This window comes from Streptomyces sp. NPDC002386 (assembly GCF_053593175.1).
In genome coordinates, this window is record NZ_JBSFBX010000026.1 from 1 (window position 1) to 57671 (window position 57671).

Annotated in this window: 49 protein-coding genes and 1 pseudogene (1 of these 50 running past the window's edge); 19 read left to right on the plus strand and 31 right to left on the minus strand. The window is 72.0% G+C overall.

Going from position 1 to position 57671, the window contains the following annotated elements; translation table 11 throughout:
- Positions 1-189: 189 nt before the first annotated feature.
- The 3 genes from ACWCPN_RS33825 to ACWCPN_RS33835 all read right to left on the minus strand — a co-directional run bounded on the left by ACWCPN_RS33825 (position 190) and on the right by ACWCPN_RS33835 (position 2546).
- Positions 190-1095 carry an ADP-ribosylglycohydrolase family protein gene (locus ACWCPN_RS33825; RefSeq protein WP_451214269.1) on the minus strand — a complete coding sequence of 302 codons (906 nt, stop codon included), beginning with the start codon at positions 1093-1095 and terminating at the stop codon, positions 190-192.
- Between the two features lie 12 nt (positions 1096-1107).
- Positions 1108-1767, minus strand: a complete 660-nt coding sequence (locus tag ACWCPN_RS33830; protein WP_199212278.1) for a histidine phosphatase family protein — start codon at positions 1765-1767, stop codon at positions 1108-1110.
- 173 nt (positions 1768-1940) lie between these two features.
- Positions 1941-2546 (minus strand): YdbC family protein, encoded by a 606-nt coding sequence (locus tag ACWCPN_RS33835; RefSeq protein WP_392293230.1) that lies wholly within the window; start codon positions 2544-2546, stop codon positions 1941-1943.
- 151 nt (positions 2547-2697) lie between these two features.
- On the opposite strand from ACWCPN_RS33835, the gene ACWCPN_RS33840 reads away from it, so the two are divergent.
- The gene (locus ACWCPN_RS33840; RefSeq protein WP_451214272.1) at positions 2698-3231 is read left to right on the plus strand and encodes a TerD family protein; all 534 of its coding nucleotides are present in this window, start codon (positions 2698-2700) and stop codon (positions 3229-3231) included.
- A gap of 76 nt (positions 3232-3307) precedes the next feature.
- Here ACWCPN_RS33840 and ACWCPN_RS33845 read toward each other — a convergent pair whose 3' ends face one another.
- A complete protein-coding gene (locus tag ACWCPN_RS33845) occupies positions 3308-6205 on the minus strand; it encodes a vitamin B12-dependent ribonucleotide reductase (protein WP_451214274.1) in 2898 nt (965 codons plus the stop codon).
- A gap of 165 nt (positions 6206-6370) precedes the next feature.
- Positions 6371-6919 carry a transcriptional regulator NrdR gene (gene nrdR / locus ACWCPN_RS33850; RefSeq protein ID WP_365129897.1) on the minus strand — a complete coding sequence of 183 codons (549 nt, stop codon included), beginning with the start codon at positions 6917-6919 and terminating at the stop codon, positions 6371-6373.
- A 565-nt stretch (positions 6920-7484) separates the two neighbouring features.
- On the opposite strand from nrdR, the gene lexA reads away from it, so the two are divergent.
- Positions 7485-8264: a transcriptional repressor LexA gene (lexA, locus tag ACWCPN_RS33855; RefSeq protein ID WP_199212273.1), complete on the plus strand. Its 780-nt coding sequence runs from the start codon at positions 7485-7487 to the stop codon at positions 8262-8264.
- A 156-nt stretch (positions 8265-8420) separates the two neighbouring features.
- Here the strand turns inward: lexA and ACWCPN_RS33860 are convergent, their stop codons facing one another.
- The 4 genes from ACWCPN_RS33860 to ACWCPN_RS33875 form a co-directional block, all read right to left on the minus strand.
- A complete protein-coding gene (locus ACWCPN_RS33860) occupies positions 8421-10412 on the minus strand; it encodes an ATP-dependent DNA helicase (RefSeq protein WP_199212272.1) in 1992 nt (663 codons plus the stop codon).
- A gap of 193 nt (positions 10413-10605) precedes the next feature.
- A complete protein-coding gene (locus tag ACWCPN_RS33865) occupies positions 10606-11280 on the minus strand; it encodes a GNAT family N-acetyltransferase (protein WP_451214279.1) in 675 nt (224 codons plus the stop codon).
- A 67-nt stretch (positions 11281-11347) separates the two neighbouring features.
- Positions 11348-13300, minus strand: a complete 1953-nt coding sequence (locus tag ACWCPN_RS33870) for an IucA/IucC family protein (protein WP_451214282.1) — start codon at positions 13298-13300, stop codon at positions 11348-11350.
- Positions 13301-13558: 258 nt separating this feature from the next.
- A complete protein-coding gene (locus ACWCPN_RS33875; protein WP_451214285.1) occupies positions 13559-15031 on the minus strand; it encodes a diaminobutyrate--2-oxoglutarate transaminase family protein in 1473 nt (490 codons plus the stop codon).
- 369 nt (positions 15032-15400) lie between these two features.
- Here ACWCPN_RS33875 and ACWCPN_RS33880 point away from each other — a divergent pair, with 369 nt between their 5' ends.
- From ACWCPN_RS33880 to ACWCPN_RS33890, 3 genes and pseudogenes are all read left to right on the plus strand, one after another.
- Positions 15401-16375: an alpha/beta hydrolase gene (locus ACWCPN_RS33880; RefSeq protein ID WP_451214288.1), complete on the plus strand. Its 975-nt coding sequence runs from the start codon at positions 15401-15403 to the stop codon at positions 16373-16375.
- A gap of 310 nt (positions 16376-16685) precedes the next feature.
- Positions 16686-17918: a trypsin-like serine peptidase gene (locus tag ACWCPN_RS33885; RefSeq protein WP_451214291.1), complete on the plus strand. Its 1233-nt coding sequence runs from the start codon at positions 16686-16688 to the stop codon at positions 17916-17918.
- A gap of 191 nt (positions 17919-18109) precedes the next feature.
- Positions 18110-18484, plus strand: a pseudogene (locus ACWCPN_RS33890) (hypothetical protein); the annotation flags it as partial.
- 81 nt (positions 18485-18565) lie between these two features.
- Here ACWCPN_RS33890 and hflX read toward each other — a convergent pair.
- The 6 genes from hflX to miaA all read right to left on the minus strand — a co-directional run bounded on the left by hflX (position 18566) and on the right by miaA (position 26784).
- Positions 18566-20056, minus strand: a complete 1491-nt coding sequence (gene hflX, locus ACWCPN_RS33895) for a GTPase HflX (RefSeq protein WP_365129903.1) — start codon at positions 20054-20056, stop codon at positions 18566-18568.
- A 134-nt stretch (positions 20057-20190) separates the two neighbouring features.
- Positions 20191-21717: a M1 family metallopeptidase gene (locus tag ACWCPN_RS33900; protein WP_451214295.1), complete on the minus strand. Its 1527-nt coding sequence runs from the start codon at positions 21715-21717 to the stop codon at positions 20191-20193.
- A 114-nt stretch (positions 21718-21831) separates the two neighbouring features.
- Positions 21832-23997 carry a RelA/SpoT family protein gene (locus ACWCPN_RS33905; protein ID WP_451214298.1) on the minus strand — a complete coding sequence of 722 codons (2166 nt, stop codon included), beginning with the start codon at positions 23995-23997 and terminating at the stop codon, positions 21832-21834.
- A gap of 282 nt (positions 23998-24279) precedes the next feature.
- On the minus strand, positions 24280-25149 hold the full coding sequence (gene dapF / locus ACWCPN_RS33910) for a diaminopimelate epimerase (RefSeq protein WP_451214301.1): 870 nt from the start codon (positions 25147-25149) through the stop codon (positions 24280-24282).
- 66 nt (positions 25150-25215) lie between these two features.
- Positions 25216-25737, minus strand: coding sequence for a hypothetical protein (locus tag ACWCPN_RS33915; RefSeq protein ID WP_451214385.1), 522 nt, complete (start codon positions 25735-25737; stop codon positions 25216-25218).
- 108 nt (positions 25738-25845) lie between these two features.
- Positions 25846-26784, minus strand: coding sequence for a tRNA (adenosine(37)-N6)-dimethylallyltransferase MiaA (miaA, locus tag ACWCPN_RS33920; protein ID WP_451214304.1), 939 nt, complete (start codon positions 26782-26784; stop codon positions 25846-25848).
- A 179-nt stretch (positions 26785-26963) separates the two neighbouring features.
- Here miaA and ACWCPN_RS33925 point away from each other — a divergent pair, with 179 nt between their 5' ends.
- Together ACWCPN_RS33925 and ACWCPN_RS33930 are read left to right on the plus strand one after the other, a co-directional pair.
- Complete coding sequence (locus ACWCPN_RS33925) at positions 26964-27272, plus strand: hypothetical protein (protein WP_451214307.1); 309 nt, start codon at positions 26964-26966, stop codon at positions 27270-27272.
- A 25-nt stretch (positions 27273-27297) separates the two neighbouring features.
- Entirely contained in the window at positions 27298-27570 is a 273-nt protein-coding gene (locus ACWCPN_RS33930) for an antitoxin (RefSeq protein WP_451214310.1), read from the plus strand.
- A 102-nt stretch (positions 27571-27672) separates the two neighbouring features.
- Here the strand turns inward: ACWCPN_RS33930 and ACWCPN_RS33935 are convergent, their stop codons facing one another.
- From ACWCPN_RS33935 to ACWCPN_RS33950, 4 genes are all read right to left on the minus strand, one after another.
- Positions 27673-28386 carry a class III extradiol dioxygenase subunit B-like domain-containing protein gene (locus ACWCPN_RS33935; RefSeq protein ID WP_451214313.1) on the minus strand — a complete coding sequence of 238 codons (714 nt, stop codon included), beginning with the start codon at positions 28384-28386 and terminating at the stop codon, positions 27673-27675.
- 121 nt (positions 28387-28507) lie between these two features.
- Positions 28508-30034 carry a tRNA (N6-isopentenyl adenosine(37)-C2)-methylthiotransferase MiaB gene (gene miaB / locus ACWCPN_RS33940; protein WP_451214315.1) on the minus strand — a complete coding sequence of 509 codons (1527 nt, stop codon included), beginning with the start codon at positions 30032-30034 and terminating at the stop codon, positions 28508-28510.
- 33 nt (positions 30035-30067) lie between these two features.
- Positions 30068-30814: a PP2C family protein-serine/threonine phosphatase gene (locus ACWCPN_RS33945; RefSeq protein WP_451214318.1), complete on the minus strand. Its 747-nt coding sequence runs from the start codon at positions 30812-30814 to the stop codon at positions 30068-30070.
- A 206-nt stretch (positions 30815-31020) separates the two neighbouring features.
- On the minus strand, positions 31021-31428 hold the full coding sequence (locus ACWCPN_RS33950; protein ID WP_451214321.1) for a pyrophosphohydrolase domain-containing protein: 408 nt from the start codon (positions 31426-31428) through the stop codon (positions 31021-31023).
- A 106-nt stretch (positions 31429-31534) separates the two neighbouring features.
- Between ACWCPN_RS33950 and ACWCPN_RS33955 the strand changes: the two genes are divergently transcribed.
- Entirely contained in the window at positions 31535-32533 is a 999-nt protein-coding gene (locus tag ACWCPN_RS33955) for a TAXI family TRAP transporter solute-binding subunit (RefSeq protein ID WP_365129911.1), read from the plus strand.
- Between the two features lie 9 nt (positions 32534-32542).
- Here the strand turns inward: ACWCPN_RS33955 and ACWCPN_RS33960 are convergent, their stop codons facing one another.
- A complete protein-coding gene (locus ACWCPN_RS33960; protein WP_451214325.1) occupies positions 32543-33988 on the minus strand; it encodes an ATP-binding protein in 1446 nt (481 codons plus the stop codon).
- Positions 33989-33997: 9 nt separating this feature from the next.
- Positions 33998-34684: a response regulator transcription factor gene (locus ACWCPN_RS33965; protein ID WP_451214328.1), complete on the minus strand. Its 687-nt coding sequence runs from the start codon at positions 34682-34684 to the stop codon at positions 33998-34000.
- Positions 34685-34980: 296 nt separating this feature from the next.
- Here ACWCPN_RS33965 and ACWCPN_RS33970 point away from each other — a divergent pair, with 296 nt between their 5' ends.
- From ACWCPN_RS33970 to ACWCPN_RS34005, 8 genes are all read left to right on the plus strand, one after another.
- Positions 34981-35757, plus strand: a complete 777-nt coding sequence (locus tag ACWCPN_RS33970; RefSeq protein WP_199212258.1) for an amino acid ABC transporter ATP-binding protein — start codon at positions 34981-34983, stop codon at positions 35755-35757.
- Between the two features lie 85 nt (positions 35758-35842).
- Complete coding sequence (locus ACWCPN_RS33975) at positions 35843-36679, plus strand: glutamate ABC transporter substrate-binding protein (protein ID WP_451214331.1); 837 nt, start codon at positions 35843-35845, stop codon at positions 36677-36679.
- Positions 36680-36754: 75 nt separating this feature from the next.
- A complete protein-coding gene (locus tag ACWCPN_RS33980; RefSeq protein WP_451214334.1) occupies positions 36755-37420 on the plus strand; it encodes an amino acid ABC transporter permease in 666 nt (221 codons plus the stop codon).
- Positions 37417-38340: an amino acid ABC transporter permease gene (locus tag ACWCPN_RS33985; protein WP_451214337.1), complete on the plus strand. Its 924-nt coding sequence runs from the start codon at positions 37417-37419 to the stop codon at positions 38338-38340. The genes ACWCPN_RS33980 and ACWCPN_RS33985 overlap by 4 nt, the downstream gene beginning before the upstream one ends.
- A gap of 178 nt (positions 38341-38518) precedes the next feature.
- Positions 38519-40120: an FAD-dependent monooxygenase gene (locus ACWCPN_RS33990; RefSeq protein WP_451214339.1), complete on the plus strand. Its 1602-nt coding sequence runs from the start codon at positions 38519-38521 to the stop codon at positions 40118-40120.
- Between the two features lie 91 nt (positions 40121-40211).
- Positions 40212-40283, plus strand: a complete 72-nt coding sequence (locus ACWCPN_RS33995; protein ID WP_309544753.1) for a putative leader peptide — start codon at positions 40212-40214, stop codon at positions 40281-40283.
- A gap of 68 nt (positions 40284-40351) precedes the next feature.
- Entirely contained in the window at positions 40352-40948 is a 597-nt protein-coding gene (locus ACWCPN_RS34000) for a cysteine dioxygenase (protein ID WP_451214342.1), read from the plus strand.
- A complete protein-coding gene (locus tag ACWCPN_RS34005; protein ID WP_451214345.1) occupies positions 40945-41358 on the plus strand; it encodes a rhodanese-like domain-containing protein in 414 nt (137 codons plus the stop codon). The genes ACWCPN_RS34000 and ACWCPN_RS34005 overlap by 4 nt, the downstream gene beginning before the upstream one ends.
- A 111-nt stretch (positions 41359-41469) precedes the next feature.
- Here the strand turns inward: ACWCPN_RS34005 and ACWCPN_RS34010 are convergent, their stop codons facing one another.
- The 5 genes from ACWCPN_RS34010 to ACWCPN_RS34030 form a co-directional block, all read right to left on the minus strand.
- Complete coding sequence (locus ACWCPN_RS34010) at positions 41470-43998, minus strand: FtsX-like permease family protein (RefSeq protein ID WP_451214348.1); 2529 nt, start codon at positions 43996-43998, stop codon at positions 41470-41472.
- Positions 43999-44194: 196 nt separating this feature from the next.
- A complete protein-coding gene (gene recX / locus ACWCPN_RS34015) occupies positions 44195-45007 on the minus strand; it encodes a recombination regulator RecX (RefSeq protein ID WP_451214351.1) in 813 nt (270 codons plus the stop codon).
- 3 nt (positions 45008-45010) lie between these two features.
- On the minus strand, positions 45011-46132 hold the full coding sequence (recA, locus tag ACWCPN_RS34020; RefSeq protein ID WP_199212254.1) for a recombinase RecA: 1122 nt from the start codon (positions 46130-46132) through the stop codon (positions 45011-45013).
- Between the two features lie 238 nt (positions 46133-46370).
- Positions 46371-47627 (minus strand): AI-2E family transporter, encoded by a 1257-nt coding sequence (locus ACWCPN_RS34025; protein WP_451214354.1) that lies wholly within the window; start codon positions 47625-47627, stop codon positions 46371-46373.
- 58 nt (positions 47628-47685) lie between these two features.
- Positions 47686-47880, minus strand: a complete 195-nt coding sequence (locus tag ACWCPN_RS34030) for a DUF3046 domain-containing protein (protein ID WP_351669671.1) — start codon at positions 47878-47880, stop codon at positions 47686-47688.
- 80 nt (positions 47881-47960) lie between these two features.
- Here ACWCPN_RS34030 and ACWCPN_RS34035 point away from each other — a divergent pair, with 80 nt between their 5' ends.
- Positions 47961-48905 carry a hypothetical protein gene (locus tag ACWCPN_RS34035; protein WP_451214357.1) on the plus strand — a complete coding sequence of 315 codons (945 nt, stop codon included), beginning with the start codon at positions 47961-47963 and terminating at the stop codon, positions 48903-48905.
- A 7-nt stretch (positions 48906-48912) separates the two neighbouring features.
- Here ACWCPN_RS34035 and ACWCPN_RS34040 read toward each other — a convergent pair whose 3' ends face one another.
- Genes ACWCPN_RS34040 through ACWCPN_RS34050 form a run of 3 tightly spaced genes read right to left on the minus strand, consistent with a single transcriptional unit; the run spans position 48913 to position 50836 of the window.
- Positions 48913-49221 (minus strand): AzlD domain-containing protein, encoded by a 309-nt coding sequence (locus ACWCPN_RS34040; protein ID WP_358939172.1) that lies wholly within the window; start codon positions 49219-49221, stop codon positions 48913-48915.
- Positions 49218-49973, minus strand: a complete 756-nt coding sequence (locus ACWCPN_RS34045; RefSeq protein WP_451214360.1) for an AzlC family ABC transporter permease — start codon at positions 49971-49973, stop codon at positions 49218-49220. Before ACWCPN_RS34045 ends, ACWCPN_RS34040 begins: the two co-directional genes overlap by 4 nt.
- Positions 49974-49996: 23 nt before the next feature.
- A complete protein-coding gene (locus ACWCPN_RS34050) occupies positions 49997-50836 on the minus strand; it encodes an AraC family transcriptional regulator (protein ID WP_451214363.1) in 840 nt (279 codons plus the stop codon).
- 114 nt (positions 50837-50950) lie between these two features.
- Here ACWCPN_RS34050 and ACWCPN_RS34055 point away from each other — a divergent pair, with 114 nt between their 5' ends.
- Both ACWCPN_RS34055 and ACWCPN_RS34060 read left to right on the plus strand, forming a co-directional pair.
- Positions 50951-55966: an ATP-dependent helicase gene (locus ACWCPN_RS34055; RefSeq protein ID WP_451214366.1), complete on the plus strand. Its 5016-nt coding sequence runs from the start codon at positions 50951-50953 to the stop codon at positions 55964-55966.
- A gap of 65 nt (positions 55967-56031) precedes the next feature.
- Entirely contained in the window at positions 56032-56883 is an 852-nt protein-coding gene (locus ACWCPN_RS34060) for an Fpg/Nei family DNA glycosylase (protein WP_451214369.1), read from the plus strand.
- A 76-nt stretch (positions 56884-56959) separates the two neighbouring features.
- On the opposite strand, the gene ACWCPN_RS34065 is transcribed toward ACWCPN_RS34060, so the two are convergent.
- Complete coding sequence (locus ACWCPN_RS34065) at positions 56960-57292, minus strand: hypothetical protein (protein WP_451214371.1); 333 nt, start codon at positions 57290-57292, stop codon at positions 56960-56962.
- Positions 57293-57417: 125 nt separating this feature from the next.
- A protein-coding gene (locus ACWCPN_RS34070; RefSeq protein ID WP_451214373.1) for a Dps family protein crosses the window boundary here: on the minus strand, positions 57418-57671 show its 3' portion. It continues 217 nt past the right edge of the window; the window shows 254 of its 471 coding nt (coding positions 218-471); the start codon falls outside the window, past its right edge — the gene reads right to left on this strand; the stop codon is at positions 57418-57420.

A 57671-nucleotide genomic window follows, 5' to 3' on the forward strand; every position in this document is an offset into this window, starting at 1 on the left:
ACAACCCCGGCGGGCACCGCGACGCAACCGGCCACCACCCGCCCCCCTCGCGCGGTACACCGGCCCGGACAGCGCGGTGGGCCGCGTCGACGCGGACGACGGCTGCTTACGGAACGACGGATGCTCACACAGAGTTCCCGGCGAGCACGGAGAGTTCCCGGTGGCCGGTGTTCCGGTTCCGAGAAGGGTTCAGAGTCCCTTCGGCAGCCAGTCGGGCAGTGCCTCGGTCCGCTCCACCCAGCGCGCGGGAGGGGTGCCCGCCTTGCCGGAGCCGAGCACGCCGCCCACGATCGCGCAGGTCGTGTCCACGTCACCGCCGACCTGGGCGGTCGTCCAGAACGCGGCCTCGAAGTCGGCCAGGGCCCGCGCCGCGGACCAGAGGGCGAACGGGACGGTGTCGTGGGCCGACGTGCGGCGCCCGCAGCCCAGCACGGCCGCGACGGTGGCCGGATCGCCGTAGTCGAGCATGTCGCGGGCCCGGCGCAGACCCGCGCCGACTGCGCTCTTGGGGATGAGTGCGATGACACCGTCGAGAAGCGCCTCGGGGCCGGGCGGGCCGCCCGGTGAGGCGGCCAGCGCGGCGGCCGCGGCGACGGCCATCGCGCCCACCACGGCCTCCCGGTGCTGGTGCGTGGGGTAGGCCGAGATCTCCGCCTGGTGGGTCGCCTGCTCGGGGTCGTCGGCGTACCAGGCGCCGAGCGGCGCGATGCGCATCGCGGCGCCGTTGCCCCAGGACCCCTGTCCGTTGAAGAGGGCGGCCGCGAGCTCGCGCCAGTCCTCACCCTCACGGACGAGGCGGAGCAGCCTGTTCACGGCCGGGCCGTAGCCGCGGTCGAAGTCGTGGTGCTCGGCGAAGGAGCGGGCCAGCGCGTCCTGGTCGAGGCGGTGGTGGACGGCCAGGACGGCCACCACGGAGCAGGCCATCTCCGTGTCGTCGGTCCACTGCCAGGGGCCGGCGGGCAGCTCGCGGCGCTTGAGCAAGGGGTAGTTCGCCGGGACGAAGAACTGCGAGCCCAGCGCGTCCCCCACCGCCAGTCCGCGCAGGCTGGCCAGGGCCCGGTTCAGGCGCTCGAGAGAAGAGGAGTCTGCGGTCATCGGTCTGCCACTCTATCCGGAACCCCAGTGCGGTACCGGATCCCGCCATCGCTCGAAGGGCCGGTTGAGGGTGTACTTGTCGTCGTCACCCAGAACGAGCGTCCGCATCTCGGCGTTCCCGGGATTCGACAGCGATTCGAATTCGGCCACGGTCCAGTGGAACCAGCGCATGCAGAACAGCCGCATCGCCAGTCCGTGCGTCACCAGCAGCACGTTCGGCGGATGATCCGGCGCCTCGAAGCTCCGGAACAGGCTCTCCAGGAAGCCGCCGACCCGGTCGTAGACATCGGCGCCGGACTCGCCCTGCGGGAACCGGAAGAAGAAATGGCCGTAGGCGTCCCGGTACGCCTTCTGCAGGCGCACGTCCTCGCGCTCCTGCCAGTTGCCCCAGTCCTGCTCGCGCAGCCTGGGCTCCTCCCGCACCCGTATCAGGCCGGGGTCCAGATGGAAGGCGCGCAACGTCTCGTGGGTACGGCGGTAGGGGGACACGTACACGCTCACGCGTTCCCGGCCGAAGAGCTCCCGGATCTCCTTTCCGGTCTCCTCGGCCTGTCTCCAGCCGCGTTCCGTCAGGGCGAGAGCGTGGTCGGGCTCCCGCTCGTACACGGAGTCATCAACATTGCCCGTTGACTCGCCGTGCCGGACAAGGACGATGCGCCGTGGTCGTGCCATGCCGAAACCCTAGATCGAACGGGGGACTGTGGAGCACTCGTACGGGCCCCATACGGCGTAGGTCACACGTATCCCGCGCATGGGGGCACCGACGGGCGCACCGTTCCCGCGTCACGCCCGCGTTGGTTTTTCCAACCGTCCAGGGGCCGCACCTCGTGCTCGAGGCGCCCGGTTCAGACCGTCCAGGAGGGCTCCAGCTCCACGATGTCACCCGACAGGGCCGCGATGTCCGCCTCAGTCTGGGCGCGCAGGGCGAGGCGCTCCACCCGCTCGGTGCGGTACTTGCCGTGCTCGGCCGCCGACCGCCACATGGACAGGATGAGGAACTCCTGCTCGGGTGCCTCGGCGAACATGCCCCGGATCATGCCGGGCGAGCCGGCCATGGCAGGGTTCCAGACCTTCTCCTGCATGAGGGTGAAGTGCTCCACCCGTTCCTCGTGGACCCGGCACAGGGCGACACGGATCAGGTCCGAGTCGGTGAACCGGGGCTCGAAGCCGGTCTTCACGTCGAACCGGTACTCGAACAGTTTGACCTGGGAATCCTTGAACGTGCCGGACTGGGCGGCCGCCAGGCGGTCGTGGGAGCGGGCCATGAAGGAGTCGTAGAAGGCGCGGCTCTCCCAGAAGGCGAAGATGTGCGCCACCCCGGGCCGCTGCCGGCTCCAGCCTCCGCCCTGGCCCCGAAAACCCGGCTCCCCCGGAAGCCCCGCCCATTTCCGCTGCCCGCGCTCGAACCCGCGGCGGTCCACCACGGTGCAGCGAATCCACTTGACCAGCACCGCGCCATCGTAAGGCCACCGGGCGTGGCGCCGGTCACGCTCCGGCTGAGATCACCCGCGCACGCTCCCCCGCGCGCGTGGCACGATGAACAAACGGCCCCATTGCCGGGGCAGTTGACAGGTATGGCACTTCAAGGGGGTGGCGAAGCCCGTGGCTGGCTTCAGCAAGGGAATCCGCAAGGTCGAGGTCGCGCTCAAGTGGGACCCCAGTCCGGCGGGCCGCCCGCCGACCGATCTGGACATCGTGGCGGGCCCGTTCGAGTCCGGCGACCTGTACGGGGCGCCCGCCTATCTGGTGCACTTCGACAGCCGTTCGCCGGACGGCACGATCTTCCTCAACCGGGACAGCACGGACGGCAAGGGCTTCGGCTGGGACGAGGTCATGACGCTCGAGCTCGACCGGCTCGACGGCCGGTACGCGCGCGTGGTGGTCGGTGTGGTCATCCAGCAGCAGAACGGGCGCAGGACCTTCTCCGACGTGCTCGGACCGGCCATGCGCATCCGCGAGGGCTACACGGTGCTCGGCGAGGACACCTTCGCCTCGGTCCCCGACGCCACGGCGGCCACGATCGGCGAGTTCCTGCGGGACGACTCCGGTGGATGGACCTTCCACCCGGGAGTCCACGGCTACGACGAGGATCCGGCGGTCTTCCCCCGCGTCATGGGCAGCAGACGCAGCTCCTGACGCCCAGGCGCGGAGGCGCACGGGTAAGGGGCGCCGGCTGAGTGCCGGCGCCCCTTACCTCAGGAACGGTGTGCGATCAGCTGCAGCCGCTGGTCGAGCCGCAGCCCTCGCAGATGTAGCAGGAACCGGCCCGCTGCATCTTCGTACCGCAGGAGAAGCACAGCGGGGCGTCGGCCTGGATGCCCAGCTGCATCTCCACCAGCTCGGCGCTGGTGTGCGCCTGCTTCGGGGCCGGCGCGGCCACCTCGGGCTCGGCCTTCGGCGTGGCGACCGCCTTCAGCTCCTGGGCGCGCGGCGCCGACTGGGCCAGACCCTCGACGTCGACCTCGTCGTCGGCCGGCTCGTAGGAGCCGGTCTCCAGGTGCCGCTGGCGCTCCTCGGCGGAGTGGATGCCGAGCGCGGAGCGCGTCTCGAAGGGCAGGAAGTCCAGCGCCAGGCGGCGGAAGATGTAGTCGACGATCGACTGCGCCATCCGCACGTCCGGGTCGTCCGTCATGCCGGCCGGCTCGAAGCGCATGTTGGTGAACTTCGAGACGTACGTCTCCAGGGGCACGCCGTACTGCAGACCCACGGAGACGGCGATGGAGAAGGCGTCCATCATGCCCGCGAGGGTCGAGCCCTGCTTGGACATCTTCAGGAAGACCTCACCGAGACCGTCGTCGGGGTAAGAGTTGGCGGTCATGTAGCCCTCGGCGCCGCCGACCGTGAAGGACGTGGTGATGCCGGGACGGCCCTTGGGGAGGCGCTTGCGGACCGGCCGGTACTCGACGATCTTCTCGACCGTCTCGCGGATGGCGGCCTCCGCCTTCTCCGTGACCTCGGCCTTCTCCTTCTCCTTGGTCTTGGCGGAGAGCGGCTGGCCGACCTTGCAGTTGTCGCGGTAGATGGCGAGCGCCTTGACGCCCAGCTTCCACGCCTCGTAGTAGATCTCCTCGACCTCCTCGACGGTCGCCGTCTCCGGCATGTTGACCGTCTTGGAGATGGCGCCGGAGATCCACGGCTGGATCGCGGCCATCATCCGGACGTGGCCCATCGGGGAGATGGCGCGCTCGCCCATGGCGCAGTCGAACACCTCGTAGTGCTCGGGCTTGAGGCTGGGGGCGTCGATCACATTGCCGTTCTCGGCGATGTGGGCGACGATCGCCTCGATCTGCTCCTCCTGGTAGCCCAGGCGGCGCAGGGCCTGCGGGACGGTGCCGTTGACGATCTGCATCGAGCCGCCGCCGACGAGCTTCTTGAACTTCACCAGCGCGAGGTCGGGCTCGACACCGGTGGTGTCGCAGGACATCGCCAGGCCGATGGTGCCGGTCGGCGCGAGGACGGACGCCTGGGAGTTACGGAAACCGTTCTTGTCGCCGATGCGGACGACGTCCTGCCAGGCCTCCGTGGCGGCGGCCCAGACCGGGGTGTCCAGGTCGTCCATGCGGACGGCCCCGCCGTTGGCGTCGGCGTGCTGCTTCATGACGCGCTTGTGCGCGTCGGCGTTGCGGGCGTAGCCGTCGTACGGGCCGACGACGGCGGCCAGCTCGGCGGAGCGGCGGTAGGCCGTACCGGTCATCAGCGAGGTGATGGCACCGGCGAGGGCGCGGCCGCCGTCGGAGTCGTAGGCGTGGCCGGTCGCCATCAGCAGGGCGCCGAGGTTGGCGTAGCCGATGCCGAGCTGGCGGAACGCGCGCGTGTTCTCGCCGATCTTCTGGGTCGGGAAGTCCGCGAAGCAGATCGAGATGTCCATCGCGGTGATGACCAGCTCGACGACCTTCTGGAAGCGCTCGGTCTCGAAGGACTGGTGGCCCTTGCCGTCGTCCTTGAGGAACTTCATCAGGTTCAGCGAGGCCAGGTTGCAGGACGTGTTGTCCAGGTGCATGTACTCGCTGCACGGGTTCGACGCGGTGATCCGGCCGGACTCGGGGCAGGTGTGCCAGTTGTTGATGGTGTCGTCGTACTGGATGCCCGGGTCGGCGCAGGCCCAGGCGGCCTCGGCGATCTTGCGGAAGAGCGCCTTGGCGTCGACCTCCTCGATGACCTCACCGGTCATACGGGCGCGCAGGCCGAACTTGCCGCTCGACTCGACCGCCGACATGAACTCGTCGTTCACGCGGACCGAGTTGTTGGCGTTCTGGTACTGGACGGACGTGATGTCGTCGCCGCCCAGATCCATGTCGAAGCCCGCGTCGCGCAGGACGCGGATCTTCTCCTCCTCGCTGACCTTCGTCTGGATGAAGTCCTCGATGTCGGGGTGGTCGACGTCGAGCACGACCATCTTGGCGGCGCGGCGGGTGGCGCCACCGGACTTGATGGTGCCGGCGGAGGCGTCGGCGCCGCGCATGAAGGAGACGGGGCCGGAGGCGTTGCCACCGGAGGAGAGCAGCTCCTTGGAGGAGCGGATGCGGGAGAGGTTCAGGCCTGCGCCGGAGCCGCCCTTGAAGATCATGCCCTCTTCCTTGTACCAGTCGAGGATCGACTCCATGGAGTCGTCGACGGACAGGATGAAACAGGCGGAGACCTGCTGGGGCTGCGTGGTGCCGACGTTGAACCAGACGGGGCTGTTGAAGCTGAAGATCTGGTGCAGGAGGGCGTAAGCCAGCTCGTGCTCGAAGATCTCGGCGTCGGCGGGCGAGGCGAAGTACTTGTAGTCCTCGCCGGCCTTCCGGTACGTCTTCACGATGCGGTCGATCAGCTGCTTGAGGCTGACCTCGCGCTGCGGGGTGCCGACAGCGCCCCGGAAGTACTTGCTGGTGACGATGTTGACCGCGTTCACCGACCAGAAGTCGGGGAACTCGACGCCACGCTGCTCGAAATTGACCGAGCCGTCGCGCCAGTTGGTCATGACGACGTCACGGCGCTCCCAGGCCACCTCGTCGTACGGGTGTACGCCGGGGGTGGTGTGGATGCGCTCGATGTGCAGTCCCTTGTTACCCGCCTTGGCTCCCTTGGCTCGGGAACCTCGTGCCGGACCGCTCGCCGTCTCTGTCATGCCGCCTCCCTGTACGGGCGAAAACGCCCTGAAGTGCCCCGATGTTCCCGTGGCACGGTGTTCTGTCTGGTGTCGCGGGGGCTCTCAACTGCCACCCGCAACAGGTCTTCGGTCGCCGCCTCCCGAGCCGGAACCCGGGCGTCCGTCCGGATTCCGACGCGCCGGTCAGTCGGCGGCGTGGGCGGGCACGGGGACCGCGTCGGTCCCTCCGGGCCCGCGTTCGTCTTCCTGGCTCCCCGCTCCCGCGTCCTCGCCGTCCGCGGCGGGGCCTCGCGTCTGCCTCAGCTCCGCGATCGCGGCCTCGAAGTCGTCGAGCGAGTCGAAGGCCCGGTAGACGGAGGCGAATCGCAGATAGGCGACGAGGTCGAGTTCCTGCAACGGGCCGAGTATGGCCAGACCCACGTCATGGGTGGTCAGCTCGGCACTTCCGGTGGCGCGCACCGCCTCCTCGACCCGCTGGCCGAGCTGGGCGAGTGCGTCCTCGGTGACGGGCCGTCCCTGGCATGCCTTGCGCACGCCGTTGATGACCTTGGTGCGGCTGAACGGTTCGGTCACTCCGGACCGCTTCACCACCATGAGCGAGCACGTCTCCACGGTCGTGAAACGACGGGAGCAGTCGGGGCACTGGCGGCGCCTGCGGATCGACGTGCCGTCGTCGGTCGTACGGCTGTCGACCACGCGGCTGTCGGGGTGCCTGCAGAAGGGGCAGTGCATGATCTCCAACCCTCCTCACAGCAGACTCAATGGCCCCGCTGGACCACATGGGCCCCTCGAAGCAGCCCTAAGCATAGGCGATCGCGAAGCCATCTCAGACCCGGGGGACCACAACTTGTGGGCTGCGGTAAGCATCCAACCACTAGATGTAGGGCTTGGCCCATACACCGAGGCGGTTACGCGTGTCGTCGCGCAGGAGCAGGCCCCGGATACCCGCTGCCGGCATTTCCGAACACGCGGGCGCAGGGACGTATCGATCCTGCGGTTACGGAGATACCGTGGGCGCCGCACGGAGACCACGTGGGACTCCGGCGCAGAAGGGAGCCGGATCCGGGTGCACCGGGTGCCGGGTGGCAGACTGAGGGCACAACCCGCAAGGTCGCCGATCCCGGCGGTGAAGAGTACAACAATGGGCACTTTTGCCCGTCAGGTGCCGCGTTAGCTATACACCCAGACACATGATCGCGTCAGGCGAATCGCACTTTTTCACTCGAACGTGTGTTTGGCGCAACCTTTCGAAAGCAACTACCGTTGTCCAGCAGGGAGACCATCGAGAGGGGCCGACGTGACCACCACCGCAGACAGTGCCACCATCACCGCCCAGGACCGCCCCATGGGCCGAGTCGAGCCGGTACATGCGATGAACGAAGCCACGAATCCCGAGGGGCACAAGCGCTCCCTGCCCGGCCGACCTCCCGGTATCCGGGCGGACAGCTCAGGGCTCACCGACCGGCAGCGCCGGGTGATCGAGGTCATCAGGGATTCGGTGCAGCGACGCGGGTATCCGCCGTCCATGCGCGAGATCGGCCAGGCCGTCGGCCTCTCCAGCACGTCCTCGGTGGCGCACCAGCTGATGGCACTGGAGCGCAAGGGCTTCCTGCGCCGCGACCCGCACCGCCCGCGCGCGTACGAGGTGCGCGGCTCCGACCAGGCCGTGACGGTGCAGCCCACCGACACCGCCGGCAAGCCCGCCGCGTCCTACGTCCCGCTGGTCGGCCGTATCGCCGCCGGTGGACCGATCCTCGCCGAGGAGTCGGTCGAGGACGTGTTCCCGCTGCCCCGCCAGCTCGTCGGCGACGGCGAGCTGTTCGTCCTGAAGGTCGTCGGTGACTCCATGATCGAGGCCGCGATCTGCGACGGCGACTGGGTCACCGTCCGGCGCCAGCCGGTCGCCGAGAACGGCGACATCGTCGCCGCGATGCTCGAGGGCGAAGCCACCGTGAAGCGCTTCAAGCGCGAGGACGGACACGTCTGGCTCCTGCCGCACAACGCCGCCTACGAGCCGATCCCCGGCGACGACGCGACCATTCTGGGCAAGGTCGTCGCCGTGCTGCGCCGCGTGTGACGGCCGTGGCGGGCGGGCCGGACGGCTCGCCCCCCTGACCGGGCCCCGGGACCCCTGCGCCGGTTCCGGGGCCCTGTGCTGTGCGGACCACCCTGGACGGCCGCACCGACCGTCACACGTGTGGCGGTCCGGCCGACGCCGGCCGGACCGGCCGGCTCACTGCTCCTGTGTCTGTTTCTCTTCCGTCTGCCTCGCGGCCGCGTCGATGGCCGCGAGCGACTTGCGCACCTGGTTGCGGTCCGTGGTGTACCAGAAGTCGGGAAGTGACGCCTTGAGGTAGCTGCCGTACCGCGCGGTGGCGAGCCGCTGATCGAGTACGGCGACCACGCCACGGTCCCCCGAGGCGCGGACCAGACGGCCGGCGCCCTGGGCCATGAGAAGGGCCGCATGGGTCGCGGCCACGGCCATGAAGCCGTTGCCGCCCGCGTCCTCCACCGCCTTCTGCCGGGCGCTCATCAGCGGGTCGTCGGGCCGCGGGAACGGGATCTTGTCCATGATCACCAGCTGACAGCTGGGCCCCGGGACGTCCACGCCCTGCCACAGCGACAACGTGCCGAACAGACAGGTCCGCGGGTCGGCGGCGAAGTTCTTGATCAGCTCGCCGAGCGTCTCCTCGCCCTGGAGCAGGATGGGGAACTCGGGGATCCGGGAGCGCAGCTCCTCCGCGGCGAGCTGCGCGGCACGCATGGAGGAGAACAGTCCGAGGGTGCGGCCACCGGCCGCCTGGATCAGCTCGGTCAGCTCATCGAGCATGTCGGAGCGCTCGCCGTCCCGCGCGGGGCGCGCGAGGTGCTTCGCGACGTACAGGATGCCCTGCCTGGGGTAGTCGAAGGGCGAGCCGACGTCCACGCCCTTCCACTGCGGCAGATCCTCGCCCTCCGTACCCTCGGGACCTAGCCCCAGGGAGGCGCCGACGCCGTTGAAGTCGCCGCCCAGCTTGAGCGTCGCCGAGGTGAGGACGACGCTGCGGTCCGCGAAGAGCTTCTCCCTGAGCAGCCCGGAGACCGACATCGGCGCGACACGCAGAGAGGCGCCGAAGCGGTCGTGGCGCTCGTACCAGACCACGTCCCACTCGGAGCCGTTGACCACGCGCTCCGCCACGTCGTGCACGGTCTCGACCGAGGCCAGCGCCTGCTTGCGGACCGCGTCCTCGTCCTGGACGGACTTGTCGCGGGTGGAGCCAAGCGCGGTGATGACCGTGCGGGCCGCGTCCCTCAGTGCCATCAGCGCGTAGCCGAGGTCCTCCGGGATCTCCTCGAGGCGGCCCGGCAGAGCCAGTTCCATCAGCCGCTCGAAGCCCTCAGCGGCGGTCTGGAGCTGGTCGGCGGCCTTCTCGTTCACCAGCTTGGCCGCCCGGCGCACGGCGCGGTTGACCTGGCCGGGTGTGAGTTCGCCGGTGGCGACTCCGGTGACGCGGGAGACGAGCTCGTGCGCCTCGTCCACGATCAGCACCTCGTGCTGCGGCAGCACCGGGGCGCCCTCGATGGCATCGATGGCCAGGAGGGCGTGGTTGGTGACGACGACCTCGGCGAGCTTGGCGCGCTCGCGCGCCATCTCCGCGAAGCACTCGGCGCCGTAGGCGCACTTCGACGCGCCCAGGCACTCCCGGGACGACACCGACACCTGCGCCCAGGCTCGGTCCGAGACACCCGGCGTCAGGCCGTCACGGTCGCCGGTCTCCGTCTCGTCGGCCCAGTCACGCAGGCGGAGCAGATCCTGTCCCAGCTTGCTGGTGGGCGCGGCGGCCTCGAACTGGTCGAAGAGCCCGTCCTCCTCGTCCTGCGGCATGCCCTCGTGCAGGCGGTGCAGGCACAGATAGTTCGACCTGCCCTTGAGCATGGCGAAGTCCGGACGTCGGCGCAGCAGCGGGTGCAGGGCGTCGACCGTGCGCGGCAGGTCGCGTTCCACGAGCTGGCGCTGCAGTGCGAGCGTGGCCGTGGCGACGACCACCCGCTCCCCGTGCGCGAGCGCGGGCACGAGATAGCCCAGCGACTTTCCGGTGCCGGTGCCGGCCTGGACCAGCAGGTGGGATCCGTCGTCGATCGCCTCGGCGACCGCTTCGGCCATGGTCACCTGGCCGGGGCGCTCCGTGCCGCCGACGGCCGCGACGGCGGCGTGCAGGAGTTCGGGGAGAGAGGGCTTCGTCATAGCCCGACCACCCTACGGCCCGGCACTGACAATCGGGTGGTCGAGGCGGGGGCGAGGGACGGGATCACTGCCGGGCCTCCTTGGGCGCGGATCGGCTGCGGCGGCTTCGCCGGGCTTCCGGATCTTTTCCAGGCGGCCGGGAACCTCGCCGGTCCGCCGTTCGTACTCAATGTGACGACGTCGACACAATCGGCTACGGCCGCTGGTTCGGGACGCGGTCCCGGACCACGAGGGCGGCTCGCTTGCCGGGCAGTTCGACCTCGGACGCGAATCGGAACCCGGCGCGCAGGAAGGCGGTGACGGAAGCGGTGTTGCGGACATCCGGCTCGGCGACGACCCGGGCACAGGCGGGACGACGGTCCAGAACGAGATCGGTCACGGCCTTGAGCAGGGCGGAGCCCAGTCCTCGCCCCCGGTCGGCGGCCTCCCCGACGAGGAGGTGGATCCCGGTGTCGTGCGGACGAGTCGGACAGTGGCGGGCCAGCGGATCGAGATCCGCCCGGTAGATCTCCCAGTAGCTCATGGGGACGCCGTCCAGCACGCCCAGGCACGGCACGCTGCGGCCGTCGCCGTCGAGCTGGGCGCGCAGATGGTCCTCGGTCCTGTCCATGGGCCCCGCCAGCTCCCAGAAGGCGTCGACAGCGGGGTCGTTCATCCAGCGGTGGATGAGCGGCAGGTCGTCCTCGAGACGCACGGGGACCAGGTGGAAGAGGCCCACGGGGGTGATGGTCGGCCCCCAGCCGGACACGTCGTCGAGCAGGTCGGCGGTGGCGAAGAGGGCGACGAACTCGGCGGGCAGGCGCAGATGCAGCGTGGCCTCGCCGTCCTCGGGAGATGCGGTGTCGGTGCTGGTGTCGGTGGAGGGCACGGTGCGCTCCTTTCGGCAAGAGGAGGTGGAGGGTGCGCGGGAGACGCGCGGGAGCAGAGCTGTTCGTTCAGGAGTGGAGGGGGTTGGCGATGGCGACGTAGACGGACTGGGTGTCGACCGGGCCGACGAGTTCGTCCATGCCGTGCAGCCGGGTCAGCAGGTTGGCCTTGCAGCGCAGTACGGGTGAGTCGAGCAGCAGGCCGGGCAGCGGGGTACGCAGAGCGATCGGGCCCGAGGCGGCATCGGTGAGAAAGCCGCGGAACGCGGCGAGAAGCAGTCCCTCGTCGGCGAGTTGCTGGGAGCCGAAGGCGCCGATCAGCCCGAGCACGTTGTTGATAGCGAGGTAGTACGCGAAGCGTTCGTCGGTCACCTCGTCCGCGACGAAGGTGTCACTGCGCGTTCCGATCCCGGGCAGCCGCGCGTCGAGTTCGGCCCGCCGGGACTCGCGGAAGTAGTAGCCCTGGTTGTCGCGGTACCGGCCGCCGGCGGGCCAGCCGTCGCGGTCGAGCAGGACCAGCGTGTTCTGCTGGTGCGCCTCGAGGGCGATGCCGGCCTCACTGTCCAGCCAGAGCACCGGCCGTACGACCTGCTCCAGATAGCGCAGGAACCACTCCGCGGCGACGGCTCCGACGGGGCGCCCGGTGCGTGCGGCGAGCCGCGCGACGAGTTGCGACAGCCGGGACCGCAGGGCCCAGGGTCCCTTGGTCGGCCACGGGTCCGTATCCGGTTCCGCGAGTGGCCGGGGCGAGACGAGCCCGGCCAGACAGCTCACGTCGTCGGCCGGGGTGAACGGATTGTGCCTGATCACGACGTCGAGGCCGGGCAGGGGACGCCCGTCCCGGTCGTCGACGGCGAGCCAGGCGGGGTCGCGGACGATGTCGAAGGCGGGGTGCGCGGCCTGCCACTGGCGGGCCAGCCCGCCGCGCAGCAACCGGTGCACCTCGACTCCGCGGTGGAGTTCCTTGCGCAGGTTCTCGCGACGGGAGTTGGTGATGCGCAGGCCCAGCGACAGTTTCAGCATCGCGGGGGCACCGGATCGATGGACGGTGCGTACGGAGGAGGTGGGATGCCAGGGTGAGCCGGACGGACCGAGGTCGCGGAGGGTTCCGGAGTCGAGCAGTTCGGCGACCGCATCGCGGTGCCTGAGTTCCCTGGCCTGCCAGGGGTGCAGCGGCAGCGCGGCGTATCCGTCGGGGAGGCGAAGGGATGTTCCGGCGAGCCGCTGGGTGAGCCGGTCCGCGGGAACGGTACGGCCGCGCTCGGTCCAGGCGGAGTCGGCGGCCTGGAGGAAGGGGGCCACGGCCCACCAGTGCAGCGGGAACGAGCCGCGCGACTCCGGTGAGTACAGCGGGCCCTCGGCCTCGGTCAGGCCTTCCCGGCTCTTCGGGGCGGGATGCAGGGGATGTCCGAGGAGGAGGGACTGCTCGGCGCTGAGGAAGAGGTCGGGGCCGTCGGCCGGGTGTGCGCGCCGCTCGCTGATGAACGTCTCGGTGCGGCGCAGGGAGTCGGCCACCCTTGCGACCAGATCTCCACCGTCGCCTGCGACCCCCGGCTGCTCGGGGATACTCGCGGTGCCGGGGGTGGTGCCCTCGGGGGTCTCCCTGGCGAGGAGCGCCGCGAGGGTGATCGCGTCGACGGGCGGAGCCGTCTCGGCGCCGGCGAGACGGACCGGCCCGAAGCGGTGCCAGCCCGCCGGGGACCAGTGCCGGACCTGGACGATCAGCGCGGTGCCACTGCGGAGCAGCGGGATGCGGAGGGTACCGGGGGCGGGGGCGGTGAGACCGGTCTCCCGTACCCAGCAGCGCAGGAGGTTCTCGACGGTGGCTGCCTGGGCGGCGGTGCCGGGATCGGGGTCCTCCAGCGGGTCGGCGCCGAGGGCTCCCGCGCTCACGAGGTCCGGGGCCCGTCGCTTCTGCTGGGGGAAGGAATCGGCGAGCGGCACGTGGGAAGGCTGGGTTCCGGAGTCGCCCTGTTCGTCGGGGCTGCCGGAACGGCCGTCGGGTGCGGGGGTGGCGTTCAAGGCGGCTCCTCGAGGAGGGGTGGGCTGGGGTAGCGGGGGCGTCAGCGTGTTCGCGTCAGGGCGGCGTCCCGTCGTCCGCCCGGCCGCCGTGGGGTGGCGCGGCCTTGCGGTGGTGTCTCCGTGCGGTCGTCCGGTCCTGGCGCCGGGGCCGGGGCCGAGCGGTCACGTCGCACGCGCTGTCCGCTGGCGAACGGAACGAAGGGGGTAGCGCGTGGGTGGCTCCTGGGTCCTGGTGATGGGGCCGCTCTCGTGGGGCGGCTAGCCGTGGCCGGGGACGAGGTTGTCGTGGGGGCGGTGTCGGCGGCCCCGGTCCCGCTGTCGGCCGGCTGCCGCTGCCACGGCGTCGGCCAGACGGTCCATGACGGCTGCCGCCTGCTCGTCGGAGATGGTCAGCGGAGGCAGGAGACGTACGACGCCGGCGTGGCGACCGCCGAGTTCCACGATGAGCCCGCGGTGGAGGCACTCCCGCTGGACGGCTGCCGCGAGCTCGGGGTCGGCGCGGTGCGGTGCGGGGGTTGCCCGGTGGGCTTCGGCGGCGGCCTGGTGATCACCGGCGAAGAAGTCCTCAGCCGGTCCGGTTGCCTCGCTCTCCGGATCCACCAGCTCGATGCCGATCATGAGGCCGCGTCCCCGGACGTCACCGACGCACGGAAACGCACTCTGCAAGTGCCGGAGTTGGGACAGCATCCGCGCGCCCAAGGCGGCGGCCCGCTGGGCGAGACCGTTCTCCCGTACGTGGGCCAGGGTCGCGGTGCCGGCGGCCATGGCCAGCTGGTTGCCGCGGAAGGTGCCCGCGTGGGCGCCGGGCTGCCAGGCGTCGAGGTCGTCGCGGTAGACGACCACGGCCAGCGGGAGGCTGCCGCCGATGGCTTTGGAGAGGACCATGACGTCGGGTGTGACACCGCTGTGCTCCACCGCCCAGAAGGCGCCGGTGCGGCCGACGCCGGTCTGGATCTCGTCGGCGATCAGCGGGACGGACCGCTCGGCAGTGATCTCCCGCATGCGGCGCAGCCAGTCGTCCGGCGCCGGGATCACACCGCCCTCGCCCTGGACGGGTTCGACGATCATCCCGGCGGGGAGCGGCACGCCCGACTTCGGGTCGTCCAGGAGGGACTCGGTCCAGCGGGCGGCGAGTTCGGCACCGCGCGGGCCGCCGATGCCGAAGGGGCAGCGGTAGTCCTGCGGGTACGGCAGCCGCGCGACCCGTACGTCGCCGGCTCCGCCGGAGGCGGCCATGGCCCCGGCCGTCATGCCGTGGTAGGCACCGGTGAAGGCGAGCATGCCGGTGCGTCCGGTCGCGGTGCGGACCAGTTTGAGCGCCGCTTCGACGGCGTCGGTGCCGGCCGGTCCGCAGAACTGCACCCGGGCACGGTCGGCGAGCCCGGGCGGCAGGGTACGGAACAGCTCGGTGATGAAGGCGTCCTTCACCGGCGTCGCCAGGTCGAGGACGGAGAGCGGGGCGCCGGAGTCGAGGACCCGGCGGATGGCCTCCAGGACCACCGGGTGGTTGTGGCCGAGTGCGAGGGTCCCGGCGCCCGAGAGGCAGTCCAGGTAGCGGCGGCCGTCGGCGCCCTCGATGGTCAGTCCCCGCGCCCGCACGGGCACGATGGGCAGAGCGCGCGCGTAGGTGCGTGCCGCGGACTCACGCGCCGACTGGCGCCTGAGGATCCCCTCGTGCACCGCGCGCTCTTCCCCGTACGCACCTTCAGCCACCGACTCGGTCACGGCCACGACTCGCTGTCCTCCCCGCTGTCCAGAGGCGGTTGATCCGCGGGGACCGGGCACACACAGCCGACCCCCCACCCCTACAACCGCGGACCGGCCCACGGGTTACGGGTTGCCCCGCAATCCCCGCAATCCCCGTGATCGGTGGACCCCTGTCCCCGTGATCCCCGGAAGGCGGCCGATGCGTCCGATGCCCCCGCCCCCGCGCCCTCGCGCCCGTGGCAGACCCTGGTGCGCCCGTCGCCTGACCCGCTCGCCGCTCGTGATGCCGCCCACCCGGTGTCAGCGCAGGCTGGAAGACAGCGTGCCCGGAACCGGCCGACGCCGCCCGGCACCCCTGATCGCACCGCGCCGGAAAGCCCCTGGAGGTTGCTCATGACGAACCTGCCCCCGCCGCCCACCCCGCAGCTCGAGCCCGCGGCGAAGGAACTCGCCGACGCCACCGCGCCGCACCCCCGCATCTACGAGGTGCCTCCCGCGCAGGGGCGCGACATCCTGGCCGGCCTGCAGACCGGTGAAGGGGTGGAGAAGCCTGCCGTCGACGAGAGCTGGACCGACGTCGACGCCGGTGAGTGGGGCACCGTCCGCGTCCGCGTCGTCAGGCCCCGGGGTGCCGAGGGCCCGTTGCCGGTGATCTTCTACATCCATGGCGCCGGCTGGGTCTTCGGCGACGAGAACACCCACGACCGTCTCGTGCGCGAGCTGGCCGTCGGGGCGAACGCGGCCGCGGTCTTCCCCGTCTACGACCGTGCGCCCGAGGCCAGGTACCCCACCCAGATCGAGCAGAACTACGCCGTCGCGCGGTGGGTCGTGGAGCACGGTGCGGAGACGGGTCTCGACGCCTCACGCATGGTCGTCTGCGGCGACTCCGTCGGCGGCAACATGTCGGCGGTCCTCGCCCAGATGGCGAAGGACCGCGGTGACGTCCGCCTCGCCGCCCAGGTCCTGCTCTACCCGGTGACCGACGCGAACTTCGACACCGCGTCCTATCTGCAGTTCGCCGAGGGCTACTACCTCACCCGGGACGGCATGCTCTGGTTCTGGGACCAGTACACGACCGACGACTCCCAGCGGAAGGAGCGCTATGCCTCGCCGCTGCGCGCCTCCCTCGACGACCTGAGGGGCCTGCCGCCCGCCGTCGTGATCACCGACGAGGCCGACGTGCTGCGCGACGAGGGCGAGGCCTACGCGGCCCGGCTGCGGGAGGCAGGCGTGCCGGTCACCGCCGTGCGGGTGCTCGGCATGGTGCACGACTTCCTGATGCTCGACAGCCTGCGCGACTGCCATGCGACCGGCGTCGCCCGCGGGATCGCCGTCGGTGCCATCAGGAACGCCCTGCACGGCGACTGAGGTTCCCGACCCACCGGGCGCTGCCGGGCCCCGTTCCCCCCTGCTCGCGGGCGCCCGCGTTCCCGAATCGGCCGAGCCGCGGTGCCGTGTCCTCCACGAGGTGAGGGCACGGCACCGCGGCTCGTGTGCTTCCAGGTCAGGCCGCTTGTAGCCGAACCGTTGCCGGACCGTCGGAACTCCCCCACAGCGAACGCATAGTGTGTGATGCCGTTCCCAGCGGACCAGTGGACCGGCGTCAACTCCCCATGAGTGCGGTGCCGGTGGCTGGACCGAAGCGCCGAGTACCTTCACAGCAGGGGGAGTCAACAGAATGCGATCCATACGGCCGTCGTTCACCGTTCGCCGAGGGAGGGGCGCGCCGCGCAGGACCTCCCCCGTGCTGGCGACGGTCGCCCTCGTCTCGGCGCTGGCGCTGACCGCCACGGCCTGCAACGGCGACGGCGACGACAACGCCGACGACAGGCCGACCGCCACCGCGACCCAGGGCGGCACCGGCGACGGCAAGATCAAGATTCCGGACGACATCCGTCAGAAGCTCAAGGAGCACGGGATCGATGTCGACAAGTGGAAGAACGGCGCCTGGAAGAACTGGGACAGGGACGACTGGCTGCGCGAGGCCAACGACTTCGTCAACCCAATCATCAAGGGCCTGTGGAACCCGGACCGGATGCGGGACGCCGACGACCCGGCCAAGCGTGTCGACGACAACGACATCTCCGGTGACCAGGGCGTGACGGACCCGACCCCGGCGCCGGTGACGGCACAGGCGGTCAGGCCGCCGTACCACACCAGCGCGGCCGCGTCGGGCAAGGTCTTCTTCGACTCCCCCGAGGGCACGATGGTCTGCTCGGCGACGGTCGTGCAGGACCCGGCGCACCCGGGCAAGTCGAATCTCCTCTGGACGGCCGGCCACTGTGTGCACGCCGGCAAGAGCGGTGGCTGGTACCGCAACATCGCGTTCGTGCCGTCGTACAACAACCAGGGCAAGTCGAACGCCCAGCTGCAGAACGCGAGCCGGGCCGAGGTCGCCCCGTACGGCGTCTGGTGGGCCGACGCGGCGAAGACCTCGCAGCAGTGGATCGACCAGGGCGGCCGCACCGGCGGCAACGGCGCCTCCTACGACTTCGCGGTCATCCATGTGACGCCGGAGCAGGGCAACGCGGGCAAGTCGCTGGAGGAGACGGTCGGCGGAGCGCTCCCGGTGAACTTCGGCGCCCCGGCCGTGCCGAAGGTGCAGAGCATCACGGCGACGGGCTACCCGGCGGCGGCTCCGTACGACGGCCAGCTCGCCTACCAGTGCCAGGACAAGCCGGGCCGGCTGTCCCTCGGCAAGTCGGACCCGACGATGTACCGCATCGGCTGCACGATGACCGGCGGCTCCTCCGGCGGCGGCTGGGTGGAGACCGGCTCGGACGGCAAGCCCGCCCTGGTGTCCAACACCTCGATCGGCCCGGTGCGCGCGGGCTGGCTGGCGGGTCCCCGTCTGGGCGACGTGGCCAAGGGCGTCTACGACTCGGTCAGCAAGAAGTTCGCCGGGCAGTAGCGCCCACCGCGGTACACGGGGCCGTACGGCGGCGAGATGTCCGCGGGACCTCGCCGCCGTCCGGCCCCGGCCCCACGCCTTCGGCCGAGGAGGCCGACAAGACGGTCACCGAGGATGCGGCGGCCGGGCGGGGCGTCAGCGATCCGGAGCCGCGGCCGGTGCCGGCCGAGGCGGAGCGGACGCCGTACCCGAAGTCGCTGGAGGAGACGGTCGGCGCGGCGCTCGACGTCGACTTCTCCGCGCCGTCCGCGACCGAGGTGGCGAGCATGGGCGCCTGGGGCTACCCGGCGGCACCGCCGTACAACGGGCTGAAGATGTTCAAGTGCCTGGACCGGCCGGGCCGGCTGGCGCTGAGTCCGTCGCTGCCCACCATGTACCGGATCGGCTGCACGATGACCGGTGGCTCCTCCGGCGGCGGCTGGTTCCGGGTGGTGAACGGCAGGACCGAGCTGGTGTCGAACACCTCGATCGGGCCGGTCACCAACACCTGGCTCGCCGGCCCGCGGCTCGGCAAGGAGGCCGAGGCGCTCTACCTGGACGTGAGCCGCGCGTACGGCGGACGGTGACGCGGCCGTCGACCCATGACGAGAGGCCCGCCACCCGGAACGGGGTGGCGGGCCTCTCGCACACGCCGGGTCGCCCTGGGGTCAGGCCGTGGGCGTCGGTGTGTAGGGCGCCAGGTCCGCGGCCAGTTCCTCGTGCACCCGGACCTTGAGCAGGGTGCCCTCCGCGGTGTGCTCCTCGGAGATCACCTCGCCCTCGGTATGGGCGCGGGCGACGAGCTTGCCGTGGGTGTACGGGACGAGCGCCTCGACCTCGACCGAGGGGCGGGGCAGCTCGTTGTCGATCAGCGTGAGCAGTTCCTCGATGCCCTGGCCGGTGCGGGCCGAGACGGCGATGGAGCGCTTCTCCACCCGCAGCAGCCGCTGGAGCACCAGCGGGTCGGCCGCGTCCGCCTTGTTGATCACGACGATCTCGGGCACGTCGGTGGCGCCGACGTCCCGGATCACCTCGCGCACGGCGGCCAACTGCTCCTCCGGGACCGGGTGCGAGCCGTCCACCACGTGCACGATGAGGTCGGAGTCGCCGACCTCCTCCATGGTGGAGCGGAACGCCTCGACCAGGTGGTGCGGCAGGTGCCGGACGAAACCGACGGTGTCGGCCAGCGTGTACAGCCGCCCGCTCGGGGTCTCGGCCCGGCGGACGGTCGGGTCCAGGGTCGCGAACAGCGCGTTCTCGACCAGGACGCCCGCGCCCGTCAGACGGTTGAGCAGGGAGGACTTGCCGGCGTTGGTGTAGCCCGCGATGGCGACGGACGGCACCTTGTTGCGCCGGCGCTCCTGGCGCTTGATCTCGCGGCCGGTCTTCATGTCCGCGATCTCACGGCGCATCTTCGCCATCTTCTCGCGGATCCGGCGCCGGTCCGTCTCGATCTTGGTCTCACCGGGGCCACGGGTGGCCAGACCGCCGCGACCGCCACCCATCTGGCGGGACAGCGACTGACCCCAGCCTCGCAGCCTGGGCAGCATGTACTGCATCTGCGCCAGGGCGACCTGCGCCTTGCCCTCTCGGGACTTGGCGTGCTGCGCGAAGATGTCGAGGATCAGGGCCGTACGGTCGATGACCTTGACCTTGACGACGTCCTCGAGCTGGATGAGCTGGCCCGGGCTCAGCTCACCGTCGCAGATGACGGTGTCCGCGCCCGTTTCGATGACGATGTCGCGCAGCTCCAGCGCCTTGCCGGAGCCGATGTAGGTGGCCGCGTCGGGCTTGTCCCGGCGCTGGATCACGCCGTCGAGCACGAGCGCGCCCGCGGTCTCCGCGAGGGCGGCCAGCTCCGCGAGGGAGTTGTCCGCGTCCTGGATGGTTCCGCTGGTCCAGACCCCGACGAGCACGACCCGCTCCAGGCGGAGCTGGCGGTACTCGACCTCGGTGACGTCCTCCAGCTCGGTGGAGAGGCCCGCTACGCGGCGCAGCGCCGCCCGCTCGGAGCGGTCGAACTGCTCGCCGTCCCGCTCGCCGTCGATCTCGTGGCTCCAGGCGACGTCCTCTTCCATCAGGGCATCGGCCCGAAGACCTTCGGGATAGTCGTGCGCGAGGCGCTTGGTGTCCTGGGAAGGGGAAGAAGAGGAGGTCATTGGATCCTTACGTCGGTGGGAATGCCGGGTCGGCGCTCATTGTGAACAACGCGCGGGTACCCCGGGAGATTCCCGTGTCCCGTGCCGCGCCGACCCGAAGATGGTCGCACGGCGCGGCACGGCTCGTCACCGCCTTATCGCCGGACCGGCGCACCCTTCTTGCCGCGCTTGTCCCGCTTGGGTTCCTTGGCGGACTTGCCGCTCTTCCAGTCCGGGTGGCCGGGCATCGGCGGGGTCTTCTCGCCGTACAGCCAGGGCTGGAAGAAGCCGGTCAGGTCGCGGCCGGCGACGGCTGAGGCCTGGCGGACGAAATCGGCGGTGGTGGCGGTCGAGTCGCGGTGGTCCCGGACCCAGGTCCGCTCCAGGCGGTCGAAGGCCCGCGTGCCGATCTCCTGACGCAGGGCGTAGAGCACCAGCGCCGCGCCGTCGTAGATGTTCGGCCGGAAGATGCTGATCTTCTGGCCGGGCGCGGGCGCCTTGGGCCGGGCCGGGGGGCCGCCCTCGGCCCGCCAGCGGTCGGAGGCGCCGTAGGCGTCCTTCATGCGGTCCGCCATGGAGTGCTTGGACTTCTCCTGGGCGTAGAGGGACTCGTACCAGGTGGCGTGCCCCTCGTTCAGCCAGACGTCGGACCAGGTGCGCGGGCTGACGCTGTCGCCGAACCACTGGTGGGACAGCTCGTGCACCATGATCGAGTCGACGTACCAGGCGGGGTAGGCGGGCTTCGTGAAGAGGTCCTTCTCGAAGAGCGACAGCGTCTGCGTCTCCAGTTCGAAACCGGTGGAGGCCTGGGTCATGAGCAGCCCGTAGGTCTCGAACGGGTAGGAGCCGACCTTGCTCTCCAGCCAGGCGATCTGGCCGGGCGTCTTCGCGAGCCACGGTTCGAGCGCCTTGCGGTCGGCGCTGGGCACGACGTCGCGGACCGGCAGCCCGTGCGGTCCCTCGCGGCGCACCACGGCGGAGCGGCCGATGGACACCTGGGCGAGCTCGGTGGCCATGGGGTGCTGGGTGCGGTAGGTCCAGGTGGTGGCGCGGCCGACGCGCTCGGCGCCGGCGGGCAGGCCGTTGGCCACGGCGGTGTAGTCGTTCGGGGCGGTGACCCGGATGGTGAACATCGCCTTGTCGGACGGGTGGTCGTTGCACGGGAAGACCAGGTGGGCGGCGTCGGCCTGGTTCGCCATCGCGAGGCCGTCGGTGGTGCGCACCCAGCCGCCGTCCTGGCCCTTGGCGCTGACCGGGTCGCTGGTGTGCTTCACCGTGATCCGGGTCCAGCTTCCCCGGGGCAGCCGGTGGTCCGGTGTGACCACCAGGTCCTCGCCCGCGCTCGTGAAGGCGGCGGGGCGGCCGTCCACCTCGACGGACTCGACGGTGCCGTGCGCGAAGTCGAGGTTGAGGCGGTCCAGGCCGGTGGTCGTCCAGGCGTTGATGGTGGTGACGGCCCGCAGTGGCTTGTCGTTCTTCCCGGTGTAGGTGAAGGACAGGTCGTACGACGCCACGTCGTATCCGGGGTTGCCCAGGGTCGGGAAGAGCCGGTCTCCGACGCCCAGGGGCTCGGCCGGGGCAGCGGCGGCGAGCAGGCAGACGGAGACGGCGGAGGCGAGCAGGGCGGCCTTCCGGCGGCGGAAGGGGCGGAGGGTCAGGCCCCGGCGGAGGGTGAGCGGCATGCACCACCGCTACCAGCGCGCAAGTGCGGCACGACGGCGACGCGCGCCGGGCCCACCCGATCGGGTTGGTCCCGCAGAGCCTTCTTCAGGAATCCGGCCGCCTTCGGCGTCCCCTCAGGAGGCGGGCGCCTGGTGCTGGGCCCGGGCCACGTCGAACACCCCCGGCACGTCGCGCATCGCCCGCATGAGGGCCGGGAGGTGCGCCGCGTCGGGGAGCTGGAGGGTGTAGGTGTGGCGGACCCGTTGCTGGCTGGGGGGTTCCACGGTCGCGGAGACGATGTCGACGCCGGCCAGGGCGATCGCCTCGGTCAGGTCGGCAAGCAGATGCGGGCGGCCGAACGATTCGGCGACGAGGGTGACCCGGCACTCGGTGGTGTCCCCCCAGCGCACGTCGATCTCGGTGCGCCCCCGGTTCGTCATCTCCGCCACCGCGGCGCACTCCACGCGGTGCACGGTCACCACTCCCCCGCGCACGGCGAAACCGGTGATCCCGTCCGGCGGTACGGGCGTACAGCATCCCGCGAGCCGGACGGTGGCTCCGGGCCGGTCCAGGAGCACGTCGGCGCCGCGTGGGCGGGCGACGCCGGCGCTCTCGGCCTCGGTGGGCCGGAAGGCCGCCTCGCCGGCCCCGCTCCCGGCGGCACGTTCCGCCTCCTCGGTCCGCGTTTCGGCCGGCGCCTCAGCGCTGCCGCCGGGATGCGCGGCCAGCCACCGCTGGATGGCGATCCGCGCGGCGGCGGTGTGGGCGTGCTCCAGCCATTCGCGGGAGGGCTCGGACGCCGGGTCCTGGCCCATGAGGAGCTGGACCGCGTCGCCGTCCCGCAGCACGGTGCTGAGGGTGGCCAGGCGGCCGTTGACGCGGGCGCCGATGCAGGCGTGGGCGTCCTCGCCGTACTGGGCGTAGGCGGCGTCCACGCAGCTGGCGCCCTCGGGCAGGCCGAGGGCGCCGCCGTCCGGCCGGAACACGGTGATCTCACGGTCCTGGGCGAGGTCCTCGCGCAAGGTGGACCAGAAGGTGTCGGGGTCGGGCGCGGCCTCCTGCCAGTCGAGGAGGCGGGAGAGCCAGCCGGGGCGGGTGGGGTCGGCGCGCTCGCCGTCGGCGGGGTCGTCGGCCCCGGGGGCATAGGGGTTGCCGAGCGCGACGACGCCGGCCTCCGCGACCCGGTGCATCTGGTGGGTGCGGATCAGGACCTCGACGACCTGCCCGTCCGCGTGGGCGACGGCGGTGTGCAGCGACTGGTAGAGGTTGAACTTGGGTACGGCGATGAAGTCCTTGAACTCGGAGACGACCGGCGTCATGCACGTGTGCAGTTCGCCCAGGACGCCGTAGCAGTCGGCGTCCTCCGCCACGAGCACCAGCAGCCGGCCGAAGTCGGCGCCGCGCAGCTGTCCCCGTTTGCGGGCCACCCGGTGGACGGAGACGAAGTGCCGGGGGCGGATGAGGACTTCGGCGGCGATGTCGGCCTCGCGCAGCACCGCGCGGACCGACTCGGCGGTCTCCGCGAGCGTGTCGTCGGGATGGGCCGCGTTCCCGGCGATCAGTTCCCGGGTGTGTTCGTACTCCTCGGGATGGAGGATGGCGAAGACCAGGTCCTCCAGTTCGGTCTTCAGCGCCTGCACGCCGAGGCGTTCGGCGAGCGGGATGAGGACGTCCCGGGTGACCTTGGCGATCCGCGCCTGTTTCTCGGGGCGCATCACGCCGAGGGTGCGCATGTTGTGCAGACGGTCGGCGAGCTTGATCGACATCACCCGCACGTCGCTGCCCGTGGCGACGAGCATCTTGCGGAAGGTCTCGGGCTCGGCGGCGGCCCCGTAGTCGACCTTCTCCAGCTTGGTGACGCCGTCGACGAGATAACGCACCTCCTCGCCGAACTCCTCCCGCACCTGATCCAGTGTCACGTCGGTGTCCTCGACGGTGTCGTGGAGCAGGGAGGCCGTCAAGGTCGTCGTCTCCGCGCCGAGTTCGGCGAGGATCAGGGTCACGGCCAGGGGGTGCGTGATGTACGGCTCGCCACTCTTGCGCATCTGGCCGCGGTGCGAGGACTCGGCCAGGACGTAGGCGCGGCGCAGCGGTTCGAGGTCCGCGTCGGGGTGGTGCGCGCGGTGCGCGTCGACGACGTGGCCGATGGCGTCGGGAAGCTTGTCGCGCGCGGTGGGGCCGAGCAGCGCGGCCCGGCCGAGCCGGCGCAGGTCGATCCTGGCCCGGGACTTCCGGCGGACCGCCGCGGGCGCTGCCGCGGCCGGGCCGGGGTTCGCAGGGTTCGTGGCCTCCGCACTCATGGGCACCTCCGGCTCGTGGACCGGCGGACGGAGCCCGGGGCGTGCGCGGCTCAGGGATGGCGACGTTCCCCCGTCCGTGCCGGTGCTTGATGCTACCGAGCCCATCACGTGCGGCTGACCGCCTCTCGCCGAGCGTGAAACGGATCACCCAATCGAGCGACGACGTGGAGGTTTAGAGTTTGCGCCACCTGCACTGCGCTCGGCCGCGATTTCGAATGGTCCCGGCAACCGGAAATCGCTGATCCGGGCGCCCGGGACTGCCACGACCGGCATCTCGGCAGGTCAGCGGAGCGCGCTTTCCAGCCACTCGGCGTCGATCTCGCCCTCGGCGACGATGACGGCGGGTCCGGTCATCTCGATCTCGCCGTCGGGCCGCTCGGTGATGACCAGGCGGCCGCCGGGCACGTCCACGGTGTACGTCGCCGGGGTACCGGTACGGGCCGGGTCGGCGCCGTCCCGGCGGGCGGCGGCCACGGCGACGGCGCACGCGCCCGTGCCGCACGAGCGGGTCTCGCCGGAACCGCGCTCGTGCACCCTCATCGCCACGTGCCCCGGGCCGCGGTCCACGACGAACTCGACGTTCACGCCCGTCGGGTAGGCGGTGGCGGGGGCGAACGGCGGCGGGGAGTACAGGTCCCCGGCGTGGGCGAGATCGTCGACGAAGGCGACGGCGTGCGGGTTGCCCATGTTCACGTTGCGCGCGGGCCAGCTGCGCTCACCCACGCTCACCGTGACATCGCCCTCGGGCAGGCGCGCGCGGCCCATGCCCACGGTGACGTCTCCGTCCTTGGCGATGTGGACGCGCTTCACACCCGCGCGCGTGGCGATCGCGATGTCGCCTTCGGCCACATGGCCGGCGTGCTGGAGGTATCGGGCGAACACACGGGTGCCGTTGCCGCACATCTCCGCGATCGAGCCGTCGCCGTTGCGGTAGTCCATGAACCACTCGGCCTCGGCGGCCATGTCCCTGGCCTCCGGGTGCGCGGCGGACCGCACGACGTGCAGCACCCCGTCGCCGCCGATGCCGGCCCGGCGGTCGCACAGGGCGGCGACCTCGGCCGGGGTCAGGTCGAGGGTGTTCTCCGGGTCCGGGACGATCACGAAGTCGTTCTCGGTGCCGTGGCCCTTGAGGAAGGCGATCCGCGTGCTCATTCCTCGATCGTACGGGGTCGGTACGACAGCGGCGGTGACGGCCGGGGACGGGCGGGGAGACGCCCCCTAGCGCAGCCGGGCCACGCGCCACACCGCGAGGACGGCCACGAGGGCCACCAGGAGCACGTAGGCGAGGACGACCCGCCAGTCGGGGCGGCGTCCGGAGCCGCGGGCCGGCAGACCCGGCCAGGTGTAGCCCACCCGGCGGGCGGCCATCATGCCCCAGCCCGCGGCGCAGGAGCAGATCAGCAGGCCCAGCATGGCGATGACCGCGCCGCTGTCGCCGAAGTCGAAGGCGAGCGGGAAGGCGAACATCAGGGAGCCGCCCGCGGCCAGGGCCACGATGGGCGCGAGCTGCCAGATACGCAGCCGCCGCTGCGGACGCAGCTCGACCTCGACCTCCGGACCGCTCGCGTACATCTCCTCGGGCGCCGGGCCGTCGGCGGTGACGCCGCCGTCGGTGACGTCGGGGCCGTCGTCGGCGAGACGCTCCGCGTCGTCGGTCAGACGGTCGTCGCCCTGTTCCGGTTCACCGGGGTCGGTCGTGATCTCGGCACTTCGTGCGGTGTCGCGAGGGCCGGCCTCCATCGCCACGCGCCCTCCCAACTAGGACTCCACTTGGTCGATCGAAGCTCGATGATGGCACGGTGTCAGAGGCCGCGTTGACCGGCGGCGCATCCCGATGCCATCACGTGATCAGGCTGTGACCGGTCGTTCGACCACGGCCAGAGCCAGCCGTGGGAGTTCGCCGCGGTCCGCCGCGGCGCCGCTCAGCCAGTGCACCCGCGGATCGCGCCGGAACCAGGAGTCCTGGCGGCGCGCGAAGCGTTTGGTGGCGCGCACGGTCTCGGCCCGCGCCTCCGCTTCGGTGCAGTCCCCGGCGAGCGCGGCCAGTACCTGCTGGTAGCCCAGCGCGCGGGAGGCCGTACGGCCCTCGCGCAGCCCCCGCGCCTCCAGCGCGCGCACCTCGTCCACCAGCCCCGCATCCCACATCCGGTCGACGCGGAGCGCGATGCGCTCGTCGAGCTCGGGGCGGGCCACGTCCACACCGATCTGCACGGTGTCATAGACGGAGTCGTGGCCGGGGAGGTTGGCGGTGAAGGGCTGCCCGGTGAGTTCGATCACCTCAAGGGCGCGGACGATGCGGCGGCCGTTGCCGGGCAGGATGGCGCGGGCGGCGTCGGGGTCGGCGGCGGCCAGGCGGGCATGCAGCGCGCCGGAGCCGCGCAGTACCAGCTCCTCTTCGAGACGGGCCCGGATCACGGGGTCGGTGCCGGGGAACTCGAGGTTGTCGACGGCTCCGCGTACGTACAGCCCGGAGCCGCCGACCAGGATCGGCCAGCGTCCCTCGGCGAGCAGCGCGTCGATGCGCGCGCGGGCCAGCTTCTGGTACTCGGCGACCGAGGCGGCGACCGTCACGTCCCAGATGTCCAGCAGGTGGTGCGGGACGCCGGCCCGTTCCTCGGGCGTCAGCTTGGCGGTGCCGATGTCCATCCCCCGGTACAGCTGCATGGAGTCGGCGTTGACGACCTCGCCGCCGAGTCGCTGGGCCAGGAATACGCCGAGATCGGACTTTCCGGCCGCTGTGGGGCCGACGACGGCGATGACGCGGGGGGCGGGGGCTGCGCTGCTCACCGCACCAGTCTCGCAAACCTCGCCGCCGCTCCTCGAACGAGTTACGTGACAGCGCGCGTCCCGGTTCGTTGCACCGAGATACCGCCCGCTCGGTCTTCGGAGGCGGTGAGCCGGGTGGCGCAATCGGACGCACCGCTTGACGCGGGATTTCGCCCGCACGAGTAACGTATGGAGTGGTTATGGGCGTTTTTGCACGGCTTCTCGGCAGGTCGAAGGCGAAGCAGGAGACGGCGGCGGCCGAGGCGGTCGGCGTCGACGCGCCGGAAGAGGCCGCCGCACCGGAGGCGGTCGAGAGCGCGGAGACCACGGAGACCACGGAGGCGACGGGCTCCGCCGAGGACGGACACGAAGGCGAGGCCCCCGCGACGGAGGCCTCGGCAACCCGCGTGGCCGGGGACGCCGAGGGTGGCGAAGCCGCGGAGATCCCCAAGCAGCAGTCCGCGGACGAGGCCGCCGACAGCGAGGCCGGTGAGGGCGCCCGCAGGTGACCGTCCCCCTCAGGGAAGGTGGAGCATGGGTCTCTTGGACAACATGAAGGCCAGGCTGGGTCCGGCCAAGGACAAGGTGTCGGATCTGGCGAGCCGGCACGGGGACAAGGTGCAGCACGGCATCGACAAGGCCGCGCGGACCGTGGACCAGCGGACCAAGGGCAAGTACACCGAGCGGATCCACGCCGGGACGGGCAAGGCGAAGGAGGCGATGGACCGCCTCGCGCACAAGGAGGAGCCGCGCGTCAGCGGTGCGCAGCCGCCGGCCCGGCCGGAGGGGCCGCCGCCCACCTCCTGAACGGCTGACGGATTGCCGGACGGCCGCGGAGCACCGTGACTCCCGGCCGTCCGCCGTCTGCGTGCCGCCACCCTCGGCCGCGCCCGATGGCCCGCTCCGGGCCTACGACCAGGCGGCGACCAGGTATCCGACGCCGTAGGGCGCGTCGTCGTACAGCAGCGCGCCATCGAGGCCCGCCCCCTCCGCCGCGCCGGCGAGCACCTGCCACGGCGCGCGTCCGGAGGCCTTCAGTTCGTACGCCAGCCCGGGGTCCAGTGCCTGGAGCGCGGCCACGTCCGCCGTGCCGAGGGCGCGCGCCACCGCGGCGTCGAAGGGGGCGGCCCGTTCGTCGAGATAGCCCGGCGCCTTGAGGGTGCGGCAGGCGCTCGCGTCGCCCATCACCAGCATCGCGGTCCGCCCGGCGCGGGCGCCCAGCTCCCTGCCGGTCTCCACGCACCGCTCGGGTTCGAGCGGTTCCCCGACGCCGAGTCCCTCGATCGGGGCGTCCGCCCAGCCGGTGCGCTCCAGCAGCCAGGCGGCGACGGCCAGCGACGGCGGCAGCGCACGCTCGCCGACGGCGTCCCCGGCGGGGCCGAGCCGTACGGAGACGTCGACGCCGAAACCGTGGAAGGACCCCTGAGCACCCTGCGGGTGCCATCCGCGTCCGCCAAGCCCGGCGGGCCCGACGACCACGAGTGTGTCGGGGCGGGCGGCGGCGAGCACACCGAGCGCGTTGGCACACGCCGCGCGCACGGGGTCCAGTTCAGGCGCGGCACCCGCGGCCACCTCGGGCACGAGCAGCGGCGGGCAGGGACAGACAGCGGCGGCGACAAGCATGATCGGCAGGGTAACGCCGTCCGGAGACGGAGCGTCACCCCACGCCGAGTCCCGCGCCGGCCTTGCGGCCTCCCGCGCCGGGGCCCGGGTCGGTCCGCGCGCCGGCCGCCGTCCGTACCGCTCAGTCGCAGCCGCAGCCGCTCGCCGCCGCGGGCAGCGGCGCCGGGACACCGATCTTCGGCAGACCGAGCAGCACGCCGGCCGGCTTGGCGGCCTCGGCGGCGTTGCGCTTCTCCCAGGCGTCGCCCGCGCGCGTGCGGCGCACGTCGAGGACGGGGCCCTCGGCGAGGAGGTGGTGCGGGGCCGCGTAGGTCACCTCGACGGTGACGACGTCACCGGGGCGCACCTCCTGCTCCGGCTTGGTGAAGTGGACCAGGCGGTTGTCGGGGGCCCGGCCGGACAGCCGGTGGGTGGCGCCGTCCTTGCGGCCCTCGCCCTCGGCCACCATCAGCTCCAGGGTGCGGCCGACCTGCTTCTTGTTCTCCTCCCAGGAGATCTCCTCCTGAAGGGCGACCAGGCGCTCGTAGCGGGCCTGGACGACCTCCTTGGGGATCTGGTCCTCCATGGTGGCGGCGGGGGTGCCGGGCCGCTTGGAGTACTGGAAGGTGAACGCCTGCGCGAAGCGGGCCTCGCGGACCACGTGCAGCGTCTGCTCGAAGTCCTCCTCGGTCTCGCCGGGGAAGCCCACGATGATGTCGGTGGTGATCGCCGCGTGCGGGATGGCGGCCCGCACCTTCTCGATGATCCCGAGGTAGCGCTCCTGCCGGTACGAGCGGCGCATCGCCTTCAGGACGGTGTCCGAGCCGGACTGCAGCGGCATGTGCAGCTGCGGCATGACGTTCGGCGTCTCGGCCATGGCGGCGATGACGTCGTCGGTGAAGTCACGCGGGTGCGGGGACGTGAACCGCACCCGCTCCAGGCCCTCGATGCCGCCGCAGGCGCGCAGCAGCTTGCTGAAGGCCTCGCGGTCGCCGATGTCGGAGCCGTAGGCGTTGACGTTCTGGCCCAGCAGCGTGATCTCGGAGACGCCCTCGCCGACCAGAGCCTCGATCTCGGCCAGGATGTCGCCGGTGCGGCGGTCCTTCTCCTTGCCGCGCAGCGCCGGGACGATGCAGAAGGTGCAGGTGTTGTTGCAGCCGACGGAGATCGACACCCAGGCCGCGTACGCGCTCTCGCGCCGCGTGGGCAGCGTGGAGGGGAAGGCCTCCAGGGACTCGGCGATCTCGACCTGCGCCTCCTCCTGGACGCGGGCGCGCTCCAGCAGGACGGGCAGCTTGCCGATGTTGTGCGTACCGAAGACGACGTCCACCCAGGGCGCCTTCTTCACGATGGTGTCCTGGTCCTTCTGCGCCAGACAGCCGCCGACCGCGATCTGCATGCCGGGGCGCGAGGCCTTCTTCGGCGCGAGCCGGCCGAGGTTGCCGTACAGCCGGTTGTCGGCGTTCTCACGCACCGCGCACGTGTTGAACACGACGACGTCGGCGTCCCCGTCCGATCCCTCGGGGGCGCGTACGTAGCCGGCCTCCTCGAGCAGCCCGGACAACCGCTCGGAGTCGTGGACGTTCATCTGACACCCGTAGGTGCGCACTTCGTAGGTCTTCGGTCCCTGGACGTCCACTGCGAGGCTCCGGTCGCTGCTGCTGGTCATGGGTCAAGGGTAGGTGCTCGCCGAAGGGCCCTTTCACTCGTCCGCCACACGTACGACGGCCAGCGTGATGTTGTCCGGGCCGCCCGCCGTGACGGCGGCCTTCCAGAGCTCGAAGGCCGCCCGGCCGTCGTCGTGCTCGCGCATCACCCCGTCGATCACGTCGTCCGGCAGCGGGTCGGTCAGGCCGTCGGTGCACATCAGGCAGCGGTCGCCGGCCGACAGCGGCCGCGCGGTCACATGGGCGCGGACGGGACGGTACGCGGCGCCGCCGCCCAGGCACTGGGTGACGAGGTGGGTTCTGCCCCACGCGGAATCCGGCGGGGGGCGGTCGTCCACGCTCAGCAGCCGCAGCCCGGCCCGGCCGGCCGCGTAGACCCGGCTGTCGCCCACGTTGAACACCAGCAGGGAGCCGGGCCGCAGGACGACTCCGGCCACGGTCGTGCCCATGGTCGCGTACTCGCCTCCCGCGCCGCCGCCGGCCGCGTGAAGGGCGCGGTTGCACTCGTCCACGGCGTCGCGGACGGCGTCCTCGCCGTCGAGTTCGGGGCCGGCGGCCGCGATCCGGCGGGCCACCAGGGCGCTGGCCACATGGCCGCCGGGATGTCCGCCGAGCCCGTCGGCCACGGCGACGACGAGAGGGGTGCCGAGCGGGAAGACCAGGGTCTGCGGGTTCTCGGTGACCGTGGCGCACAGGGTCCACGGTCCGGCGACGAGGCTGTCCTCGTTGCGGTCGCGGACCAGCCCGGGATGGCTCAGCGCACTCACCACCGCGTACGGCATGGCACGTCACCGCCTTCGCTGAGGGGACGGGCCCGGGTGCCCCGGCCGGAGACCGGATGGGAACGGCCACGGGCAAGATCCTCGCTCACCAGCCTAGGCGCCCTCTCGGCCGGGCTCAGCGCGTGGCCACCGGCCGCCCCGGCGGGCTCGGCACCGCCGTACGACGGACCGGCGCGCGCCGGATCGCGGGGCGTCCGGCCGCGGGGTCAGGCCGCGCCGCCCGCCGTCCAGCCCTGGCGGCGCAGCACGGCCGACACGTCCGGCGCCCGGTAGTGCTCCCCCTTGAGCACCTTGCCGTCGGCACGCCGGGCCACCTGGCCGTCGGGCCCCAGCTTGCTCATGTTGGCGCGGTGGATCTCGGCGATCACCTCGTCGAGGTCGATGCCGTGGACCAGCGCGGTGCCGTACGCCACGTACACCACGTCGGCCAGCTCGTGCGCGAGCCGGTCCAGCGGGCCCTCGACCGACACCTCCGCGACCTCGGCGGCCTCCTCGGCGAGGAGCTCCCCGCGGTGCGCGGCCAGTGCGGGAGCGACCTCGGTGGGCGTGCTGTGCGCGTCGAGGCCGAAGGCGAGGTGGAACTCCCGGACGAGACGGGCGGGCGAAGTGCTCATACGGCGACCCTAACGGCCGCCACCGACAGCACCGGCCGGCCGCCGCCGCGCCCCCGCGTGACCCCGGCCCTGGCCAGCCTCGCGGGCGGCTGGCAGGATCGCCCGCATGTCCAAGGTGTTCCCCCGTGTCAGCAGGCGCCGGGCGCTGCAGAGCGCGGCCGCCGGTGCCGTGGCCCTCGGGCTGCTGCTGTGGTGGCTGCTGCCCCTGGGCGAGAAGCCACCGAGCGGGACGATCGTCTTCAGTACCGGCACGTCCCGCGGGGTGTACCAGGAGTACGGCGAGCGGCTGCGCACCGAGATGGCGAAGGACATGCCCGGCCTGAAGGTGAAGCTGCTGAACAGCGCCGGTTCGCAGCAGAACGTCCAGCGGGTGGCGACCGGACAGGCGGACTTCACGATCGCGGCGGCCGACGCGGTGGGGACGTACGAGCAGCGGCACCCCGGCTCGTCCGGCCGGCTGCGCGGAGTGGCCCGGCTCTACGACGACTACGTACAGCTCATCGTGCCGCGTGACTCGGACGTCGACAGCGTCGCCGACCTGCGGCACAAGCGGGTGGCCACCGGGCTGCCCGACTCCGGGGTGCGGCTGATCGCCGACCGGGTGCTCAGGGCCGCCGGAATCGACCCGCACAAGGACATCACGCCGGTGTCGGACGGCATAGACACCGGCCCCGCCCAACTCGCGCAGGGCGGGATCGACGCCTTCTTCTGGTCGGGCGGCCTGCCCACCAAGGGGCTGGAGGGGCTGGCCAGGAAGGGCGCCTTCAAGTTCGTCCCGATCGACGGCGACCTCGTCGCCACGCTGCACGCGGCCGGCGAGGCCGGGCGATACTACCGGGCCACCAACATTCCCGAGTCGGCGTACGCGCGCGTGCAGCACGGTTCGACGGTGGCGACGATCGCGGTGTCCAACGTGCTGATGACGCGCGCGGACATGGATCCCCGGCTCACCGAGTGGGTGACCCGCACGGTGATCAAGAGCCGGGACGACATCGGCGCCCACGTCCACTCCGCGCAGCTCGTCGACCTGCGCACCGCCATCTACACCGACCCGCTGCCCCTGCAGGAGGGCGCCCGGCGCTACTACCAGTCGGTCAAGCCGTAGCGGACGGCTTCACGCGGGCCCCGGTCCTCCGGCTGTCCAGAGGGGTGTCTGCCGCGGTTCGGCGTGGCGCGGCACCGTCACCGTGACCGTCAGTCCCCGCGGCTCGTGGTGCGCGCATTCGATCGAGCCGCCGCCAGCGGCGAGCAGGGCGCGGGTGATGGACAGTCCGAGTCCGGAGCCCTTGACGTTCTGGTGGCGGCCGCTGCGCCAGAAACGGTCACCCACGCGCGTGAGTTCCTCATCGGTGAGGCCGGGCCCGGTGTCGCTGACCCGGACGGTCGTGCTGTCGCCGACGGAGGCGACGGCGACCTCGACCGTGCCGTCCTCGGGCGTGAACTTCACGGCGTTGTCGATCACCGCGTCCAGAGCGCTGGACAGGGTGATCGGATCGGCCCAGCCGGTCGTCGGCGGGCAGTCGCCGGTGAGCCGGACGCCCTTGGCGTCCGCGGCCGCCGCCCAGGCCGCCACCCGCTCCTCGGCCAGCGCGCCGATGTCGGTCAGCCGGAGGTCGGCCTCGGCGTGCTCGGCCAGCGCCAGATCGAGCAGATCGTCCAGGACCTGCGCGAGACGCTTGCCCTCGGTGCGGACCGAGGCGATCTCCGCGTTGCCCTCCGGGAGTTCCAGGGCGAGCAGTTCGATGCGCAGCAGCAGCGCCGACAGCGGATTGCGCAACTGGTGCGAGGCGTCGGCGACGAAGGCGCGCTGCTGCTCCAGGACGTCCTCGACGTTGTCCGCCATCTCGTTGAACGATCGGGCCAGCCGTCTGAGCTCCGGAGGGCCGCCGCCGACCGCGACCCGGGACTTCAGGCGCCCGGTGGCGATGTCGTGCGTGGTGGCGTCCAGGACCCGCACCGGTCTGAGCACCCAGCCGGTCAGCCGCAGCGCCGCGCCGACGGCGAGCAGCATCGCGGCGACCTCGCCGGCCCCGATGACGAGCCAGCCGCGCAGGATGCGCGAGCGGAGCTGTCCGGTGGGCGAGTCCGTGACCACGACCGCCACCACGTCCCCGTCCCGGATCACCGGTGAGGCGACGACCAGCCGGCCGCGCTGCCAGGGCCACACCTGCCGCGGATCGTGGCTGCGGCGGCTGAGCAGCGCCTCGTCGAAGGCCTCCCGTACCTCCCCCGTCCGCGGTAGGAGCCAGTCGCCGGGGGCGTTGGCCATGGCGGCGTCATTGCTGTAGAAGACGCCCGCGCGGATGCCGTAGACGCCGTGGTAGCTGTCCAGTTCGCGGCGCAGGGTCTGCCGGCGCTCGTCCGTGGTGGACGGCCGGGACGCGGTGGGGACGTCGGTGACGAACTGTGCGAGCGCGGCGAAGCGCGCGGTGTCGTCGATCCGGTCGACGACGACCGTCTGCTGCTGGGCGGCGGCCAGACTGACGGCGAGCGGCACGCCCAGGGCGAGGAGTACGGCCGCCATCAGGACGATGAGCAGCGGCAGCAGCCGGGTGCGCACCCGACCCCGCTACGCGGCCGGGGCGACGAGCCGGTAGCCGACGCCTCGTACGGTCTCGATCAGCGCGGGCATGCGCAGTTTGGCGCGCAGGGACGCGACGTGCACCTCCAGGGTGCGACCGGTCCCCTCCCAGCTGGTGCGCCACACCTCGCTGATGATCTGCTCCCGCCGGAAGACCACACCGGGCCGTTGCGCGAGCAGCGCGAGCAGGTCGAACTCCTTGCGCGTCAGCTGGACCACCGCGCCGTCCACGCTGACCTGGCGGGTGGGCAGCTCGATGTGCACGGTTCCCAGCCGCAGCGCGGTCGCGGCGTCCGGCGCGGGGTCCTCGTGCACGCTGCGCCGGCTGACGGCGTGGATCCGGGCGAGCAGCTCCCCGGTGTCGTACGGCTTGACCACGTAGTCGTCAGCGCCCAGGTTGAGTCCGTGGATGCGGGAGCGGACGTCGGAGCGGGCGGTGACCATGATCACCGGGGTGCTGGTGCGCTTGCGGATCTTGCCGCAGACCTCGTAGCCGTCCTGGTCGGGCAGGCCCAGGTCGAGCAGGACCACCCCGAAACCGGCGCCCTCGGGAACGAGCGCCTGGAGAGCCTCCTCGCCGCTGCGCGCGTGGGTGACGTCGAACCCGTGCCGCGCGAGGACCGCGGACAGGGCCGCGGCGACGTGGTTGTCGTCCTCGACGAGCAGCAGTCTCATCGCCGCCCCCTCCGGTTCAGTGGTCGTACGGTCATCGTTCTCGTTCGGCTCGTATCTCATGTGCACGCGCGCGTGCACGATGGAAGTCACGCCGATGGACAAGGACGGCGTCAAGAGGGTTCCGGTTGCCTGCCGCTTCCGTTATGCGCCCGATACGTGGCACAGAACGCAAGTGCTACGACACGTGTCCGATTGCTATCGGATCGTGATGCTCAGATTCCCCTCAGATGTGATGACGCTGGTCACGGGGCCTCACTACTGTCCACCGAAACCGAGGAGGACGGAGCCCGAGAGCGATGACCGAAGTATCGGTGGCCAAGGAAGACGTGGCCGCGACCGACGAACTGGTCGTCCTGAAGAGCGTCAACAAGCACTTCGGCGCGTTGCATGTGCTCCAGGACATCGACCTGACGATCGCCCGCGGCGAGGTCGTCGTGGTCATCGGGCCCTCCGGGTCCGGGAAGTCGACGCTGTGCCGCACCATCAACCGGCTGGAGACCATCGACTCCGGCACCATCACGATCGACGGGAAGCCGCTGCCCCATGAGGGCCGGGAGCTGGCCCGGCTGCGCGCCGACGTCGGCATGGTCTTCCAGTCCTTCAACCTCTTCGCGCACAAGACCGTGCTCGAGAACGTGATGCTGGGCCAGATCAAGGTCCGCAGGGCGGACAAGAAGCAGGCCGAGGAGAAGGCCCGCGCCCTGCTCGACCGGGTCGGCGTGGGCACCCAGGCCGACAAGTACCCCGCGCAGCTCTCCGGCGGTCAGCAGCAGCGTGTCGCCATCGCCCGGGCGCTGGCGATGGGCCCGAAGGTCATGCTCTTCGACGAGCCGACCTCGGCGCTCGACCCCGAGATGATCAACGAGGTCCTCGAGGTCATGCAGCAGCTCGCCCGCGAGGGCATGACGATGATCGTGGTCACCCACGAGATGGGCTTCGCGCGATCGGCCGCGAACCGGGTGGTCTTCATGGCGGACGGCCGCATCGTCGAGCAGGCCGCGCCCGACCAGTTCTTCAGCGCGCCGCGCAGCGACCGGGCCAAGGACTTCCTGTCGAAGATCCTGCACCACTGACGGCGCGGAGCCGGCGCACCCTGACATTCCGGGGTCGCCCGTCCCTCACCGGCCTCGTTCTCTCACCACGCAAAGGATGTTCCCCATGAAGCTCCGCAAGGTCACCGCCGCCTCGGCCGCCGTACTCGCCCTCGCGGTGGGTGCCACCGCTTGTGGCGGCGGCAAGGACGACGACAGCAGCTCGTCCGGTGGTGGCAAGAAGATCGCGATCGGCATCAAGTTCGACCAGCCCGGCATCGGCCAGAAGACGCCGCAGGGCTACGCGGGCTTCGATGTCGACGTGGCCACCTATGTCGCGAAGAAGCTCGGTTACAGCGCGGACCAGATCGAGTGGAAGGAGTCGAAGAGCGCCGACCGCGAGACCATGCTGCAGCGCGGCGACGTCAACTTCATCGCCGCCTCCTACTCGATCACCCCGGAGCGTCAGCAGAAGGTCGACTTCGCCGGTCCGTACCTGCTGGCCCACCAGGACGTGCTGATCCGCGCGAACGACAAGACCATCAAGTCGCCGGCGGACCTCAACAAGAAGAAGCTGTGTTCGGTGACCGGCTCGACGTCGGCGCAGAACGTCAAGGCCGAGCTGGCCCCCAAGGCGCAGCTCCAGCAGTACCCGACGTACTCGGCCTGCCTGACCGGTCTGCAGAGCAAGGCGATCGACGCCCTGACCACGGACGACTCGATCCTCGCCGGTTACGCCTCCCAGTCCCAGTTCAAGGGCAAGTTCAAGCTGGGCGGCTTCAAGATGACCAACGAGAACTACGGCATCGGCGTCAAGAAGGGCAGCGACCTCAAGGCCAAGATCAACAAGGCCCTGGAGGAGATGGTCTCCGACGGTTCGTGGCAGAAGGCCGTGGACAAGAACTTCGGCCCGGCCGAATACAAGAACGAGCCGGCTCCGAAGATCGGCGAGATCAAGAGCTGAGGCAACGCCCGAAGGGTGCGCCGCCCCTGACCGCGGCGCACCCGGGCATCCCTACACGCGGAAGCACGGGAGATCGTGTTCGACTTTCTTGACAAGTACGACATTCTGGGCGCCTTCTGGACGACGGTGCAGCTCACACTGCTGTCCGCCGCGGGCTCCCTGATCTGGGGCACGCTGCTGGCCGGCATGCGGGTGGGGCCGGTGCCGCTGATGCGCGGTTTCGCCACCGCCTACGTGAACATCGTGCGGAACATCCCGCTCACGGTGATCATCCTGTTCGCCTCCCTCGGCCTGCGGGACACGCTGGGCGTCACTTTCGGATCGAATGTGGTCGACACGAGCAACTTCCGGCTGGCTGTGCTCGGCCTGATCGTCTATACGTCCTGCTTCGTCTGCGAGGCGATCCGGGCCGGCATCAACACGGTGCCCGTCGGCCAGGCAGAGGCGGCCCGGGCCATCGGCCTGAGCTTCACGCAGGTGCTCGGCCTGATCGTGCTGCCCCAGGCCTTCCGCGCGGCGGTCGGCCCGCTGGCCAACGTGCTGATCGCATTGACGAAGAACACGACACTGGCAGCCGCGATCGGCGTGGCGGAGGCGGCGCTCCTGATGAAGGAGATGGTGGAGAACGAGGCACAGCTGCTGCTCATCTCCGCTGTCATCGCCTTCGGGTTCTGCTGCCTGACGCTGCCGACCGGTCTGATCCTCGGCTGGGTGGGCAAGAAGGTGGCGGTGAAGCGATGAGTTCGGTCCTGTACGACGCCCAGGGACCCCGCGCCAAGCGGCGCAACGTCCTGTACACGGCGGGTTTCCTGGTCGTCCTCGCAGCCGTCGTGTGGTGGGTGTACAAGGCCCTGGACGACAAGGGCCAGCTGGACTGGGTGCTGTGGAAGCCGTTCTTCACCGGCTCGGAAGCGTACTCGACGTACATCTGGCCGGGTCTGCAGAACACCCTGGAGGCGGCGGCGCTTGCGATGGTCATCGCGCTGCCATTGGGTGCCGTCCTGGGTATCGCCCGCCTCTCGGACCACGCCTCAATACGTGTGCCCGCGGCGGCCGTCGTCGAGTTCTTCCGCGCGATCCCGGTGCTGGTCCTGATGATCTTCGGGCTGGCTCTGTTCGCCCAGTACACCAACATCAGTTCGAACGACCGGCCGTTCTACGCCGTCGTGACCGGTCTCGTGCTCTACAACGCGTCCGTGCTCGCGGAGATCGTCCGGGCCGGCATCCTCGCTCTGCCCAAGGGCCAGTCCGAGGCCGCCTTCGCGATCGGCCTGCGCAAGAACCAGGTGATGCGGCTCATCCTGCTGCCCCAGTCGGTCACCGCGATGCTGCCTGCGATCGTCAGCCAGCTGGTCGTGATCGTGAAGGACACCGCGATCGGCGGCGCGGTCCTCACCTTCCCCGAACTGCTCTCCGCGGCGAACACGATGAGCGGTTACTACGGTGCCAACATCATCGCCTGTCTCACCGTGGTGGCCGCGATCTACATCGTCATCAACTTCTCGCTGACCTCCTTCGCGAGCTGGCTCGAGGGCCGGCTGCGGCGGCGCAAGAAGTCGACCGGTGCGGTTCTGGGAGCCCAGGACGTCGCCGACACGCCGGGTACGACGGCGGGCGGGGACGGTGTCGGCGCAGGCGCCGGCCCCGGTGGCATCGCCTGACAGACCGTCACGTCACCCATACGGCCCCCGGAGGCAGTGGCATGATCGCCACTGCCTCCGGTCGCTTGACGCAAACTCTGCCAATGGGTTGCATACATTCTGTGATCGTGCACCCTGCTCCAACCTTCTGTTCACACACATCCCTGAGGGCATCGCTGCGGGCAGGGGGCGCCGCGCCGTGGACCCGGTGATCATCGTCGGAGCGGGGCCCGTCGGGCTCACGCTCGCCCTGGCGCTGGCCCGTCAGGACGTACCGTCCGTCGTCCTGGACGAGGGCCCGGGCAAGGACGAACCGCGCCCGGCCCGCACCGCCGTACTGCGCGAGGACACGGCCGCCCTGGTGGAGCGGCTGACCGGGACCGCGCTCGGTGACCTGGGGATGAGATGGACCGGATTCCGGTCGGTGCGGCGCCGGCAGGTGACGGGTGAGATCACCTTCGACGCGGCGGACCCCGCCCCACTGCACATCGCCCAGCACCTGCTGACCAGCGCTCTGCGCGCTGCCATCGCGGACGAGCCGCTGGTCAAGGTCGCCGCGGACAGCCGGCTCGACTCCATGGAGCAGGAACGCTCCGGCGTCACCGCGCACACCCGCGGCCCCAGCGGCACCTGGTGGCGCGGCAGTTACCTGGTCGGCTGCGACGGCCCCCGATCGACGGTGCGCAAACTGCAGGACATCCGCTTCCCGGGCCGTACGGCGGTGGAACGGCACGCGGTCGCCGCGCTGCGCACGGAACTTCCCCGGGAGCGTCAGGCGTTGCTCCACCGGATGCCGCCGTGGCGGCAGACCGGGCCCTCGGCCGGGGAGGTGACCGCCCGCCCCCTCCCGCACGGTGTGTGGCGCCTGGACTGGCTGCTGCCGCCGGGCAAGGACCTGGTCACGCCCGAGCTGCTGGTGGCCCGGATCCGCGAGACCCTCGCGGGCTGGACGGACGGCGCCACCGCCCCGTACGAGCTGCTCGACACCGGTGTCCACACGGTCCATCACCGGCTGGCCCGGCGCTGGCGGGCCGGCCGGGTGTTCCTGGCCGGGGACGCGGCCCACCTGCTCGGCGCGCTCGGCACCCAGGGGCTGGACGAGGGGCTCCGGGACGCCGACAACCTCGCCTGGAAGCTGGCCCCGGCCTGGCACCACGGGCATCACGAGCCCCTGCTCGACAGTTACCAGACCGAACGCCGGGCGGTGGTCGCCGCCCGGCTGCGCGCCGCCGACCAGGTGCTGCCGGTGCTGCGTGGGGGTGGCGGGCTGCGCCACATCGTCCCCGGCGCGGCACGCGGCCACGACGCGCTGCTCACCGACGGTCATCTGGGGCGCGGCCCACTCGGTGCGCCGGGGGCGTACGCCGACTCGCCGCTCGCGCCGGGGCCCCTGGAGGGCGAGATCCCGGTCGAGACCGCGCCGGGCGCACCGGTCACGGACGTGCGCGTCACGGCGGAGGATGGTTCCTTCGTACGGCTGCGCGACCGCCTGGGCCGGGGAACGCTGCTCGTCGTCCTCATCGCACCCGGCACGGGAGTGTGGGACCGAAAGCACTGGGTGTCGGCCGGGGTCATGCCCCGGCTCGCCGCCGCGGTGACCGCCCTGCCGCATCCGGCGGAACTGCTGGTCGCCGAGGAGTACCCGGGTGCGCCGGCGCACAGCGTGCTGCTCGTGCGCCCAGACGGCCACCTGGTCACCGCACTGAGCGGGGTACGCCCGGCCGACCTGTACGCGGCGGCGGAGGCGGCCGTGGGCGGCGCGGTCGAGCAGGACGCGAAGACGGGCACCGGCGTGCGATGAACCGGACTCCGTCACCCGCTGTCCGCATGGTGACGGTGAGTTGACCGGTGTCCGGCGGCGTGCTGTACTCCGGATCGTGACCGACACCTGTGTGCGCCTGTGGCGGAGGGTCCATATGGACCTCGTCCGCTATGCGGGCTGCGTGTGTCGCCCGTCCTGCTGAATTTCGCTCCCTTTCTTCCGGGCGCCGTCGTGCGTCCGATTCGGCGAACCTCCCTCAGGACGGTGCACGTGTCTGTCTCCCCCACTGCCTCCGCATCCCCCGCCGCGGGCGGCTCCCGCTACGGGCCCACCGATTCCTCCGTACCCCCTGCCGCGGCCGGTGCCGGCGTCCAGGCACCGACCCAGGTGGACCTCCTCGACTTCGCGCGGCGTGCGGCCGCCGACAGCGAGCTGATCGCCTCGCTCCCGCTCGACCCGGAGGGCCGTACCTGGGTGCGCCTCGAGGGCCCCGGCGGCAGCGAGGCCTGGCTGATCGGCTGGCCGCCCGGCAGTGGCACCGGGTGGCACGACCACGCCGACTCGGTCGGCGCCTTCGTCACCGCTGCGGGCGAACTCAAGGAGTACTCGCTGGCGGCCCGGCTCCCCACCGACGGCTGGAAGACCCTGGAGCTCACCGAGGACGTGGACCGCGAGCGCCGGCTGTCCGCCGGGCACGGCCGCGCCTTCGGCCACCACCATGTGCACGAGGTGCTCAACGAGTCCCCGGACCGGCACGCGATCTCGGTCCACGCCTACTATCCGCCGCTGCCGCGGATCCGCCGCTACAGTCGCACGGGCCCGGTGCTGCGCCTGGAGCAGGTCGAGCGTCCGGTGGACTGGCAGTGAGCGGCGACCCGACGGCGCGGCCGCCCGGCATCGACGAGTTGCTGGAGCGGGTCCGCGCGGGTTACCGGCGCATCGAGGCGCGCGCGGCGCACGAGGCGGCGCGCTCCGGTGATGCCCTGCTGGTCGACATCCGGTACGCGGCGCTGCGCGAGCGGGACGGGCTGATCCCCGGTGCCCTGGTCATCGAGCGCAACGAACTGGAGTGGCGCCTCGATCCCCGGGGCAGCCACCGGGTGCCCGAGGCCACCGGCCATGATCTGCGGGTCGTCGTCATCTGCAACGAGGGCTACGCCTCCAGCCTGGCGGCGGCCTCCCTCCAACAACTGGGCCTGCACCGGGCGACGGACCTGGTGGGCGGCTTCCAGGCATGGCGGGCGGAGGGGCTGCCCGTGGAGCCGGCGGCGGACTGAGCGGGGCGCCGCCGGGAGGCGACCCGCGGCCTCCGGCCGGGAAGACGACCTCCGGCCGGGAAGGCGACGTCCGGCGGTGGCACGGGGCCGCCGCCACCGGCGCCGCTCCTTCTACTCCTTCGCGGTGGCCACCGTCACCGCCCTGACGCGAAGCGCCGCACGCCCGGGGAGGGCACTGGCGGTGAGGGCCAGGAGCGCGCCCACCGCGACGACGGCGCCGTACAGCAGCGGCGTGACCGCGGGGGCCGCCCGGCCCGTCATGCCGACGCTGAACGCGGTGAGCACGGCGAGGGAAATGCCGCTGCCGAGCGCGACGGCGAGGAGCAGCACGGCCAGCGCCTCGGTGCGGAGCATGCGCAGCACCTGACGGCGGGTCGCGCCGGCGAGACGGAGCAGGGCGAACTCCCGCACACGCTCCGCGACGGACATCGCGAGGGTGTTGACGACCGCGATGGCCGTGAATGCCAGTACCAGTCCCATGGCCAGGTAGTTGACCTCGGCGTTCGCCTGCTGCCGTTCGGCTTGAAGGGAGTCGGCGGCAGCCGGTGAAAGAATTTCCAGACCCGGGAACTCACGGAGCGTAGTCACGAGTTGTGTCTTTGTACGGGTCGTGGCGACGAGCACGGAGGAGGCGAGCGGATTGTCCATGTGGCGGGCCAGGAGGTCGTGGGCGAGCGTGAGGTCGCCGAAGCCGAGACCCCGGGCATAGACGGCGACGACGGTGAGCGTGGCGGGCGTCCCGTCGCCGAGCGTCAGCTTCAGGCTGCTTCCGGGCTTCAAGTGATGCTGATCCGCCGCCAGTCGGCTGACGGCGACGGTGCCGGGCGCGAGGTCCGCGAGGGAGCCGGCGGTGACCCGCGGGTTCCAGGTGCGGGTGAGGCCGGCCGGGGTGACGCCCTGGGCGGGGTACTTGTCGAGGCCGATACGGACGGTGGTGCGCACCACCTCGGTGACGGTGTCGTGCCGGGCCCGCAGCAGCCGCGCGGCCTCACCCGGGACACCGGGTCCCTGGGCGGCGACGACCCAGTCGGCGGTGACACCCTCGCGTGCCTGGGCCCGGGCGGCGCCGCCGAGGGTCGACTGGACGAACAGGACGGTGCAGGTCATGCCGATGAGCAGGGTGAGGGGGGTGACGACGGAAGCCATCCGGGCGGCGTTGCCGCGCAGGTTGGCGGTGGCGAGCCGTCCGCCGTGGCCGGTGAGCCGCAGCGGTACGGCGAGCAGCAGCGCGGCCGCCTTGACCAGGAGAGGACCGAGCAGAGCGACGGAGGTGGACAGCACGACGACGGCGAGGAAGGTGACGGGGGTCGAGGCGGGCTCGGTGCGCAGGGCGGTGAGGACGGCGACGAGGACGATGCCGCCGGCGAGGAGCAGCAGACCGGCGGCGATACGCCCCCAGGCCGGCCGGCCGTGCTCGGTCCTGGCCTCGGCCAGGGCTTCCGCCGGACGGATCCGGGCGACCCTGCGGGAGGCGATCCGGGCCGCCGCCCAGGCGCCGAGCAGGGTAGCGGCGAGGCCGGCGAACGGAGGGAGGACGCTGGTGGTGTGCTGAAGCGTGTCGGGTACGGCGCCCAGGGCGACGAACCTGGAGTGCAGCAGGCCGCCCAGCGGCAGCCCGAGGAGCGCTCCGGCGGTGCCCGCCGCCGCGCCGATGATCAGCGCCTCCCGGCCGAGCAGCTTGCGGACCTGTCCGGGCGTGGCGGCGATGGCCCGGAGCAGGGCTAGTTCACGGTGGCGCTGCTGGACGGTGAGCGCGAAGGTGCCGACGACCACGAGCACCGCCACCAGCAGCGAGGTGCCGCCCATCGCGCCGCCCATGCTGACCAGCCGGGTGCGGGCGGCGGCCGCGTCCAGAAATTCCACGGGACCGCGGGCGTCGCCGGTGCTGACCTTGGCGGTGGTGCCGTGCAGCGCCTGTGTCACGGCCTGCCGCACCGTTTCGGGGTCGGCTCCGCTGTCCGGCAGGACACCGAAGGCGCTGACCTGCCCGGGGTGTGCGGCCAGCCGGCGGGCCTCCGCGCTCGAGAAGAACAGCGAGGTCTGGTGGCGCACCGGCGCTGACGGAGTGGCGATACCGGTGATCCGGTAGTCGCGCGGCGACCGCGTCGACTGCACGGTGAGGCGGTCTCCGGGCCGGAGGTGGCCGCGTGCGGCGAGGTCGTGGTCGATGACGAGATCGCCGGTGGCCTTGGGCGCGTCACCGGCGGTGAGCCGGTAGGGAGTCAGCGCGGCCGATTCCCAGGCGTGCCCGTAGGCGGCTCTGCCTCCGGTGGCGGCCGGGGTCAAGGGCTGTGCGATGAAGGTCAGTTCGGGCACGACGCGGGCGACGCCGGGGACGCGGGCGAGGGTGGTGCCCAAGTCGGCTGACAGCCAGGCGCGTTCGGCGACGGGTTTCGCCTTGTGCTTGACCTTGGTCTTGCCCTTCTTGTGCTTCACGGTGGTGCGGTGGACGTACTGGTCGGCGGAGACCACGACGGGAGCCGCGGCATAGCGCTCGGTGCGGATCGTGCCGCGCAGGCCGGTGTCGAGGAGAGTGCCGCAGGCCGTGATCAGAGCGGCCGCGCACATGAGGGCGAGGAAGGCGCCGAGGAAGCCCGCCTTGCGGGCGCGGACGGTCTTGAGGGCGTAGCGCAGCATCATCGGAGCGGGCTCTTTTCTGTTGTGCGTCCCGGTTGTCCGTGCGCCGTCGGGCCTCGGCGTGAGCCGGGGTCCGGGGCGTGCGTACACCCTCGCCCGCACGGGGCGGCCGGAGCACTGCGGTGGTCCGGCGTCTTGGGCGGGGGCTAACCCCACCCCGGCAGGCGGCCGGCGGCGCTCGGTGTCCGGGCGCCCGCCGTCAGAAGCCCTCGCCCTCGAGGAACTCCGTGTCCTCGCCCTCTTCCTCCAGCGCCTGGCGGACGACGCGAAGGGCCATGCCCTCGGGATAACCCTTGCGGGCGAGCATGCCGGCCAGGCGCCGGAGCCGCTTGTCGCGCTCGAGACCACGGGTGGCCCGTAGCTTGCGGGCGACGAGTTCCCGGGCGGTCTCCTCCTCCTGCTCGGAGTCGAGTTGGGCGACGGCCTCGTCGATCAGCGTGGACTCGACGCCCTTGGTGCGCAGTTCGCGGGCGAGCGCGCGGCGGGCGAGTCCGCGGCCGTGGTGCCGGGACTCCACCCAGGCTTCCGCGAACGCGCCGTCGTCGATGAGCCCGACCTCCTCGAACCGGGAGAGCACCTCCTCGGCCGCCTCTTCGGGGATGTCGCGCTTGCGCAGGGCGTCCGCGAGTTGCTTGCGGGTGCGCGGGGTCCCGGTGAGCAGGCGCAGACAGATCGCCCGCGCCCGCTCGACCGGGTCCCCCGAAGACTCCCCCCGCTCGGCCCTCGACGAGCCTGGGGCGCCTTCGTCCTCGGCGGGCGGCTCCCCGAAGCCGCTCCGCCGGCGGCCACGGCCGCGCCCGCGGCCGCCCCGCGATCCGGTGGCCCTCCCCGGGCGATCGGTCCCGCTCGTGCCGTCCCCGTAGGGTGCGCCGCCCGCGTACCCGCCGGGTCCCGCGGTGCCTTCTCCGTCGTCGCCGGCCATGGCGGAGCCCGTGTCGGCCCCGGTGCCCCTCCCCCGCGGGGCATCGGGGTCGGCGTACTCGTACTCGGCCCAGTCGGTTCGTCGTGTCACGGGTCAGCTCTTGGCTGCGGCGGCCTTGGGCTTGGTGGCCTTGGTGGCCGCGGGCGCCGTCTTGGCGGTGTCGTCGGCAGGGGCGGCGACCGCCGCGTCCGCGCCCGGCTCGGCGGCGGGCTTCTCCGGCCGGACACCCACGCCCAGCTTCTCCTTGATCTTCTTCTCGATCTCGTTGGCCAGGTCGGGGTTGTCCTTCAGGAAGTTGCGGGCGTTCTCCTTGCCCTGGCCGAGCTGGTCGCCCTCGTACGTGTACCAGGCGCCGGCCTTGCGGACGAAGCCGTGCTCCACGCCCATGTCGATCAGGCCGCCCTCGCGGCTGATGCCCTGGCCGTAGAGGATGTCGAACTCGGCCTGCTTGAAGGGCGGCGCGACCTTGTTCTTGACGACCTTGCAGCGGGTGCGGTTGCCGACCGCCTCCGTGCCGTCCTTCAGGGTCTCGATGCGGCGGATGTCGATACGCACCGAGGCGTAGAACTTCAGCGCCCGGCCACCGGTCGTGGTCTCCGGGGAGCCGAACATCACGCCGATCTTCTCGCGGAGCTGGTTGATGAAGATCGCGGTGGTCTTGGACTGGTTGAGCGCGCTGGTGATCTTCCGCAGCGCCTGGCTCATCAGACGCGCCTGCAGACCGACGTGGCTGTCACCCATCTCGCCCTCGATCTCCGCACGCGGGACGAGCGCCGCGACGGAGTCGATGACGATGAGGTCGAGGGCGCCGGAGCGGACCAGCATGTCCACGATCTCCAGAGCCTGCTCACCGTTGTCGGGCTGGGACAGGATCAGGTTGTCGATGTCGACGCCGAGCTTCTTCGCGTACTCGGGGTCGAGGGCGTGCTCCGCGTCCACGAACGCGACCTGGCCGCCGGCCTTCTGCGCGTTGGCCACGGCGTGCAGGGTCAGCGTGGTCTTACCGGAGGACTCCGGTCCGTAGATCTCCACCACACGGCCGCGCGGCAGGCCACCGACGCCAAGGGCCACGTCGAGCGCGGTCGACCCGGTCGGGATGACCTCGATGGGCTCCATCGACCGCTCGCCCATGCGCATGACAGCGCCCTTGCCGAATTGTCGTTCAATCTGTGCGAGCGCGGCGTCGAGCGCCTTCTCGCGGTCGGTTCCTGCCATGGGTTCCACCCGGTTTGCTTGAGTCGATCGCTTCACGTCAAAGACGCTAACGCCTGCCACTGACAATGCGCCCCGACGCAGGCCCGGCCTGTGGATAACCCGGGAACACACCCCATCCAAAGGGGACAAAATCCCCGTCCGGAGCCTCGCCTGAGCCTCCATAAGAATGGATGTTCGATTTTGGTGTCAAGCGCACCGCACGGGGCCGCGCGTAGGGCGGAGCCGACGGCCCGCGCAGCTAGGAGGACTCCTGCGAACCCGGCCGTCGTGGCCACAGCAGCCGCGCCCGTGTGAACGCGCCGGGACGGCCCGGATCCCGCCGGCGGTGTCCGTGCACCCGCGGATCGTCCGTGACGGCGTACCGCTTCACGTACGCCCCCAGGAAGGCCTGCAGCGTGGCGACCGCGGGGATGGCGATCAGCGCGCCGACCGCGCCGAGCAGCGCGGTGCCCGCGATCACCGAGCCGAAGGCGACGGCGGGATGGATGTCCACGGTCTTGGAGGTCAGCTTGGGCTGCAGCATGTAGTTCTCGAACTGCTGGTACACCACGACGAAGATCAGCACCCACACCGCGTACCAGGGGTTCACGGTGAACGCGATCAGCATCGGCAGCGCGCCGGCGAGATAGGTGCCGATGGTCGGGATGAACTGCGAGACCAGCCCCACCCAGACGCCGAGCACCGGCGCGTACGGCACGCCCAGCGCCTCGAGCAGGATGTAATGCGCGATCCCGGAGATCAGCGCCATGAGGCCGCGCGAGTAGAGGTAGCCGCCCGTCTTGTCGACGGCGATCTCCCAGGCGCGCAGCACCTCGGCCTGGCGCGCCGGCGGCAGGACGGAGCACAGCGCCCGGCGCAGCCGGGGGCCGTCGGCGGCGAAGTAGAACGAGAACAGCCCGACCGTCAGCAGCTGGAAGAGGCCGCCGAGCACCTGGGCGGACACGTCGAGCACGCCGGCCGCGCTGTTCTGGGCGTACTTGCGCAGCCAGTCGGAGTGCAGCAGCCCCTCCTGGACGTCCACGCGTCGCAGTTCCATGTGGAACGTGTGGTTGATCCAGTTGATCACCGAGTCCAGGTACTCGGGGAAGCCCTCGACCATCTTGATGATCTGTCCCGCCAGCATCGACCCGAGCAGTGTGACGAAGCCGGCCGCGGCGATCGTCAGACCGAGGAAGACCAGGAAGGTGGCGAGGCCCCGGCGCATGCCGTGGGCGGCCATCCAGCTCACCGCGGGCTCTATGGCGAGTGCGAGGAAGAACGCGATCAGGATGTTGATCAGCAGTCCGGTCAGCTGGTGGAAGGCCCAGCTGCCGAGCTGGAACGAGGCGATGAGCGCGAGTGCGAGCACCATGGCGCGCGGGAGCCAGCGCGGCATACGGCGGCCGGGCCGCTCGGCGGCGCCGTCGTCGTCTGCCGGCCGCCTGGCGTGCGGCGGCGTAGCGGTCGGGGAGGCTGCGTGCCGGACGGCCGGCTCATTGTCGTCAGTGGGTGCCACGCACCCAGTCTCGCCCACGCCGCCGGTGGTCACGGCCGCCCGGAGTCCTCGTGTCGGCTCAGTGCCTCTCCCCGGGCACGTTCATGACCGAGCAGACCACGCGCCACACGTCCTTGGCGTCCCAGCCGGCGTCCAGTGCCTCGTGCACCGTGCGCCCGCCCAGCTCCGTCATCACATGATCGCGCGCGAAGGTGTCGGCGTACCCCGGACCGAAGTGTTCCGCCATCCGCTGCCAGAAGACCGTCAACCGCATGACTCCAGTATCCCGCCCCTGGGGGTGGGGCCCGCCCGGAGGCGCCTGCCGAGACCGCTTTCCGTCCTACGGTCTGTCGCATGGCCGAATCAGGAGCTTCCCCACTCCCCCCAAAGCCCCCGGCGCGCTCCCCGCTCTTCCGCGCCGAACAGTTCGTCTGGCTCACCGCGCGCGTGCTGGAGCAGCGGCTCTTCGCCTACCACTTCCTGAACGGCGCCGCCGAGCCGGTGGAGGCCGCGTTGAACGCCTACCGCAACGAGGACGGCGGCTACGGCCACGCACTGGAGCCTGATCTGCGCGGCCCCGTGAGCCAGCCCCTGCACACCGCGCGCGCCCTGGGCGTCCTGGACGCCATCGGGCGCTGCGGCGGGCAGCGGGCGGAGCGGGTGTGCCGTCACCTGACCGCCGTCTCGACCGCGGACGGCGCGCTGCCGGCGGTCGATCCCGGCCAGCGCGGCTACCCGGTGGCACCGTTCGTCCCGGTCGTGGACGACCCGCCCAGCGAGCTGCTCGCCACCGGCCCCGTGGTGGGACTGCTGCACCGCAACGAGGTGTGGCACGCCTGGCTGTTCCGGGCCACCGACTTCTGCTGGCAGGCGGTGGAGTCCCTGCGGAAGTCCCACCCCTACGAGGTGCACGCCGCGGTGGCCTTCCTGGACTCCGTGCCGGACCGCCCGCGCGCGGAGGCGGCGGCCGACCGGCTCGGCCGCCTGGTGCGCGAACAGCGGCTGGCGGCACTGCACCCGGCCCGGCTCGACGCGTACCCGGTCGCGGCCGGGTACGCCCCCGGCGAGCACCACTTCCCGCACGACTTCGCGAGGAGTCCGCGGTCACTCGCGCGCGCGTGGTTCACGGACGAGGAGATGACGCGTTCCCTGGACCACCTCGCCGGATCGCAGCAGGAGGACGGCGGCTGGCCCGTCCGCTGGCGCCAGTGGGCGCCGGCCCCGACGCTGGAGGCGCGGCCCATGGTAACGATCGAGGCGCTGCGCACCCTCAGGGCGTACGGCCGTTTCGTGGGCTGAGCCGCGCTCAGCCGCCGATCGCCCGCACCCCCGCGGTCACCACCACCGCGGCGGCGACGACCAGCAGGAAGGGGGCGCGCAGCACCAGCGCCACGGCGGCCGCGCCGAGCCCCGCCGCCCTGGCGTCCAGCACTAGGGCGTGCCCGTCGGCGAACGTCTGCTGGGCCGTGAGCGCTGCCAGCAGGGCGACGGGCAGCAGGGCGGCGAGCCGCCTGACGAGCGGCCGCTCCATGGCGCCCGCGGGCACGAGCAGTCCGGCGAGCTTGACCGCGTAGCAGCCGAGGACGGTCAGGCCGATGGCTGTCCAGGTGTTCACCGGTCCTCCCGCGTCGCGTCCGGGGCGGTCCGCCGGGTGCGTCCGATGCGCCGGCCCTCGACGAAGAGCGCGACCGGCGCCGCCAGCGCGGCCACGAGGACCGGCACACCGGCCGGCAGTACGGGCAGCAGGCCGAGGCCCAGGAGAACGGCGAGGCCCGCCACCGCACGCTCGGTGCGCGTCTTCAGCATGGGGGCCAGCAGGGCCAGGAAGACGGCCGGGCCGGCCGCGTCCAGCCCCCAGGCGTCGGTGTCCCCGATGGCCTCGGCCCCCAGCGCCCCGAGCAGCGTGGTGAGGTTCCACAGCAGGTACAGGCTGAGCCCGGTCACGGTGAAGCCGATCCGCGCGGCACGCCGGGTCGGCTGGGCCAGGGTCACGGCCGTGGTCTCGTCGATCACCCACTGGGCGGCGAAGGGCCGCAGCGCGCGCGGGACGGCGAGCAGCTGTGACAGCCGCAGGCCGTAGAAGGCGTTGCGCACGCCCAGGAAGAAGGCGCCGGCGGCGGCCGTGAACGGGCTGCCGCCCGCGGCGAGCGCGCCCACCAGGGCGAACTGCGAGGCGCCGGTGAAGACCAGGAGGCTGAGCGCGCAGGTCTGGAGGAGTCCGAGTCCGCTGCCGGCCGAGGTCACCCCGAAGGCGAAGCCGGAGAGCCCCACCGCGACGCCGACGCCCAGGGCGTCGCGTACGACGGCGGAATCGGGCTTGGCGGTGCCTTCGGCGGAGATGTCCGCGAGTGCTGTCTGTCGTACCACACCCCGGACGGTACGTCCGGGCCTCAGCCCGGGTCTTGTACGTTCTTGCGCTCGCGCTGGTAGGCGCCCGGGGGCACCCCTACGATGCGGGCGAAGTGGCGGTTGAGGTGGGGCTGGTCGGTGAAGCCGACGGCGACGGCCGCCTCGGCGGGTGCGGTTCCCGCGTCGAGCAGCAGTCGCGCGCGGCGCACGCGCGCGTCGGTCAGCCAGGTGTGCGGTGGCATCCCGTAGGTGTCGCGGAACGCCCTCAGCAGGGCGAACGGGCTGGTCCCGAGGTCGGCGGCCAGGCGTTCCAGGGTCGGCGGCGCGGCCATCTCCTCCTGCAGTACGCCACGCGCGCGTGCCGCGATCCGGGCGCCGGCCGTCCGGCGCGTCCGCTGCGGCAGCGCGCCGCCGTTGAGCCGCAGCAGCCTGGTCACGGCCACCCGCAGCAGGGTGTCGGCCGCGAGCGCGTTGCCCTCCTCGGCGGCGCGCAGCACCTGGTGGACCAGGCGGACGGTATACGGGTCGTCGAGGACCGGGCTGACGAAGCCGGGGGTACCGCGGATCGTGGTGGTCTCGGCCGCGATCGCGGCCACCACCTCGGGCGACGGATAGACCGCGCCGTAGCGCCAGCCCTCGGGGACCCCGGCCCGGCCGGTGTGCGGGGTGTCCGGGTTGACCAGCGCGAGGGCGCCCGCGCCCGCGGACACGTCGGAGCCCCGGTGGTGGAAGACCTCGACGCCGTCGGCGATGGCCGCGATCACGAAGTTCTCGTGGGTGTGCCGGACGAAGGTCTTGTGGATGTACCGGGCACGCAGCAGGTCGACACCGGGCAGCGACTCGTACCGCCAGTGCCGTGCCCGCTCCGCCGAACCCGCCATGCCTCCATTCTCCGCCAGGCCGGCGGACCCCGGTCCGCGGGCGGCCCACGCCCGGGACTGCCCCTTTCGCCCAGGTCAGCCCGATTGTCAGTGGCCGGGTGCAGGATGGAGGGCATGGTCAGCTCCGCACACCGAGCCCTCGACGGCTTCTCGCCCGCGACCCGCGGCTGGTTCACGGGGGCGTTCTCCGCGCCCACCGCGGCCCAGGCGGGCGCCTGGCAGGCCATCGGCGCGGGCTCGGACGTACTGGTGGTGGCCCCCACCGGCTCGGGCAAGACGCTGGCCGCGTTCCTCGCCGCGCTGGACCAGCTCGCCTCGGCGCCTCCGCCGGCCGACCCGAAGAAGCGCTGCCGGGTGCTGTACGTGTCCCCGCTGAAGGCCCTCGCGGTCGATGTCGAGCGGAACCTGCGCAGCCCGCTGACCGGCATCCGCCAGGAGTCCGTACGCCTCGGCCTGCCCGAGCCCGAGGTCAAGGTCGGCATCCGTTCCGGCGACACCCCGCCCGCCGAGCGCCGCGCGCTGTCCACCCGCCCGCCGGACATCCTGATCACGACCCCCGAGTCGCTGTTCCTGATGCTGACCTCGGCCACGCGCGACGCGCTGGCCGGCATCGAGACGGTGATCCTGGACGAGGTGCACGCGGTCGCGGGCACCAAGCGCGGCGCGCACCTCGCGCTGTCCCTGGAGCGGCTGGACGAACTGCTGCCGCGGCCCGCCCGCCGCATCGGGCTGTCGGCGACGGTGCGTCCGGTGGACGAGGTGGCCCGGTACCTCTCGCCCCGCCGCAAGGTGGAGATCGTCCAGCCTGAGTCCGGCAAGGAGTTCGACCTGTCCGTGGTCGTACCGGTCGAGGACATGGGCGAGCTGGGCGGTTCCCCGGCCGCCGACAACGGCGACGGGGCCGAGCGGCCCTCGATCTGGCCGCACGTCGAGGAGCGGATCACCGACCTGGTGCAGGCGCACCGGTCCACGATCGTGTTCGCGAACTCGCGGCGCCTGGCCGAGCGGCTGTGCAACCGGCTCAACGAGATCGCCTACGAGCGGGCGACCGGTGAGTCCCTGGACGAGCACCACTCGCCGGCCGAGCTGATGGGCGGCTCGGGGGCGGCCCAGGGCGCGCCCCCGGTGATCGCCCGCGCGCACCACGGCTCGGTCTCCAAGGAGCAGCGCGCCCTCGTCGAGGAGGACCTGAAGGCGGGCCGGCTGCCCGCCGTGGTCGCCACCTCCAGTCTGGAGCTGGGCATCGACATGGGTGCGGTCGACCTCGTCGTCCAGGTGGAGTCCCCGCCGTCGGTGGCCTCCGGGCTCCAGCGCGTCGGCCGCGCCGGCCACCAGGTGGGCGCCGTCTCCACCGGTGTCGTCTTTCCCAAGTACCGGGGCGACCTGGTCCAGTCCGCCGTGGTCACCGAGCGGATGCGCTCGGGCGCCATCGAGTCCCTGCGGGTCCCCGGCAACCCGCTGGACGTGCTCGCCCAGCAGCTCGTCGCCATGACGGCGCTGGACACCTGGCAGTTCGACGACCTGCTGACCGTGATCCGCCGCGCGGCTCCCTTCGCCTCGCTTCCCGAGTCGGCGTTCACCGCGACGCTGGACATGCTGGCGGGCCGCTATCCGTCCGACGCGTTCGCGGAGCTGCGCCCGCGCGTGGTGTGGGACCGCGTGGCCGGCACGATCACCGGCCGCCCGGGCGCCCAGCGTCTCGCGGTCACCTCCGGCGGCACGATCCCCGACCGGGGCCTCTTCGGGGTCTTCCTCGCCGGTTCCGACCCCAAGAAGGGCGGCGGCCGGGTCGGCGAGCTCGACGAGGAGATGGTCTACGAGTCCCGGGTGGGAGACGTCTTCACCCTGGGCACCAGTTCGTGGCGCATCGAGGACATCACGCGCGACCGTGTCCTGGTCTCCCCCGCGCCCGGTGTGCCGGGCCGACTGCCCTTCTGGAAGGGCGACCAGCTCGGCCGTCCCCTCGAACTGGGCCGCGCGGTGGGCGCGTTCCTGCGCGAGGTGGGCTCGCTGCCGAAGGACGACGCCCGGCAGCGCCTGCTCCGCGCGGGCCTGGACACCTGGGCGGTGGACAACGTCCTGTCCTACCTGAGCGAACAGCGCGAGGCCTGCGGGCACGTCCCGGACGACCGCACCATCGTGGTCGAGCGCTTCCGCGACGAGCTGGGCGACTGGCGGGTCGTCGTGCACTCCCCCTTCGGCGCCCAGGTCCACGCCCCCTGGGCCCTCGCCCTGGGGGCCCGCCTGTCCGAGCGCTACGGCATGGACGCGCAGGTCATGCACGCCGACGACGGCATCGTGCTGCGCCTGCCGGACGCCGATCTGATGGGCCTGGACCTGCTCGACCAGGAACCGGTGAGGGCCGGCGCCGAGTACGACAGCGAGCAGGCCCCGATCGGGGCCGGGGACGTCGCCTTCGACAAGGGCGAGGTCGACCAGATCGTCACCGACCAGGTCGGCAGCTCCGCCCTGTTCGCCTCCCGGTTCCGCGAATGCGCCGCCCGCGCGCTGCTGCTGCCGCGCCGCAACCCGGGCAAGCGCACGCCGCTGTGGCAGCAGCGCCAGCGCGCCGCCCAGCTGCTCCAGGTGGCGAGCGAGTTCGGCTCGTTCCCGATCGTCCTGGAGGCGATCCGCGAATGCCTGCAGGACGTGTTCGACGTCCCCGGGCTCGTCGAGCTGATGGGCGACATCGAGTCGCGCAAGGTCCGCCTGGTCGAGGTCACCACCCCCGAGCCGTCGCCCTTCGCCCGCTCCCTCCTCTTCGGCTACGTCGCCCAGTTCCTCTACGAGGGGGACTCGCCGCTCGCCGAGCGCCGCGCGGCCGCGCTCTCCCTGGACTCCCGGCTGCTGGCCGAACTGCTGGGGCAGGCGGAGCTGCGCGAACTGCTCGACGCCGACGTGCTGACCGAGCTGGAGCGCGAGCTGCAGTGGCTTACGGAGGACCGCCGGGTCAAGGACCTCGAAGGGGTCGCCGACCTCCTGCGGCTGCTCGGCCCGCTGACCGACGCCGAGCTGGCCGAACGGGGAGCCGAGCCGCAGTGGGCGCGGGACCTGGCCGCCGCGCGCCGCGCCATCCGGGTGCGCATCGCCGGCACCGACCACTGGGCGGCCGTGGAGGACGCGGGCCGCCTGCGGGACGCCCTCGGCACGGCGCTGCCCGTGGGCGTACCCGAGGCATTCACCGAACCGGTCAAGGATCCGCTCGGCGACCTCCTCGCTCGGTACGCGCGCACCCACGGCCCCTTCACGTCGGCCACGGCGGCGGCACGCTTCGGTCTGGGCGTCGCGGTCACCGAGGGCGCCCTGCAGCGGCTGGCCGCGGCCGGGCGCGTCGTCCAGGGCGAGTTCCACCCGGCGGGCATCGGCCAGGAATGGTGCGACGCGGCCGTGCTGCGGCGGCTGCGCCGCCGCTCCCTGGCGGCCCTGCGCCATGAGCTGGAACCCGTGCCGCCCGCCGCGCTCGCCCAGTTCCTGCCCCAGTGGCAGCACATCGGCAAGGGGCACGAACTGCGCGGCATCGACGGACTGGTGCGTGCCATCGAGCAGCTGCAGGGCGCCTCGGTGCCCGCCTCCGCCCTGGAGAAGCTGGTCCTGCCCTCACGCGTCGCGGGCTACACGCCCGCGATGCTCGACGAACTCACCGCGGCCGGCGAGGTCGTGTGGGCCGGAGCGGGCGCCCTGCCCGGCAAGGACGGCTGGGTCTCCCTGTACATGGCGGACGCGGCACCGCTGCTGCTTCCCCAGCCGCACCCGCTCGAACTGACGGCGCTGCACCAGTCGGTGCTGGACACCCTTTCCGGCGGCTACGGCCTGTTCTTCCGTCAGATCGCCGACCAGGTGCGCGCCACCACGCACCCCGAGGCCGGCGATCCCCAACTGGCCGACGCCCTGTGGGATCTGGCCTGGTCGGGACGGCTCACCAACGACACCCTCACACCGATGCGCGCCCTGCTCGGCTCCGGCCGTACCGCGGGCTCCACGGCCCATCGCGCCAAGCGCACCGTCCCGCGCGGCCGTTACGGCTCCCTGACCGCGGCGGCCCGCGCCACCTCGCGCACCGGCCCGCCGACGGTGGCCGGCCGATGGTCCCTCCTGCCCACGGCCGAACCGGACGCCACGGTGCGCGCACACGCGCTCGCCCGCACCCTGCTCGACCGGCACGGCGTGGTCACCCGGGGAGCGGTGGCCGCGGAGGGCGTCGAGGGCGGCTTCTCCGCCGTGTACCGCGTGCTGTCCGCCTTCGAGGACAGCGGGCAGGCCAGACGGGGTTACGTGGTCGAAGGGCTGGGCGCCGCCCAGTTCGCGATGGACGGCGCGGTCGACCGCCTCCGGGCGGTCTCCAACGCCCGAGAACGCGGGCAGGGCCTGCCCAACGGCTTCGGCGGCGGCCACGGCGCCTCGTCCTTCCCCGCCGGCGGCGCGGTCCCCGACCGGGACACCGCCGGTCACACCACTCCCGGCGGTTTCGAGCAGGCCGACGGCGGACTCGCCCATCCGGGCCTCGACGGCGACTTCACCTGGCCGCCGGACGAGGCGGCACTGCCGGGCGACGGCGGCTTCACCTGGCCGCCCGGGAACAACGGATCCGCCCCGGACGAGTACGTCTCCCCACGCGACCGCACCCCCGCGGGCCCCTTCGCCGCTCCCGGCTACGGCGGCCCCAGAGGCGGCGGTCCCGCTTACGGCCCGTACGGCAACCGCGATTTCGGCGACCGCCGTGGCCGGTCCTCCGACCCCGACCCGCGTGCCGCGGTCCTCGCCGCGGCCGACCCCGCCAGCGCCTACGGCGCGGCCCTTCCCTGGCCCGAACCGCCGACCGGCGCGGGACACAAGCCGGGCCGCAAGGCCGGTTCGCTCGTGGTGCTGGTGGAGGGCGAGCTGACGCTGTACATGGAGCGCGGCGGCAAGACCCTGCTGGCCTGGCCCGCCGACCCGGACGCGGCAGCTGACGACGATCCACGCCTGCGCACCGCGGCCCAGGCCCTGGCCTCGGCCGCCCGAGCGGGCTCCCTCGGCACGGTCACGGTCGAGCGCATCAACGGCGCCCAGGCCCTGACCTCTCCCCTGGGCGCCCTGCTGGAAGGAGCCGGCTTCATCGCGACCCCGCGTGGTCTGCGTCTGCGTGCCTGAGACACGGCGGCCCCCGCGCCCCATGCGCACCACCGCACATCACCCGTCCGTGGCACCCTTGACGCATGCCCGAAGGTGACACGGTCTGGCGGGCCGCGAAACGGCTGCACGAGGCCCTCGCGGGCAAGGTGCTGATCCGCAGTGACTTCCGGGTGCCGCAGTACGCGACGGTCGATCTCACCGGTCGCGCGGTGCTGAGCTCGATCGCACGCGGCAAGCACCTGTTCACCCGCTTCGAGGGCGGCCTGTCCCTGCACACGCATCTGCGCATGGAGGGCGCCTGGAAGGTGTTCGGCACCGACGAGCGTTGGCGCGGCGGCCCGGCCCACCAGATCCGGGTGATCCTCGGCACCGCGGACCGCGTGGCCGTCGGCTACCGCCTCCCGCTGGTGGAGTTGCTGCGCACCGGCGAGGAGGAGCAGGCCGTCGGCCACCTCGGCCCCGACCTGCTCGGCCCGGACTGGAACCCGGAGCTCGCCCTCACCAACCTGCTCGCCGATCCCGGCCGTCAGCTCGGCGAGGCCCTGCTCGACCAGCGCAACCTGGCCGGCATCGGCAACGTCTACAAGTGCGAGCTCTGCTTCCTGGTCGGCGCGACCCCGTGGCTGCCGGTGGGCGCCCTGCCGGCGGACCGCGCCACCCGGCTGATCGGACTCGCCAAGAAGCTGCTGGAGAGCAATCGCGACCGCCCGGTCCGGCAGACCACGGGGCTGCATCAGCAGGACCTCTTCGTGTACGGGCGCGCCCCGCGTCCTTGCCTTCGCTGCCGTGCCTCGATCCGGGTCGCCGATCAGGGCGACGGCTACCAGGAACGCCCCACCTACTGGTGCCCTCACTGCCAGACGGGCCCGGCGCCCGCACGGGGCACGGCCCAGGCCTGGCGTGAGCGCCATCCCCGCCGGTCATCCTCCAGCTGAACGACGCTCCGTCAGGCACGCTAAGGTGCTCCGTCAGATACGCGATCCACGCTCCGTCAGGGACGCGATCCACGCGTCAGAGACGGTCGTCACCAAGGTCGGCCGGCGCGGTGCCCGAGGTGCCGCCGTCGCACCGGACCTGATCCGCCGGCTCCGAAAAGGGGCCCGGCGCCGCCGTGATGACACTCCCCGCCCGCCAGGCGGCCGTCCACCGCCCCGCCGCCACGGCCCCCGCCGCCCGCCCCTTGGGCACGCAGTGCACCGGCAGAACGCTGAGCCCCCAGCCGCCGACGGCGACGGCTCCTTCGAGCACGCCCGCGCCCTGCCCGAGGGCGATCCGGAGTACGGCCCACCACCACACGGCGCCCAGGCCGAGAGCGGTTCCCCAGCGCAGCATCCGTATCACCATGGCCGCCACCTCCAGCCGGACGCCGGAACACCGCCCGACCCGGACGGGAGGCGCACCGAGGGCTCACTGACGTGCGGACACCGGGCACGCGATCCGGTGCGGGGCGGCCGGCCCGGGGCGGCTCCTCACGCGTTCTCCGCCTGGAACATCCAGTGGTGCTTCTCCAGGTCGGCGGTGATCCCGATGAAGAGGTCCTGGGAGACCGGATCGGGCTCGCCGGTGGCCGCCACCCGCTCCCGCATCCGCGTGATCACCGCGCCCAGCGCGTCGACCATCGCCCGGACGGCGTCCGCGTCCTTGATCCAGCCGGCCGGAGTGGTTCCGATGCCGCTGGTGGCGGCGACCGTGGACGCGCGGCCGTCCGGTGGGACGCCGAGGG

Bases quoted from the DNA above. Each gene is read 5' to 3' on its own strand.
- ACWCPN_RS33825 (WP_451214269.1), bottom strand. From the start codon at position 1,095: ATGACCGCAGACTCCTCTTCTCTCGAGCGCCTGAACCGGGCCCTGGCC.
- ACWCPN_RS33830 (WP_199212278.1), bottom strand. From the start codon at position 1,767: ATGGCACGACCACGGCGCATCGTCCTTGTCCGGCACGGCGAGTCAACG.
- ACWCPN_RS33845 (WP_451214274.1), bottom strand. From the start codon at position 6,205: ATGACAGAGACGGCGAGCGGTCCGGCACGAGGTTCCCGAGCCAAGGGA.
- nrdR (WP_365129897.1), bottom strand. From the start codon at position 6,919: ATGCACTGCCCCTTCTGCAGGCACCCCGACAGCCGCGTGGTCGACAGC.
- ACWCPN_RS33860 (WP_199212272.1), bottom strand. From the start codon at position 10,412: ATGACGAAGCCCTCTCTCCCCGAACTCCTGCACGCCGCCGTCGCGGCC.
- ACWCPN_RS33880 (WP_451214288.1), top strand. From the start codon at position 15,401: ATGACGAACCTGCCCCCGCCGCCCACCCCGCAGCTCGAGCCCGCGGCG.
- ACWCPN_RS33885 (WP_451214291.1), top strand. From the start codon at position 16,686: ATGCGATCCATACGGCCGTCGTTCACCGTTCGCCGAGGGAGGGGCGCG.
- hflX (WP_365129903.1), bottom strand. From the start codon at position 20,056: ATGACCTCCTCTTCTTCCCCTTCCCAGGACACCAAGCGCCTCGCGCAC.
- ACWCPN_RS33900 (WP_451214295.1), bottom strand. From the start codon at position 21,717: ATGCCGCTCACCCTCCGCCGGGGCCTGACCCTCCGCCCCTTCCGCCGC.
- ACWCPN_RS33905 (WP_451214298.1), bottom strand. From the start codon at position 23,997: ATGAGTGCGGAGGCCACGAACCCTGCGAACCCCGGCCCGGCCGCGGCA.
- dapF (WP_451214301.1), bottom strand. From the start codon at position 25,149: ATGAGCACGCGGATCGCCTTCCTCAAGGGCCACGGCACCGAGAACGAC.
- ACWCPN_RS33915 (WP_451214385.1), bottom strand. From the start codon at position 25,737: ATGGAGGCCGGCCCTCGCGACACCGCACGAAGTGCCGAGATCACGACC.
- ACWCPN_RS33925 (WP_451214307.1), top strand. From the start codon at position 26,964: ATGGGCGTTTTTGCACGGCTTCTCGGCAGGTCGAAGGCGAAGCAGGAG.
- ACWCPN_RS33930 (WP_451214310.1), top strand. From the start codon at position 27,298: ATGGGTCTCTTGGACAACATGAAGGCCAGGCTGGGTCCGGCCAAGGAC.
- ACWCPN_RS33935 (WP_451214313.1), bottom strand. From the start codon at position 28,386: ATGCTTGTCGCCGCCGCTGTCTGTCCCTGCCCGCCGCTGCTCGTGCCC.
- miaB (WP_451214315.1), bottom strand. From the start codon at position 30,034: ATGACCAGCAGCAGCGACCGGAGCCTCGCAGTGGACGTCCAGGGACCG.
- ACWCPN_RS33945 (WP_451214318.1), bottom strand. From the start codon at position 30,814: ATGCCGTACGCGGTGGTGAGTGCGCTGAGCCATCCCGGGCTGGTCCGC.
- ACWCPN_RS33950 (WP_451214321.1), bottom strand. From the start codon at position 31,428: ATGAGCACTTCGCCCGCCCGTCTCGTCCGGGAGTTCCACCTCGCCTTC.
- ACWCPN_RS33955 (WP_365129911.1), top strand. From the start codon at position 31,535: ATGTCCAAGGTGTTCCCCCGTGTCAGCAGGCGCCGGGCGCTGCAGAGC.
- ACWCPN_RS33965 (WP_451214328.1), bottom strand. From the start codon at position 34,684: ATGAGACTGCTGCTCGTCGAGGACGACAACCACGTCGCCGCGGCCCTG.
- ACWCPN_RS33970 (WP_199212258.1), top strand. From the start codon at position 34,981: ATGACCGAAGTATCGGTGGCCAAGGAAGACGTGGCCGCGACCGACGAA.
- ACWCPN_RS33975 (WP_451214331.1), top strand. From the start codon at position 35,843: ATGAAGCTCCGCAAGGTCACCGCCGCCTCGGCCGCCGTACTCGCCCTC.
- ACWCPN_RS33985 (WP_451214337.1), top strand. From the start codon at position 37,417: ATGAGTTCGGTCCTGTACGACGCCCAGGGACCCCGCGCCAAGCGGCGC.
- ACWCPN_RS34010 (WP_451214348.1), bottom strand. From the start codon at position 43,998: ATGATGCTGCGCTACGCCCTCAAGACCGTCCGCGCCCGCAAGGCGGGC.
- recA (WP_199212254.1), bottom strand. From the start codon at position 46,132: ATGGCAGGAACCGACCGCGAGAAGGCGCTCGACGCCGCGCTCGCACAG.
- ACWCPN_RS34030 (WP_351669671.1), bottom strand. From the start codon at position 47,880: ATGCGGTTGACGGTCTTCTGGCAGCGGATGGCGGAACACTTCGGTCCG.
- ACWCPN_RS34035 (WP_451214357.1), top strand. From the start codon at position 47,961: ATGGCCGAATCAGGAGCTTCCCCACTCCCCCCAAAGCCCCCGGCGCGC.
- ACWCPN_RS34050 (WP_451214363.1), bottom strand. From the start codon at position 50,836: ATGGCGGGTTCGGCGGAGCGGGCACGGCACTGGCGGTACGAGTCGCTG.
- ACWCPN_RS34055 (WP_451214366.1), top strand. From the start codon at position 50,951: ATGGTCAGCTCCGCACACCGAGCCCTCGACGGCTTCTCGCCCGCGACC.
- ACWCPN_RS34060 (WP_451214369.1), top strand. From the start codon at position 56,032: ATGCCCGAAGGTGACACGGTCTGGCGGGCCGCGAAACGGCTGCACGAG.
- ACWCPN_RS34065 (WP_451214371.1), bottom strand. From the start codon at position 57,292: ATGGTGATACGGATGCTGCGCTGGGGAACCGCTCTCGGCCTGGGCGCC.